The organism is Paenibacillus germinis (assembly GCF_013141785.1).
In the GTDB taxonomy this organism is placed as follows: domain Bacteria; phylum Bacillota; class Bacilli; order Paenibacillales; family NBRC-103111; genus Paenibacillus_E; species Paenibacillus_E phytorum.
Genome location: NZ_WHOC01000198.1, coordinates 1 through 57,671, shown reverse-complemented (window position 1 = coordinate 57,671; position 57,671 = coordinate 1). Strand labels below are relative to the sequence as shown.

At 46.4% G+C, this 57,671-nt stretch carries 42 protein-coding genes and 1 riboswitch (1 of these 43 running past the window's edge); of the genes, 32 read left to right on the top strand and 10 right to left on the bottom strand.

Going from position 1 to position 57,671, the window contains the following annotated elements:
• From GC102_RS38100 to GC102_RS38035, 14 genes are all read left to right on the top strand, one after another.
• On the top strand, positions 1–738 hold the 3' portion of the coding sequence (locus GC102_RS38100) for a D-alanine--D-alanine ligase (RefSeq protein ID WP_171694141.1). 411 nt of this gene lie to the left of the window's left edge; 738 of the gene's 1,149 nt are visible here — the last part of the coding sequence; its start codon lies beyond the left edge, outside the window; it ends in the stop codon at positions 736–738.
• A 6-nt stretch (positions 739–744) separates the two neighbouring features.
• Positions 745–1,062, top strand: a complete 318-nt coding sequence (locus tag GC102_RS38095; protein ID WP_057303481.1) for a hypothetical protein — start codon at positions 745–747, stop codon at positions 1,060–1,062.
• A 591-nt stretch (positions 1,063–1,653) separates the two neighbouring features.
• Positions 1,654–1,971: a hypothetical protein gene (locus GC102_RS38090; RefSeq protein ID WP_171694140.1), complete on the top strand. Its 318-nt coding sequence runs from the start codon at positions 1,654–1,656 to the stop codon at positions 1,969–1,971.
• A 140-nt stretch (positions 1,972–2,111) separates the two neighbouring features.
• The gene (gene uvsE / locus GC102_RS38085) at positions 2,112–3,101 is read left to right on the top strand and encodes a UV DNA damage repair endonuclease UvsE (RefSeq protein ID WP_171694139.1); all 990 of its coding nucleotides are present in this window, start codon (positions 2,112–2,114) and stop codon (positions 3,099–3,101) included.
• 100 nt (positions 3,102–3,201) lie between these two features.
• Positions 3,202–3,972, top strand: a complete 771-nt coding sequence (fabI, locus tag GC102_RS38080) for an enoyl-ACP reductase FabI (protein ID WP_171694138.1) — start codon at positions 3,202–3,204, stop codon at positions 3,970–3,972.
• 189 nt (positions 3,973–4,161) lie between these two features.
• Positions 4,162–5,022, top strand: coding sequence for an inositol monophosphatase family protein (locus tag GC102_RS38075; RefSeq protein ID WP_171694137.1), 861 nt, complete (start codon positions 4,162–4,164; stop codon positions 5,020–5,022).
• Between the two features lie 337 nt (positions 5,023–5,359).
• Positions 5,360–6,187 carry an MIP/aquaporin family protein gene (locus GC102_RS38070; protein ID WP_171694136.1) on the top strand — a complete coding sequence of 276 codons (828 nt, stop codon included), beginning with the start codon at positions 5,360–5,362 and terminating at the stop codon, positions 6,185–6,187.
• 89 nt (positions 6,188–6,276) lie between these two features.
• Positions 6,277–7,788 carry a glycerol kinase GlpK gene (gene glpK, locus GC102_RS38065; RefSeq protein ID WP_171694135.1) on the top strand — a complete coding sequence of 504 codons (1,512 nt, stop codon included), beginning with the start codon at positions 6,277–6,279 and terminating at the stop codon, positions 7,786–7,788.
• Positions 7,789–8,708: 920 nt separating this feature from the next.
• On the top strand, positions 8,709–9,686 hold the full coding sequence (locus GC102_RS38060) for a sugar kinase (RefSeq protein WP_171694134.1): 978 nt from the start codon (positions 8,709–8,711) through the stop codon (positions 9,684–9,686).
• Between the two features lie 29 nt (positions 9,687–9,715).
• Entirely contained in the window at positions 9,716–10,378 is a 663-nt protein-coding gene (locus GC102_RS38055) for a bifunctional 2-keto-4-hydroxyglutarate aldolase/2-keto-3-deoxy-6-phosphogluconate aldolase (RefSeq protein WP_171694133.1), read from the top strand.
• A 63-nt stretch (positions 10,379–10,441) separates the two neighbouring features.
• On the top strand, positions 10,442–11,326 hold the full coding sequence (locus GC102_RS38050) for a DinB family protein (RefSeq protein WP_171694263.1): 885 nt from the start codon (positions 10,442–10,444) through the stop codon (positions 11,324–11,326).
• 210 nt (positions 11,327–11,536) lie between these two features.
• Complete coding sequence (helD, locus tag GC102_RS38045) at positions 11,537–14,032, top strand: RNA polymerase recycling motor HelD (protein WP_171694132.1); 2,496 nt, start codon at positions 11,537–11,539, stop codon at positions 14,030–14,032.
• Positions 14,033–14,764: 732 nt separating this feature from the next.
• Complete coding sequence (locus GC102_RS38040) at positions 14,765–15,907, top strand: GntR family transcriptional regulator (protein ID WP_171694131.1); 1,143 nt, start codon at positions 14,765–14,767, stop codon at positions 15,905–15,907.
• A gap of 191 nt (positions 15,908–16,098) precedes the next feature.
• A complete protein-coding gene (locus GC102_RS38035; protein ID WP_171694130.1) occupies positions 16,099–19,104 on the top strand; it encodes an alpha-mannosidase in 3,006 nt (1,001 codons plus the stop codon).
• 120 nt (positions 19,105–19,224) lie between these two features.
• Here the strand turns inward: GC102_RS38035 and GC102_RS39905 are convergent, their stop codons facing one another.
• From GC102_RS39905 to GC102_RS38020, 4 genes are all read right to left on the bottom strand, one after another.
• On the bottom strand, positions 19,225–19,350 hold the full coding sequence (locus GC102_RS39905; protein ID WP_246321359.1) for a DUF6254 family protein: 126 nt from the start codon (positions 19,348–19,350) through the stop codon (positions 19,225–19,227).
• 146 nt (positions 19,351–19,496) lie between these two features.
• Positions 19,497–24,047 carry a glutamate synthase-related protein gene (locus GC102_RS38030; protein ID WP_246321358.1) on the bottom strand — a complete coding sequence of 1,517 codons (4,551 nt, stop codon included), beginning with the start codon at positions 24,045–24,047 and terminating at the stop codon, positions 19,497–19,499.
• A 1,143-nt stretch (positions 24,048–25,190) separates the two neighbouring features.
• On the bottom strand, positions 25,191–26,537 hold the full coding sequence (locus tag GC102_RS38025) for a glutamate-1-semialdehyde 2,1-aminomutase (RefSeq protein ID WP_171694129.1): 1,347 nt from the start codon (positions 26,535–26,537) through the stop codon (positions 25,191–25,193).
• A gap of 188 nt (positions 26,538–26,725) precedes the next feature.
• Positions 26,726–27,718 (bottom strand): LCP family protein, encoded by a 993-nt coding sequence (locus tag GC102_RS38020; protein ID WP_171641318.1) that lies wholly within the window; start codon positions 27,716–27,718, stop codon positions 26,726–26,728.
• Between the two features lie 234 nt (positions 27,719–27,952).
• On the opposite strand from GC102_RS38020, the gene GC102_RS38015 reads away from it, so the two are divergent.
• From GC102_RS38015 to GC102_RS38005, 3 genes are read left to right on the top strand one after another with little or no spacing between them, the layout of a single operon-like run.
• Positions 27,953–29,008 carry an ABC transporter ATP-binding protein gene (locus GC102_RS38015; protein ID WP_171694128.1) on the top strand — a complete coding sequence of 352 codons (1,056 nt, stop codon included), beginning with the start codon at positions 27,953–27,955 and terminating at the stop codon, positions 29,006–29,008.
• The gene (locus GC102_RS38010; protein ID WP_171694127.1) at positions 29,001–29,795 is read left to right on the top strand and encodes an ABC transporter permease; all 795 of its coding nucleotides are present in this window, start codon (positions 29,001–29,003) and stop codon (positions 29,793–29,795) included. Before GC102_RS38015 ends, GC102_RS38010 begins: the two co-directional genes overlap by 8 nt.
• A 3-nt stretch (positions 29,796–29,798) precedes the next feature.
• Entirely contained in the window at positions 29,799–30,587 is a 789-nt protein-coding gene (locus tag GC102_RS38005) for an ABC transporter permease (RefSeq protein ID WP_171694126.1), read from the top strand.
• Positions 30,588–30,641: 54 nt separating this feature from the next.
• On the opposite strand, the gene GC102_RS38000 is transcribed toward GC102_RS38005, so the two are convergent.
• Entirely contained in the window at positions 30,642–31,439 is a 798-nt protein-coding gene (locus tag GC102_RS38000; protein WP_171694125.1) for a YheC/YheD family protein, read from the bottom strand.
• A gap of 213 nt (positions 31,440–31,652) precedes the next feature.
• On the opposite strand from GC102_RS38000, the gene GC102_RS37995 reads away from it, so the two are divergent.
• The 6 genes from GC102_RS37995 (at position 31,653) to GC102_RS37970 (ending at position 39,063) form a co-directional block, all read left to right on the top strand.
• Positions 31,653–32,870 carry a phenylacetate--CoA ligase family protein gene (locus tag GC102_RS37995; RefSeq protein ID WP_246321357.1) on the top strand — a complete coding sequence of 406 codons (1,218 nt, stop codon included), beginning with the start codon at positions 31,653–31,655 and terminating at the stop codon, positions 32,868–32,870.
• A gap of 14 nt (positions 32,871–32,884) precedes the next feature.
• Positions 32,885–33,886, top strand: coding sequence for a 2,3-diaminopropionate biosynthesis protein SbnA (sbnA, locus tag GC102_RS37990; RefSeq protein WP_060646940.1), 1,002 nt, complete (start codon positions 32,885–32,887; stop codon positions 33,884–33,886).
• Positions 33,867–34,847, top strand: a complete 981-nt coding sequence (locus tag GC102_RS37985) for a 2,3-diaminopropionate biosynthesis protein SbnB (protein WP_171694123.1) — start codon at positions 33,867–33,869, stop codon at positions 34,845–34,847. The genes sbnA and GC102_RS37985 overlap by 20 nt, the downstream gene beginning before the upstream one ends.
• A gap of 730 nt (positions 34,848–35,577) precedes the next feature.
• Positions 35,578–36,855 carry a phytoene desaturase family protein gene (locus GC102_RS37980; protein WP_171694122.1) on the top strand — a complete coding sequence of 426 codons (1,278 nt, stop codon included), beginning with the start codon at positions 35,578–35,580 and terminating at the stop codon, positions 36,853–36,855.
• Positions 36,856–36,895: 40 nt separating this feature from the next.
• Complete coding sequence (locus GC102_RS37975) at positions 36,896–37,795, top strand: RNA polymerase sigma-70 factor (RefSeq protein ID WP_171694121.1); 900 nt, start codon at positions 36,896–36,898, stop codon at positions 37,793–37,795.
• A 248-nt stretch (positions 37,796–38,043) separates the two neighbouring features.
• On the top strand, positions 38,044–39,063 hold the full coding sequence (locus GC102_RS37970; protein ID WP_171694120.1) for a DUF3221 domain-containing protein: 1,020 nt from the start codon (positions 38,044–38,046) through the stop codon (positions 39,061–39,063).
• 54 nt (positions 39,064–39,117) lie between these two features.
• Here GC102_RS37970 and GC102_RS37965 read toward each other — a convergent pair whose 3' ends face one another.
• The 5 genes from GC102_RS37965 to GC102_RS37945 all read right to left on the bottom strand — a co-directional run bounded on the left by GC102_RS37965 (position 39,118) and on the right by GC102_RS37945 (position 44,148).
• Complete coding sequence (locus GC102_RS37965) at positions 39,118–41,064, bottom strand: FtsX-like permease family protein (protein WP_171694119.1); 1,947 nt, start codon at positions 41,062–41,064, stop codon at positions 39,118–39,120.
• The gene (locus tag GC102_RS37960) at positions 41,054–41,815 is read right to left on the bottom strand and encodes an ABC transporter ATP-binding protein (RefSeq protein ID WP_171694118.1); all 762 of its coding nucleotides are present in this window, start codon (positions 41,813–41,815) and stop codon (positions 41,054–41,056) included. Before GC102_RS37960 ends, GC102_RS37965 begins: the two co-directional genes overlap by 11 nt.
• Before the next feature lie 99 nt (positions 41,816–41,914).
• Positions 41,915–42,925, bottom strand: a complete 1,011-nt coding sequence (locus GC102_RS37955) for a sensor histidine kinase (RefSeq protein WP_171694117.1) — start codon at positions 42,923–42,925, stop codon at positions 41,915–41,917.
• The gene (locus tag GC102_RS37950; RefSeq protein ID WP_171694116.1) at positions 42,918–43,613 is read right to left on the bottom strand and encodes a response regulator transcription factor; all 696 of its coding nucleotides are present in this window, start codon (positions 43,611–43,613) and stop codon (positions 42,918–42,920) included. Before GC102_RS37950 ends, GC102_RS37955 begins: the two co-directional genes overlap by 8 nt.
• A gap of 127 nt (positions 43,614–43,740) precedes the next feature.
• A complete protein-coding gene (locus tag GC102_RS37945) occupies positions 43,741–44,148 on the bottom strand; it encodes a VOC family protein (protein WP_171694115.1) in 408 nt (135 codons plus the stop codon).
• Positions 44,149–44,288: 140 nt separating this feature from the next.
• On the opposite strand from GC102_RS37945, the gene bcp reads away from it, so the two are divergent.
• The 9 genes from bcp (at position 44,289) to GC102_RS37900 (ending at position 57,448) form a co-directional block, all read left to right on the top strand.
• Positions 44,289–44,786 (top strand): thioredoxin-dependent thiol peroxidase, encoded by a 498-nt coding sequence (bcp, locus tag GC102_RS37940; protein ID WP_171694114.1) that lies wholly within the window; start codon positions 44,289–44,291, stop codon positions 44,784–44,786.
• Between the two features lie 85 nt (positions 44,787–44,871).
• Positions 44,872–46,242 carry an S-layer homology domain-containing protein gene (locus tag GC102_RS37935; protein WP_171694113.1) on the top strand — a complete coding sequence of 457 codons (1,371 nt, stop codon included), beginning with the start codon at positions 44,872–44,874 and terminating at the stop codon, positions 46,240–46,242.
• Positions 46,243–46,401: 159 nt separating this feature from the next.
• Positions 46,402–47,643, top strand: coding sequence for an MFS transporter (locus GC102_RS37930; protein ID WP_171694112.1), 1,242 nt, complete (start codon positions 46,402–46,404; stop codon positions 47,641–47,643).
• Positions 47,644–47,798: 155 nt separating this feature from the next.
• Positions 47,799–49,241 carry a polysaccharide deacetylase family protein gene (locus tag GC102_RS37925; protein ID WP_171694111.1) on the top strand — a complete coding sequence of 481 codons (1,443 nt, stop codon included), beginning with the start codon at positions 47,799–47,801 and terminating at the stop codon, positions 49,239–49,241.
• Between the two features lie 64 nt (positions 49,242–49,305).
• Positions 49,306–50,283: an AAA family ATPase gene (locus tag GC102_RS37920; RefSeq protein ID WP_171694110.1), complete on the top strand. Its 978-nt coding sequence runs from the start codon at positions 49,306–49,308 to the stop codon at positions 50,281–50,283.
• 9 nt (positions 50,284–50,292) lie between these two features.
• Complete coding sequence (locus GC102_RS37915; protein WP_171694109.1) at positions 50,293–51,507, top strand: DUF58 domain-containing protein; 1,215 nt, start codon at positions 50,293–50,295, stop codon at positions 51,505–51,507.
• A complete protein-coding gene (locus tag GC102_RS37910; protein ID WP_171694108.1) occupies positions 51,494–53,968 on the top strand; it encodes a transglutaminase-like domain-containing protein in 2,475 nt (824 codons plus the stop codon). Before GC102_RS37915 ends, GC102_RS37910 begins: the two co-directional genes overlap by 14 nt.
• Before the next feature lie 112 nt (positions 53,969–54,080).
• Entirely contained in the window at positions 54,081–55,619 is a 1,539-nt protein-coding gene (guaA, locus tag GC102_RS37905) for a glutamine-hydrolyzing GMP synthase (RefSeq protein ID WP_171694107.1), read from the top strand.
• Positions 55,620–55,714: 95 nt separating this feature from the next.
• Positions 55,715–55,815, top strand: a riboswitch (purine riboswitch).
• A 229-nt stretch (positions 55,816–56,044) separates the two neighbouring features.
• A complete protein-coding gene (locus tag GC102_RS37900; RefSeq protein WP_171649699.1) occupies positions 56,045–57,448 on the top strand; it encodes an NCS2 family permease in 1,404 nt (467 codons plus the stop codon).
• Positions 57,449–57,671: the final 223 nt, after the last annotated feature.

The following is a 57,671-nucleotide window of genomic DNA, read 5'->3' as shown; positions in this document are numbered from 1 at the left end:
CCATACGTAGGTGCAGGCGTGCTTGCATCAGCCGTCGGGATGGATAAAGTCATGATGAAGAAGGTTTTCGCACAAGAAGGGCTTCCACAGTGTATTTTCCGCCATTTTACTCGTACCGAGTGGGAAAAGAACCGTGCGTATCATCTGATCGAGCTCGAAACAGCTATCGGTTATCCATGCTTCGTGAAGCCGGCTAATCTAGGCTCCAGTGTCGGTATTTCCAAAGCAAGAAATCAAGCAGAATTAATTGAAGCGGTCAATTTCGCTTTCCAATATGATCGCAAAGTCATTATTGAAGAGAATATCGATGCCCGCGAGATCGAAGTAGCCGTTTTGGGCAATGATGAACCTATCGCTTCTGTTGCTGGTGAAATCGTGTCCTCGAACGAATTTTACGATTACAAAGCGAAATATATGGACGGCAAATCAGCGATGGTTATACCTGCAGACATCCCCGAAGAAACGTCCGAACAGATCAGACAGCTAGCACTTCAAGCATTCCTTGCAGTGGATGGCAGCGGCTTATCGCGCGTTGATTTTTTCTTAGGCAAAATCGATCAGAAGATCTACATCAATGAAATCAATACGATGCCGGGCTTTACACCATTCAGTATGTACCCGCTGCTATGGAAAGAAACCGGTAAACCATACACAGAGCTGCTCGACGATCTTATTCGTCTGGCTATCGAACGGCATACAGCGAAGCAGAAAATCCAATATTCTTTTGATGTGGAGTAGATGCATATGGGATTTCAAACGGAGTTCAATTCGGTCTGCAAGTTTAAGTCCGCGCAGGAGCTTTACGAGCTTCTAGAGTACGGCCGCGGCAAAATGGTGAAAAGCGGCTTCCGCGTCTTCCCAACAGGTCAGAAGGTCATTGCATACACGCCTGAGAATCAGGCGATTGCCATTGTCCGAATCGTTGCTTCCATTGCGGAAATCAATTTCCAAGGTGATGAAGTAACGCAAGTGGAGATGGAGCTCATTCGCCGTCTGACGGAAGAAGAGTCACGAATTCAGACCTCACTTGCTTATGAGATGTTTTTTGGTGAGCAAGCATAGCCGCATAGCGTAAATTAGAAGACATCGTCCGATATGGACGGTGTCTTTTTTGAATACATCACTAAAATAAGCTCAAGGGGAAAAAGTACCTCTACATAGCAATGAAAAACATCCTTACAAGATGAGGTTGCAGCCTAAATAGTCCGTTCCTCGCTCTTTAGTGATGTTTTTCATCACTAAAATAAGCTCAAGGCGAAAAATACCTCCATAGCAATGAAAAACATCCTTACAAGTTGAGGTTGTAACCGAAATAGTCCGTTTCTCGCTTCGTAGCGATGTTTTTCATCACTAAAATAAGTGCGAAGCGGAAATGTACCTCCATAGCGATGAAAAACATCCTTACAAGTTGAGGTTGCAGCTGAAATAGTCCGTTTCTCGCTCCGCAGTGATGGTTTTCATCACTAAAGTATGCGCGAGGCGGAAAATTACCTCCATAGCAATGAAAAACATCAAGATGAGGTTGCAGCCGATGTATAGTAAGTTTCCTGCCATTGCCCTCGTACCCGGTACTACAAGAACTTAGTACTTATTCAATCTAGCTCGAAGAACTACAATATACCTAGTAGATATTCAGATTGGAGAGTGAAAAGGATGAGACAAAAATTATTGACGGACAGAAAGTTTATTGCCTATTGGCTTTTCAATATTGGGTTAGGTATACCAACTCCATATGCACTTATTTATATGATTTTTGGGTTTTATGGCTTTATGTCGCCTCCATCGATGCAAGATCGGTATATGGCTTCGGGGGTGCTTTGCGTCTACTTGTTGGTTTGGTTTATCGGAAACTATATATGTTTGCGAAAAGAAGATCGAGGCACCAAGTACGGTATGTTAGCGTTAAGCTTGCTGCCACTTGCGATTTCGTCTTTTATCAGCTTCAAAATCATAGCATCCATCTCATCCTAATTAGGTGAGTTGTGTATGTGCGGCTCCTCCAGAGGGTACCCTATGAAAGGAATTTTTTCATCACAAATAACAAATGCATTCGTCCAACTGGACGATGTAAGCCATTTATCCTTGCATACTCTTCTTGGAGGTTACCTTGCATGATTATTCGCCTTGGGTATGTGGCTATGTCGACGATAGTCAAGAACGCATCCCCTTCCAAAACGATGACAGTGACGAACTTCAGCAAGCTTTTGGATCGAGATGCGGCCATTCGGAAGCTAGAGCGACTTGGCGCTGAAAATTTGCATAATACGCTTAGATTGCTTAGGCACAACCGTGCGCATGACATCATGGTGTTTCGCTTTTCTTCTAGGCTGATCCCTCTCATAGGACATGAAATGTTAGGTGACTGGGACCCCATTACCACGCTTTCTGCGGAATTCCAAGAGCTTGGCAGCTACGCTAAGCAGTCTGGCATGCGCGTAAGCTTTCATCCGGATCATTTCACCGTCCTGAGTACGCCAAAGGAAGATGTGCTGCAGAAATCAGTGGAGGATCTAGAGCGGCATACAGCTATGTTTAACGCGATGGGGCTGGGTATGGAAGCCATGTGCAATATTCATGTAGGAGGTTCCTACGGCGATAAAGAGAAAGCGGCTAAGCGATTTATTCAGAATTTTTCCGCGCTGCGCCCTGACATTCAGAGGCGGATCACACTTGAGAATGATGATAAAACCTTTACAGCACAAGAGACACTCGATATTGCAGAAAAGGTGGGAGCGCCTATGGTGCTGGATATTCATCATCATGCGATCAATAACAACGGAGAGGATGCGGCAGATCTCTGGCCGCGAATCCGACAAACGTGGTCGAGACAGGAGAGTGAGCAGTCGGAACAGGCCGCAAACGTACTCCCGCCGAAAATCCATGTTTCAAGTCCAAAAAATGAAACGGATCTAAGAAGTCATGCTGATTACGTGGAGGTAGGACCTCTTTTCACATTCCTACGTGCGATAGCTCCAACCACGCCAAATCTCGATATCATGATTGAAGCGAAGATGAAGGATGAAGCGTTATTTCGTCTCATGGAAGACCTCAAGATGCAAGAGGGAGTTTCGGTTCTCGATCAAGCCTCGATCCAGCTATAACCGTTCAGATTTAATTCTTGAATTGTTGGACAAAATGGGGTACTTTGGAGAGTGGGAATGAACGACGCACAATCCATTGTGAGAGGGGCTTCTTAATACCATGAGTCAATTGTTAACCGGAAAAAATATACTTGTAATGGGTGTTGCCAACGACCGCAGCATCGCTTGGGCTATTGCTCAATCCTTAGCGGCACAAGGAGCCAATCTTGTTTTTACGTTTGAAAATGAGCGTGTTGAGGAACGCGTTCGCAAGCTCGCAGACACGATTCCAGGCTCAACCTTGATGCCTTGCAATGTAACTGTAGATGCTGAGATCGAAACACTTGCATCCACGCTCAAAGAGAAGTTCGGTGTGCTTCACGGTCTCGTACATAGTATTGCTTTTGCTAAAACCGAAGAGCTGGACGGGCTATTCGTTGACACATCTCGTGATGGCTTCGCATTAGCGCATGACATCAGTGCTTACTCCCTTGTAGCGGTATCGAAACGGATTTACCCGCTGATGACAGAGGGCGGCAGCATCATGACGATGACCTACCTCGGCGCTGAGCGCGCGATGAAGAACTACAACGTCATGGGCGTTGCCAAAGCAGCGCTGGAAGCTAGCGTTCGCTACCTTGCGGCTGACCTTGGCCAATTCGGCATTCGCGTGAACGGCATCTCTGCGGGTCCAATTCGTACCCTGGCTGCCAAAGGTATCAAAGACTTCAACTCAATCCTGCGTCAAGTAGAAGAGAAAGCACCGCTTCGCAAAACAACGGATACAGCCGAAGTAGGCGACACAGCGATGTTCTTGATGAGTAACCTTTCCCGCGGCATCACGGGTGAAGTTATCTATGTAGACGGTGGATATCATATCGTTGGCATTTAATCCTGCATACTAAGAAATTCCGTATTGCCTTATAGGTGATACGGTTTTTTTACGCAAAAAACAGGCTGATTCTAGTTGAAATGTAAAATTATACGAATATTTTGGGATGAAACGCACTAGTATTTAAAACGTATAATTTACTATACTGGAGTTACCAATTAAATAATGAAAAAGGAAGAGTTGATATAAATGGTTGAGAGTAAGGTGGAGCCTTTCGTGGTGGGCAGTAAGAGCTTTACAGCGGTGGCCATTAATACGGCAGCTAAGGCTGGGCAATGGATTAAGAGCAAGCTGGGGGACATCAATCGCGTGGATACGAAGTACTCCTCTCAAGATTTGGTCACTGAGGTGGATAAAGGTTCGGAGAAGCTAATTCGTAATTTGATTATGACTCATTTCCCAGATCACTCCATTCTTGGTGAGGAAGGCGTGGAGCCTGGACCAGAGGCATCGGCCAAAGCGCTTCAAGCGATGAGCGATGAGGAGTATCTCTGGATCGTGGATCCGATTGATGGGACGACGAACTTTGTTCACGGTTTTCCGTTCTACTCCGTTTCGATTGCGCTTGCACATAAGGGGGAAATTATTGTAGGTGTCGTTTATGACCCATCACGTGACGAGCTTTTCGTCGCTGAAAAAGGGAAAGGCGCCTATATGCACGGCAATAAGACGAAGGTTTCGCTAGATAGCAAGCTATCCGAGAGCTTGGTTGCAACCGGCTTTCCTGCGGATCGTGACGGCGCGCTCCCGATCAATCTTAAAGGGACGCTGGCTTTGGCGCCGAAGGTAAGGAATCTTCGCTCGGGTGGATCAGCAGCGCTGCATATGGCTTATGTCGCAGCAGGACGATTAAGCGGGTTCTGGGAGATTGGTCTCAGCGCATGGGATGTTGCTGCAGGCTCGTTGCTGATTCAAGAATCCGGCGGAAAAGTGAGCGATACGGCTGGGAATCCATACCGACTTGCCGTTAGAAATGTGCTTGCTACCAATGGTCAAATTCATGACGAACTTCAGCAGGAGTTGGCTGGAGCGGGGGCGACAGGTTTGTAAGCTTGAGCAGCTTACAGGATTTTCTTGTTGACAATCCAGCTATTTAAAGTATTATAAGGATATAATTTAATTTAGCTGCGGAGCTTAGGAGAACAGCAAGTTTATTTCAAATTGTACGTTACCATGCGTGCATTTGGAATAACTTGCTGTTTTCTTTTTGTTCCCAGAAAAGAAGGCGGTGGAAATGAAAGCGTTTTAAAAAAAGGGTGGTTTAAATAAGGAGAGACTTTGATCTCCGATCAAAGCCCCAAAGCGGAGAAATTTTGACCTATGGTCAAAAGATCCCGAAAGCGGAGAGATCTCCGATCAAAGATCCCTATATTAGGAGGATAACAACATGAGTCCATTTTTTGGTGAACTGATTGGTACTATGATTTTAATTATTCTTGGTGGCGGCGTTTGTGCAGGAGCAAGCTTGAAGAAGTCGTATTCGAATAGTCCTGGCTGGATTGTTATAACAATGGGTTGGGGGATGGCGGTTGCAATGGCCGTTTTCGCAGTTGGGAAGTTTAGTGGAGCGCATCTGAATCCAGCGGTGACGATTGGCTTGGCAAGTGTAGGGGAATTCCCTTGGAAAGATGTTCCTTCATACATTTCAGCGCAATTGTTGGGAGCCATTGTAGGAGCGACTTTCGTGTGGGTGTTCTACTTCCCGCATTGGAAAGAGACGGAAGATCCAGCTACAAAGCTTGGCGTATTCTCGACGGGTCCTGCAATCAAGAACACAGGTGCTAATTTTATTAGCGAAGCTTTGGGTACGTTCTTTCTCGTATTTGGCATCATGGCGATTGGAGCGAATAAATTCGCAGATGGGCTCAATCCATTGATCGTTGGGTTTTTCATCTTAGCTATCGGCTTATCATTGGGCGGAACGACAGGTTATGCGATCAACCCGGCACGTGATTTGGGACCGAGAATAGCTCACGCAATCCTGCCTATTCATGGTAAGGGTGGCTCCAATTGGGGGTATGCTTGGATTCCGGTTATCGCTCCGATTATAGGTGGAGTTGCCGGAGCGCAATTTTATAAGATTGCTACCTCAGGAAATCAAACGCTTACAATTATAGTGATGGCTGTATTTTTCCTAGTTGCAATTATCGTTGGTAAAATGACTTCCTCTACCGAAGTGAATAGTCTGGTACTTAGACAGAAAAAAGCCGGTTAACAAGTAACCGACAAAAGAAAATATATTCCAATGTAAGTGTATCATAGATGAAATAAAAATTCTAATTATACTTTTGGAGGCTGATGACCATGGAAAAGAAATATGTGCTTTCATTAGATCAAGGAACGACGAGCTCTCGTGCTATCTTATTTGATAAATCCGGTGCCATTATGGGTGTTGCTCAAAAAGAGTTTACACAAATTTACCCGAAACCAGGTTGGGTTGAGCATAATGCCGAGGAAATTTGGGAGACGCAGCTTGAGGTGCTCAAAGAAGTTTTGATCAAAAATCATGTGCATCCGCACCAAATTGCAGCTATCGGGATCACGAACCAACGCGAGACAGCGGTTGTTTGGGATAAACTTACTGGCAAACCCGTGTACAACGCCATCGTTTGGCAAAGCCGACAAACCATGGACATTTGTAATGAACTGAAGGAACAGGGCTTTGATCCTACAGTGCGTCAGAAAACAGGACTGCTCATTGATGCTTACTTCTCCGGTACGAAAGTGAAATGGATATTGGACAACGTACAAGGCGCTAGAGAAAAAGCCGATAACGGCCAATTGTTGTTTGGCACCATCGATACTTGGCTTATCTGGAAATTGACCGATGGTAAGGTCCATGTGACGGACTATTCCAACGCATCGAGAACGATGATGTACAACATCCACGAATTGCAATGGGATCAAGAGCTGCTTAATATGCTGAATGTCCCTGCATCCATGCTGCCTGACGTGCGTCCTTCCAGTGAAGTGTATGGTGAGACGTCCAAAAGTTTGTTCGAAGTGCAAATTCCGATTGCCGGAATCGCTGGTGACCAGCAAGCGGCATTGTTCGGACAGGCTTGCTTCGAAGAAGGGATGGCCAAAAATACTTACGGCACAGGCTGTTTCATGCTTATGAACACGGGCACCAAAGCTGTTGCTTCCCAGAACGGACTGTTAACTACAATTGCATGGGGCTTGGATGGTAAAGTGGAGTATGCGTTGGAAGGCAGCATTTTCGTTGCGGGCGCTACGATCCAGTGGTTACGTGACGGTCTTAAACTTATTGAGAAGGCTTCTGATTCTGAAAAGCATGCAGCAGCTGTAGCTAGCACAGATGGCGTCTATCTCGTGCCTGCTTTTGTAGGACTAGGCGCACCTTACTGGGATATGGAAGCTCGGGGCGCGATCTTTGGGTTGACGCGTGGAACGACGCAGGACCACTTTATACGTGCAGCGGTAGAATCCTTGGCTTACCAAACGAAAGATGTGCTGGAAGCAATGGAAGCAGATTCGGGCATCCAATTACAAAAGCTGGCAGTTGACGGAGGCGCAGTGGCGAACAACTTCCTGATGCAGTTCCAGGCGAATCTTTTAGGCGCAGCTGTAGATCGCCCTCGTGTATTGGAAACGACAGCACTGGGCGCAGCTTATCTGGCTGGTCTAGCTGTTGGCTACTGGGCAGGAAAGCAAGATATTATCCAGAACAAAGTGATCGAGCGTACGTTCGAATCATCCATGGAATCTGCTGAGCGCGATGGGTTATATGAAGGCTGGAAAGCAGCGGTTCAAGCAACAATGGGCTATAAACAGAAGAAAGAGCAATTGGCCTAATCGAATAGATGCAAAGCATGGAGAAGAGAGTCACAATGTGGCTCTCTTTTTTTCTGTATATTTCAATGAAACGGACCACTCCAGAAAATCGATTTAAATTGATTGCTTTTGCTGCAATACACAATGAATCGACGGTCTTCAAAATACAAGAATAGCAGGATACTCCGGAGTGAGGTAGATGTATTGTTGTACAAATACAACTTGGACTATCGTGAACTCGGGGACTTTCAATTGCTAGGTACCCAACGAGGCGGATGTCCAACTGCTCGATGCCAACTAAAGTTGCTCAATTGATGCATGACTAAGTAGTGGTTGTTGTGGTTGCCTGAATGGCCCGAGTACTCCGAATGCTGCGATTCCGAAGAGATTATCCCTTGCCCACCGAACTGTTGTATTTTGTGCAACAATCCGGCGGTTTCTTTGGACAAATTGGCTTTTTGTTGTACCGCGTACAACAATTTGGTGGGAATCGCTCAGAAATAGGCGTTTTAAGCTCGAATTGTTGTACGATATACAACAATAGCAGGCTACTCCGGCGTAAGGAAGGTGTTTTGTTGCACAAAATACAGCTTGGACTATCGTGAACTCGGGGAATTTCAATTGGCGGGTACCCAACATGCGGCGGATTCTAACAGCTAGATGCAAATCAAAGTTGCCCGAATTGATGCATGTCTAAGTGGTTGTTGTTGATGCCTGATTGGCCCGAGTACTCCGAAAGGTACGTATCCAACAACTATTCCTAACTGGCCGATTGTTGAAATTATTCATCGAATGATCGAGGATCTTGGGCTCTTAACACGGTAAGTCAAGTCTGGTATAAACGCTCAACATGCACTATAATATGAGGTATATCGTTTATTTAAACGTTTCAATTAACTGGACACGCGCAGGCGTGATCGGGAAATGGATGGAGAGCTTCTATGACAGCAAATACACAATCGCATTCAGGTTCTGGCCCGGATATCATCACTTTTGGCGAAACGATGGCACTGCTCATGCCCTCCGGCGGCAAGGGGTTGGAATATTCATCTGAGCTTCACAGCTTGTTTGGTGGTGCTGAAAGTAATGTAGCTATTGGTATATCACGGCTTGGTGGCAAGGTCGGCTGGTTCGGGCGATTAGGCAAAGATCCATTAGGTCGCATGATTTTCAAAAAAATCCGTGGTGAAGGCGTCGATGTTTCACGTGCTGAGTTGACAGCAGAAGCTCCTACAGGGCTGATGATGCGTGAAGTACTTATGGGCAAAACGTCTGTCTACTACTATCGCAAAAATTCAGCTGCTAGTCACATGAGTGCGAAGCATTTGGATGAGGCTTATATCGCTGGGGCCAAAATATTGCATATCACAGGCATCACTCCTGCCTTAAGCGAATCTTGTAAAGAGGCGGCTTTCGAAGCTATTCGGATGGCTCGTAAGCATGGCGTCAAGGTCAGCTTTGATCCTAATTTGCGTTTGAAGCTTTGGAGTATTGAAGATGCGCGTCCTGTGCTGCTAGAACTAGCTAAGCTGTCTGATATTTTCTTGCCTGGTTTAGATGAACTGAAGCTGCTCTATCAGACAGAAGACTGGGATGTCATCGTAAGCAAGCTGCGTGAGCTGTCAGCGATATCCATCGTCAAAGGTGGAGAAAATGAGACGTACGTCGTAACCTCAAATAGCGTTACAGCAGTTCCTTATTTCAAAGCGGAGCATGTGGTTGATACCGTTGGAGCGGGTGATGGTTTTTGTGCGGGCTTTTTGGTTGGTGTGTTAAAAGAGTATGAATATGCGGAAGCCGTGCGTATCGGAAATCTTGTGGGCTCCTTGATCGTTCAGACCGAAGGTGACTGGGAAGGCGCTCCGACTTGGGAACAAGTGGATGCCGTACTTAACGATGTTAAACATATAGAACGTTAAAAGCTTGAAATAGAAGGGTGTAGATTCTAATGAAAAAGATTAAACTTATCCAACAAATATCAAGTGAAGGTGTCGTTGCCGTTCTACGTGGCGATACGCCAGAAGAAGTTGTGGAAATGGCTGATCAAGCCATTGCCGGCGGTATTAAGGTCATCGAGGTCACAATGACCGTGCCTTTCGCGCTGCGCGCTATCGAGGAGCTCGCGAAGCGCTACTCGAGCACAGCGCAGGACGCGGCCAAGTACGCGATTATCGGGGTGGGCACAGCCCTTGACCCCGAGACGGCGCGTGCCGCGATCCTCAGTGGGGCCGAGTTCGTCGTCGGCCCATCGCTTAACCCGAAAACGGTTGAGCTCTGCAACCGTTACAGAGTTCCCGTCATGCCAGGGTGCATGACGATTCAAGAGATTCAGACGTCGCTTGAGCTCGGCGTCGATATCGTCAAGCTCTTCCCGGGCAATCTATACTCGCCCGCGATGATTAAGGCCATTAAAGGTCCGCTGCCGCAGGCGAACATCATGCCGACCGGTGGCGTCTCGCTGAGCAACCTCGGCGAGTGGATCCAGGCCGGCGCCGTTGCTGTCGGCATCGGTTCCGATTTGACTAGCGAAGCCGTCAAAACCCGTAACTACAGCCTTGTTGCTGACAAGGCAGCTCAATATATCGAGGCCTACAAAGCGGCCAAAAAGTAGGAAATACGTACGCTCCGTCGAAATGATGACGGAGCTTATTTTTTTGATGAAAGGAAAAGAACTATGAGTCATGGCAAAGCGAGGCTGCTGCTGCAGGTCGATAATCTTCAGAAGTCGGTGTCTTTTTATACAAGACAGCTTGGTTGGGAGTTGGTGGAGGCAGAGCCTGCGGGCTATGCAGCATTGCTTCGCATTTGGTTGAACGATGAAGTTGTATTGATACAGAGAGGTCAGCTAACTAAGCAGGGGCATGAATTACAAGAGACTTATCTAACTCGTTGGTTGCAGCCTAATTCCACCAACCCGAAAGCGGGGGATCTCGTTTATATAGGGGTTAGCTCCGTTAACGAAGCGGAAAAAAGCTTGCAAGAAAATGGATGGAATGAACTGAGAAAAGAAGAAGAAACGGGGCATATTCGTAAAGTTTTTGTTCCCGCTATTGATGGGTATACCTTCGTTTTCTGGGAGGAACTATTTGCTTCGGATGATGAAATTATGAAGATGTACACTGATGGAATAGTTGAGTTGGAATGTGCCGTAGATGGCTTGTCTGATGAGCAGCTGAATTTAACGGAAGCACGGGGTAAATGGTCGATTCGTGAACAAGTGCTGCATCTAATTGATTTGGAATTAGTCACGATCCACAAAGTGAAATTTGCCTTAGCAGAGTCGGGGCGTACCTATCAAGGAAATCGTTTTTCGCAGGACGATTGGAGTGTTAGTCTTCATTATGCGACAAGGCCAATTACCTACGAAGTGCAGCTCTTTCGTAGTTTGAGACAGCATATCCTTGGACTATGTGAACATCTGCCCAGTGCACTTGAACGGACAGTTAAAACTACAAATAATCGCGAAGAGTCGGTTGCTAGATTGCTCAAAATGATGGCAGGACATGCTAGTCACCATGTACGGGCTGTGGAGCGTATTCGTGAACTTCATGGCTGTTAATTACGGCATTCTATATTATACAACGAGCAGAAAAACCCAAGCGCACAAGCTCTTGGGTTTATTTGTTGATTTTAGTCAAGCGAATTGATATGATAAAGAGTGATTAGGAAAAAATGTATTAAATAACATTATTATTCTAATATAATTATAGCATCAAGACAACCTTCATGTCAAATTTGCATTTTACATGGTCTGAAAAGAGGTGTTGGAATGAATCTAACTGAGCAGGATTGGTCAGATGAGGAACAGAGAGTTCAAGAAGTAACAGCAAAGATGCGCATAAGAATTACAGGGTTAGAAGATCAGGTCGGTAAGGTTCAATCGGATGTTGTCGAGATTCGGAAGCATTATTGGGATGAAGTCACGATGGATATGAGTACGACAGAAGACGCGGCAGAATCGATCGCAAGTATGCGGCAGCAAGCGGAGTTACTATCTGAACGGGAGCGTACGCATCGACAGGCCGCAGTAACTTTAGGCAAGTTAAAAAGACTTGTGAATTCCCCTTATTTTGGGCGCATTGATTTCATGGAACGAGAAGAGAGGCAAGGAGAAGCCATTTATCTTGGTATTGCTGCCTTTTTGAATGAGCAAGAGGATCACTATCTGGTTTATGATTGGCGAGCGCCCATATCCAGCCTTTACTACGATTATGCGCCTGGGGAAGTAGCCTTTACAACACCGAACGGCATGGTAGAAGGACAAATGCTGTTGAAACGCCAGTTTGTGATTCGCGACAGCCATATTCAGCTGATGTTTGATACAGGAGTGACGATCGGAGACGAATTATTAAAGCAAGTGCTCAGTCGAAGCTCTGATGCGCAAATGAAGACGATCGTGGCGACGATTCAAAAAGAACAAAATCGAATTATTCGAAACGACAAAGCGCGAATGCTCATCGTGCAGGGGGTTGCTGGCAGTGGGAAAACATCGGCTGCTCTGCAAAGAGTCGCCTACTTACTATATAAGCACCGAGATCAGCTGAGTTCAGATCAGATGGTGCTATTTTCACCAAATCCGCTTTTCAATCACTATGTATCCACGGTATTGCCGGAATTAGGCGAAGAAAACATGCAGCAAACGACCTATCTGGCCTATTTGGAGCGCCGATTAGGTGAAGAATTTGATGTAGAGGACTCATTTACGCAATTGGAGTTTGTGTTAGCGAGGGGGCGTTCATCTGAAAATGGGGAGACGGCCCAGGAGCATATCCCACAAGGGGATGAGGAATGTGCTTATAATGCTCGTTTAAGCGGAATTCATTACAAGTCATCGATGGAGTTCCTTGCTGTCATACATGCTTATCAGGAGCGATTGATGCATGCAGATATGCTATTTAACCCTATTAAGTTTCGGGAAAAAGAAGTCCTGAGCGCAGCTCGATTGGTGGAGCGGTTCTACAGCTATGATCCGGCCATTCGGCTGCCGAACCGATTGGAATTGATGCGCGGCTGGATTCTGGAACAGCTAGAGCTCTTTGCAGAGCATCAGCTGGAAGAAGCTTGGGTTGAGGAGGAGATTGAACTTCTCAGTAGTGAAGAGTACCACCTTGCCTATTTGCGACTGCGTAAATTGGAGCGGGGGCAGGGAGACACATTTGATGATTTTGATCAGGAAAGGGTGCTGCTTGCACGCGACGTTATCAAGGAGCATTTGAAACCAGTGCGGAACGCTGTGAAGCGGCTTAAGTTTGTAGATCTGATAGGATTGTATTGGCAATTGTTTCGTGAAGAGATCCGTGAAGAGGAAACCATGCATGAAATGAAAGTAGGTCAGGGGAGTTCGATTGAGAATCAGTGGAGTCCTATAGAGATTCAGAGGAGTCCTGAGGAGAATCAGTGGAGTCCTATAGAGAATAAGCCGCCATATTGGTCGGCTATCTGCGAGCGGACGTTGAAGGAGCTGGCGCAGGCCAGGCTGCCGTATGAGGACGCGACGCCGTTCTTATACATGATGGAAGCGGTCTGCGGCTTCCAGACGAACGGCGCCGTGCGCCACGTCATCATCGACGAGGCGCAGGATTATTCCCCGTTTCAGCTGGCCTACCTGAAACGGCTCTTCCCGCGCTGCCGGATGACAGCGCTTGGAGATCTCAACCAGGCGATCTATTCGCACGCTTCTGCGTACAGCGAAATCGATCCGATCGCCGCTCTGTATGGGCCGGAGCAAACGGAGGTTATCCGTTTGCACCGCAGCTACCGCTCCACGCGCGAGCTCGTGGAGTTCACTCGGGGCATCGTGCTAGGCGGCGATGCCATAGAGCCCTTCACCCGCGGCGGCGCAAAGCCGCGGGTGATCAAGGTCAGCGATCGCAGATCGCTGCATAGCCTGCTGGCAGCCGAGATCGATCGGCTGCTAGGCGAAGGCTATGCCTCCATCGCGATCATCGCCAAAACCGCGAGCGAGAGCAAGCTCGCGCACCAAGCCCTAGAGCCCCAGCTGCAAGTGCCTCTGGGGCTCATCACCAAACATAGCCCGACCTTCGAGTCGGGCGTGCTCGTCATCCCTTCGTATCTGGCGAAGGGGGTAGAGTTCGATGCCGTACTCATCTATGACGGTTCCCGTCACCAGTACGGACATGAAACCGAACGCAAGCTGTTCTACACCGCTTGCACCCGGGCTATGCACGAGTTATGTATATTCTCGCTAGGCGAGTTAACTGGGTTTGTAGGGGAACATCTAACGGATGCGTATGAGTGCGTTTAATGTGACTTTTCTGCCTTACCTCTTTGGGATTAGAAAGGGGTGAGGCTTTTTTATGCTGTGATTCTTCCTGTTTCGAATATAATTTCGGAGTCATTCACCTCGTGATTCCAGAATCCATCTTCTCAGTTAAATGATGTTGTAATAAGTGCAACAATTGATGCTAAAATCTCACATCTGTCCCTCAGTTGTTGTATTATGTACAACAATTTGGTCCTATACAGGCGATTTCGCAATAAATGGGCTCGAAATGTTGTACAAACTGCAACTTCAAGCTGCAAAATAGTCTTTGGGCGTGTGAATTGTTGTAGAGAATACAACATTGGCAACCACGTTAGCCCATCAATCCTCACGAAAACTGAATGACTCTATTTTCCACCCTAAAGCAACTCTTTACCATGAAAAAAGGAGCTTCACATAATGAATAACCCTTCTGCAAGGTTTGCAAAAGGGTTATTTTTGTCCAATTCTCAAAGCATCATAGACTTTGAGTATAATTTCTGCTGGATCCATGATTTTAATCTCATAGGGGTGACTTTCTTTCGGACGAGTTTAAACAACATATATGACATATACTATATAACGAATTGTCGGAACTGAATAAAGTATCAAAATTTCTTTTTATCATACGAGGTTTGAACAGAAATGGTTTGGAAATGCTTAGGGCTATATGCTATATTTGATATGAGAACTTTATAACCATATATGAGAGTAATCTTGGAGGCTTGTAGTAGGATGAGCACAGACAGGGAACCGCTATATATTCAGATTCAAAACCATTTTAAAGAACTGATCAGCTCTAGAAAATTGCAAGAAGACGACAAGATTCCGACCGAGAAGGAAATTCTCGAACAGTTTAATGTTAGCCGGATCACTGTGGCCAATGCGTTGAATGAGCTTGCTCGTGAAGGTTGGATTTACCGCATTCCGGGTAGGGGGACTTTTGTTAAGGGTATCCCAGAAACTTATATTCCTACTGCAAAGACAGTTGCCGTTCAAACGCCGTCCGTTAATCACTCGGAACGTCCGAAGATCGGGCTTATCTTTCCATTCGTTGATGATTTTTTTGCTATCCGGCTGATTCGGGGCATAACTTCCGTTCTAGAGAATAGCGGCTACGCGCTGCTAATGATGTTCTCTTTTAATTCAAAGGAGCGGGAAAAGGAAATCATTCGGGATTTGAAAGATAAAGTAGCTGGCTTGATTATTTTTCCAGTGGATGCTGAAGTCTATAATGAGGAAATTATTACACTTAAAATGACGGACTATCCTTTCGTCCTCATTGACCGATATTTGCCTGGTGTAGAGACGAATACGGTTTATTCCGACAGCGCTTTGGCAGCCAAATTGGCCGTGGATCACTTGTGGGGCCTCGGTCACCGCAACATCGCAATTTGTTCCGATTCGCCTCAACCTACGGTATCCGTGGAAGATCGGGTGAATGGCTATATCAGCGCACTCAGGGATAAAGGCGAGATGATCAACCCAGCGTTATTCTTGACGGACTTTGCATCTCCACTCTCATCAGTTAATCCTGAGCACCCTCTGTACCGGTTTATCAAAAACCGGATGGCAACTGCATACATTGCGCTGAACGGAAACCTGGGTGTACACATTTTGTCCATTGCCAAGCGTGAAGGGCTCCGCGTGCCGGAAGATTTGTCCATTGTGACCTTTGATAATCCGAGTCCGATGATGGATGAGCTAAGTCTGTTCACCTATATCGACCAAAACGAGGGCGAAATAGGGGCTAGGGCTGGGGAGCTGATTATGGATACTATAAAAGGGAATCGAACCCAACTTAAAAATAGCAGAGTGGTCTTGGAGCCGAGATTGGTTGTCAAACAGACGTCGGGTCCAGTACTTCCACAAGAATAAGAGAACGAAAGAGACTGATCTCTGGCATTGCAGCCGAGGTCAGTTTTTTAGTTTGTATTTTTCTTATTAAAACATTGAAATAATTGATATATATGATATATTTGTTAGTGTTATATAGTTATAAGCTAACCAAGGTGTATTACATTAAACATTATCTTCATACATAATGATCAAAGGACGGTGCAGCATAAATGCCATACACCCCAATAAAGTTGGAAAACCTTAAGCAGACACTAAATCGAATCGAAAATCATATCTACGTGCAGGTAGCGCCTCTGTCAGCTATCGCATACGTAACGCAGGAGCCCGTATCCTTCGAGCAAAGAATGTCGGGACAGTGCCTTGAAGTTCGCCCGGGAGAGAAGTGGGGGGAGCTGTGGGACTGCGCCTGGTTTCATTTCCAGGGTCAAGTGCCGCGAGAGGCTGCGGGAAGCAAGGTCGTGCTGCTGATCGATGTCAACGGAGAGCTATGCCTTGTTGATGATGAAGGAACTCCGACGCAAGGGCTCACAAACGTGAACTCGGAGTTTGACTTAACGCTTGGCTTGCCTGGCAAACGCGTCGTGCAGCTCGCATCTAGCGCAACGGGGGAAGAAGTTATCGATCTCTGGGCTGACGCTGGCAATAACGATTTGTTTGGGCGTTACCGGAGCGGAACGCTGAAGGAGGCTCAAATAGCCATCTGCAGTGAGGAGACGAGACAGCTATTTTACGATTATGAGGTTCTGCTCGATCTGGCCAAGCATCTAGAGGATCAATCTGCAAGAAGAGCGCGTATCCTTCAGGCCCTTTATGACGTTCATCTATTGCTCAGGGATATGTCGGACGAGAACGTCGCGCAGGCTAGACGTATTCTGGCTCCTTCATTAAGCAAGCAGGGCGGGGATCCAACACTGACGGCTACCGCGATTGGACACGCGCATATCGATCTGGCGTGGCTGTGGCCTATTCGTGAGACTTACCGCAAAGGGGCTAGGACTTTTGCCACCGCACTGCGGATGATGGAACAGTATCCCGATTATGTATTTGGAGCCAGTCAGCCTCAACTATACGAGTGGATCAAGCGGCAGCATCCGAAATTATATGAAAAGGTCAAGCAGCGCATTGCGGAAGGGCGCTGGGAAGTACAAGGAGCTATGTGGGTGGAGCCGGATTCTAATCTTGCGGGAGGAGAAGCACTTGTAAGGCAAATCCTCTACGGAAAACGATTTTTCCAGCGGGAATTCGGTCAAGATATGAAGATGTTGTGGGTTCCTGACATCTTTGGTTATTCAGCCAGCTTGCCGCAGCTTCTGCAAAAGTCAGGAGTCGAATATGTGATGACGCAGAAGCTGTCGTGGAACGTCCATAATGATCATCCGCATCATACGTTTTTCTGGGAAGGGCTGGACGGAAGCCGCGTTTTGACGCATTTACCGCCAGAAGACACCTACAATGGCCCGGCGCTGCCAAGATCGATTCTTAAGGCCGAAAGGGATTATTTGGATAAAAACGTATCCGACCATTGCCTTGTCGTGTTCGGAATCGGAGACGGCGGTGGCGGACCAGGAGAGGAGCACCTGGAGCGCCTTCAGCGTGAGCAGAATCTCCAAGGGCTTATCCCGGTGAAACAGGAGCCTGCCCTGAACTTTTTCGAGAAGCTGGCTATGAATAAAGAGAAATATAAGACATGGAAAGGTGAACTCTACCTAGAGAAGCACCAAGGGACGTTCACCAGCCAAGCTCGCAATAAGCGATATAACCGGAAGATTGAGAAGGCGTTGAGAGAACTGGAATTCGCTGCTTCGCTTCATTTCGCGTACGGCAACGAATATCCGTCTGAGGAGCTTGACACGATCTGGAAGGAAGTGCTGTTGTACCAATTCCACGATATTTTGCCTGGTTCTTCTATTAAGCGTGTATTCGACGAATCCCTTGCACGATACGAAATTTTACTAGCTAGAGTAACGGAGCTAACCGATCAAATGTACCGCGGCTTTGCATCCTCCATAGGGACGCAGGGAGCAGAACGTCCCATGGTCATCTTCAACTCCCTTCCATGGGAGCGCAGCGAATGGATGCAGCTAGATAATCAATGGATACAGGTTACGACTCCTGCAATGGGCTATCAGGTTATAGATTCGGCAGCGTTATCGTCAGTATCCACATTCGAAGTGATGGCCCTGAACGATACACTCGAAAACGAGTTGATCAAGATAGTGTTCGGATCGGACGGAAGCATTCTATCGATCTTCGATAAAGAGTTGGGTAGAGAAGTCATCGCTTCAGGCGAAGCAGGGAATGTGTTATCCATTTATCACGATGACGGCGACGCTTGGGATTTCCCTGAGGATTATGCGGGAACGAAGCCTGCGCAGATGAAGCTTATGCAATCGAAGGCTTACGTCAGCGGACCTAAAGCGGTGGTTGAGCAGGAGTATCACTACGGCAAGTCGGTGCTCACGCAAAAAGTTGTTCTGACGGCGGGCAGCAAACGAATCGATTTTGAAACGGATGTCGACTGGCAGGAAGATAGCAAAATGCTGCGTTCGTCTTTCCTTGTCAACGTGTATGCCGATCAGGTTAATTGTGAAATTCAGTTCGGTCATCTCAAAAGACAGACTCACCGAAATACGCTGTGGGATTACGCGAAGGACGAAATATGCGCCCATCAATGGATCGACCTTTCCCAACCGGAATTCGGTGTCGCACTCTTGAATGATTGCAAGTATGGCTATAGTGTTAACGGCAACGTTATGGATATTAACTTGCTTCGTAGTCCATCGTATCCGGATCCAACTTGTGACAGGGCACGTCATCAGTTCGTATACGCTATATTGCCGCATGAAGGGGATTTCATCCAGGCAGAAGTCTTCAAGCAAGGCTATGAATTAAATGCTCCGATTTCCGCGGTAATGGCGAGTGCAGAAGAAGGCGGACTGCCGAAGAAGTATTCCGGCTTTGAGATTGAAGGCGCCAAGGTCATGATTGAAGCGGTGAAAAAAGCGGAGGACGAAGAAGCTCTCGTGGTTCGCTTTTACGAAACTTCGGGAGCGAATGGCGATATCAAGCTTTCGGTTCATCTTCCTCACCGAGAGGCAGTGCTAGCAGATTTGATGGAAAACCCATTGGAGCCACTGAGCAGCGATGACGGCCACTACCTGCTATCCTTTACGCCGTTCGAGATTAAAACCGTACTCATCCGTTTGTTACATTAAATGCCAAGCTACGCCGTCTAAGTGTGTTGATACCAAAGAGCCCGATAACCGCGTTTCACTAGAAACGAGATTACCGGGTTCTTTGTGTTGGTCCCTCTTTCAACGTGGGAGGGGAGTTACTTATTTCTTATGTTCCGCTTCGTACTCAATGGCGAATTCCTCCAGAGACTTCACCTTACCATGTGGATGCTGAGCTTGTTTGCGGCTTTTCCATGCTGCTTCATCGCGGCGTTTCGAGTGGCTCATAGCTAAAAACCTCCTATGGTATGCGGATGGGTGCTGCACTAATAAAATGCGATGGTTGAGCGTATTTTATGCACCCGATGCAAACTCTTTCCATGAAAAAAAGCTCCACAAGACCAGCGAAGGTCCTGTGGAGCTCTTTGAACGATCTATTCCGTAGCAACGGATTGGTCAGCTTGCATGTTGACCGGGGAGATACGGATGAAGTTAGCTTCAAGATTGCTTAGCAAACCTTCGATTTTTGCTGCTGCATCGGATTGACCGGATTTAGCAAGCTCAGCGTGGTAAGCTGTGAGCAATTCAGTAAGATCTTTTTTGCTTTGTACGCCAATGGTCTCAAGTTTAACTTTCGCGCCCTTGGCAATACGACGTTCGATTGCTGCTTGATCTAGACCCATTTCTGGCACGAGACGTTGGTAGATCACGCCACCTGTCATACCTGCGCAAATCCATGGACCTGGATCGCCCATAACAACGGCACGGCCGTTTGTCATGTACTCGAACGCGAAGCCTTTGAGGTTCGCACGAGCGGCAAGTCCGCCTAGCTCATCACGAAGTGGAGTTGTAATCTCTCCACCGAATACAACGTCTGCACCGGAGAAACGGATACAAGCGCGTGTATCTGCACTGCCTTGAATCAAGAACAAACCTTTTTGCGCGCCGTAACCAAAGGATTTACCAACGCTGCCGTTGATGAAGGTGTTGTTTTTGCCAAGTGATTTAACAATCGCAACTTTACCACCGAAGGCCATTTTACCAAGACCATCCTCAGCACCGCCATGAACAGTAATGTCTACGCCGCGAGCATTGAATGCAGCCAGACCGTTACCTGGTACGGAACCATCGATCAAGTTCAGAGCGACAGTCGGTAATTCATCGTAGCTGCCGTCGAAACGATCTCTTACACGATGGCTGGAATAACGAGCTCCGAGAATACGGGACTCAGCATCCACTTTGGACCAGTTGCGAACGATTGGAGCATCCGTAGCCAGGGATTCTGGGAAGAATTCTAGACCTTCTGCACCTGCAGCGATACGGATATCGGATGATACGGCCGCTTCTTCCATTGCTCTTTCAGCATCAGAGATGAACTGAAGTGGAGCCGGACGAAGGATGTCGGACAAGTCAATACGATCTACGTGGCTGATTTGTTCCAATAGATCAGAACGGCCAACGAGTTCTTGTAAACTTTTGAAACCAAGGGATGCAACAACTTCGCGTACTTCTTCACCAATACCACCAAACAAACGAACCAAGCTGTCTACAGCTACATCGAATTGACGAGGTACGAAACGGCGAAGACCTTTTTCTTCCGCTTCTTCCATGGAATCGATTTGTGTAGCAATACCAACGTGACAAGTATCTAAATGACAGCCGCGGCAAGTTGTACAGCCGATCGATTGCATTGCGATACTACCGAAACCTGCACGGTTTGCACCGAGCATAACCATTTTAACAACGTCAGAACCTGATTTCAGACCGCCATCGGACCACAGCTCAACGCGGTGACGAAGACCAGCTTCAATCAAAGCAACGTGAGCAAGCTTCGTACCGATCTCCGTTGGAAGACCAACGTGCGTCAAGGAGTGAATACGAGCCGCACCTGTACCACCGTCAAAACCGGAAAGGGTAATAACGTCAGCGCCTGCTTTCGCTACACCAACCGCAATCGTACCGATACCTGGTACAACCGGGATTTTAACGATAATTTTCGCTTTACGACCGCTGCCTTCTTTAAGCTCGGAAATGATTTGTGCCAAATCCTCGATCGAGTAGATATCATGGTTGTTAGAAGGAGAGATCAGGTCAGAACCAATGGTTGCGTTACGAGCTGCAGCGATTTTCGCTGTTACTTTGGAACCTGGCAAGTGACCGCCTTCACCCGGCTTTGCCCCTTGACCGATTTTGATCTCAAGGAAAGCGACGGCGTTAGCCAATTCAACGTTAACACCGAAACGTCCGGAAGCGACTTGCGCACCGCGCGTTTTTTTGTAACGGCCGAGCATATCTTTAATTTCTCCGCCCTCGCCGTTCATGGTAACCATGTTCAGGCGTTCACCGGCTTCAGCGTAGGCACGGAAAGCTGTTTCATTTTGTGAACCGAATGACATGGAAGAAATCAGCATCGGCAAGGAATGACCGCCAATGGAGATATCAACTTGTGACGGATCGAGTGCCTTACGGCCTTCGCTCAGTGCTTTGTCAATGTTGAATCCAGCAATGTGACGAATGGAAATCGGGTTCTTCTTCTCTTCTTCACGAAGTTTATCGCGGTAGTCACTATAAGGAGCAGCGCCTGAAGCGGCGTCGCCTAATGCTTTCCACATACGTTGGAAGAAACGGAAGTTTTTCGCTGCTTTTGCTTTTGGATTTGTGTAGTCTGTATAACGTAATTCGGCATCAGCTTCGAGTTGGGCAAAGCCAGTTCCCGCTTTTTCGCTGCCGAGGTAGTTCACGATATCTAATACTTCAGCAACTTCCGGATGGAAGCCGATGGAGGAAAAGAAACGTGTGTAACCGCGAAGCTCATGAGTACCGATCGTGGAAATAACTTTCTCCAGACCTTTAGTCAGTGCTGCATACACTTTACGTGCTGCTGCAGCATGGCCTTCTTTATCAGAAGCCGTTGAGAACAACAGGTATGGTGAGATTACGTCTGCGCCAAGACCGCAAGCTACAGCGATATCATGCAAGCTGCGAATCGCGGCGGAACGCAGGATCAAAGTAACATGGCGGCGCAAGTTGTCGCCGAAACCGAGTTTTTCCGCACGAAGTGCGATATCGATTTTGGAAACGGCAAGATGCGGTTCAAGCCATAAACGGTCATTTTGATGAGCTTCTGCATCGTCAAGAACGATCAGTGCAGCGCCATTGCGGGCAGCAGCGATAGCAGCAGCAGCTAGAGCGTCCAAGCCATCACTCAGAGAAGTTCCACGAGCGAAAGTACTGGAAAGCACGGCTACAGCGTTATCTCCTTGTGCACGGAACAGGGCCAACAATTGCTCATAAGAAGGTTGTGACAGGTGCTCTTCGCTATCTACACCATTCGTACCTTCGAGTACAAGTGGAGCAAGAAGCTCAAGGCGCAGGTTGTTATCTACTTGTGCATAAACAGGAGTACGAGTACCGGCAATGATACGTGTGGAGAAATGCTCCATCTCACGGTCACGGTCAATCGCAGGATTCGTAACAACAGCTACGCTTTCTTTAATGAAGTCAGGCACGTTCTGGCGTTCCCAAGCAAGAGCAGCATGAGGTGAATCGTGACCCAGGGAGCGGATAGGTTCTGCACCTGTTTCAGACATCGTTTCGATGTGTTGAATACCGTCACGGTCCCAACCGAATGCACTGTACAATTGGTCTGTAGCTACAATATTCTCATTAAGCTCAGCTTGAGTATCTGTTTTGACAGGATTCAGATATTTGCGAAGTCCGCCAATATTCAGACGTTTGCTAGCACGCTCGTACACTAAAGTTTGTACTTCATGGTAAGGAATAACTTGAACGTGTTCACCTGGTGTAAGCACAACGCCCACTTTTTCACCTGGTGCAATTGGTTTCGGATCAGCGACCATGTCACCAACCGTAATAACACCCTGCTCCGAGGAGAAGTACAAGGAAGTATCGCTCTCAACCATCCATACCGGACGAAGACCAAGCGCATCCACACTGAAAATACATTCGTTGCCATAACGAGAAACGATACCAGCAGGACCTTGTGCAAAATGGCCCCATACTTGACGGTAGTACACATATAAATCTTGAAGTTCCGGACGGAACTGTTTCATTTCATTAATAATAGGAGGGAATACCATTTCCATCGCTTCGAAAAGGGATAATCCAAAACGGTGAATGAACGTTTCAATCGTTCTGTTCATGTCTTGGGAGTCAGAACCGCCGCTTACCAGCGGTACGCCAACCATGTCTGCTTCAATACGAAGTTTCTTAACCGTGTTAATTTCACCATTGTGTCCGAGTAGGGAGAACGGTTGAACGCGGAAGAAGCTGGACAATGTGTTCGTTGAATAACGGTTATGACCAATGGTAACTTGGGAAGCGAACAAGGAATCACGTGTATCGTTAAAGTATTTAGGAAGGATGCTAGCAGCACCTAATACTTTGTAAGCAGATGTAACATTGCTTAGTGAAGCTACGTGAACGTTGTAACGATCTTCAATTGCGATGTGCAGTTCAAAAAGGTGATCGGCTACTTGGCCTTCCGTTTTGTTCGCAATCGCAGCAATTTGCCAGAAAGTAGGCTCATCGTTCATGCCGTTAGGGCCTAAAACGCTGCTATCGACTTGATTCTCTTGCTCGAGAATGATGGATACATCATGGGAAGCGAAGAGCTCGCGAATGCCATTTTGGATTTCGGTAACGGTCAGGTCAAGCTTGCGTGGAACAAAGATATGTCCAACAGAAAAACGGTTGTCGTAGGCAAGCTTGCCGTCAAGACCCGCATCTGTTAATTTCTTTTCCCAAAGAGCACGTGGAATATCCGTTAAAATCCCGCAACCATCGCCTTCACCGTTGATAAAACCCGAACGATGCTCCATTTTTACAAGGGCTTCAATCGTTTTTTGGATGTTATCACGGGAAGGGTGACCGTTCTTTTCAATAATACAAATAATACCGCAGCTGTCGTGTTCGGTTCCTAGTAGATCTTGAAAACGGCCTTCATTACGCATCAATTCATTCATTGCTCTGGTCAGTCGCCTGACCGTCACCTCCCATACATATTTAAACTCCTCTTGCACTACGCTTCTTGCATTCTGGCATTGATGAGCCCGCAACCCTAGCAATTTCAAGGAATTACCCACAAAGGGGTCAAAACCGAAATATGCAAGAATGTGAATAAAAATGCAATATTATTGAATAGCATACCAATTTCAAGGAAATAATCCCCTCGAAATGAGGCTCTAATCGACCTGTATTAAAGTAAGGCATCACACACAAAAATCGGCAAAGAAATTGTAAATCATGCCCTGAATTTCTAGGAAAATACGGTGAAAACAAGACATTTCGCGAAAAGGGTAAAAGTAATCTTAGAATAGCATGAAAAAGTTCATCCGACAATAGTTGCAGATCGAAATCACGAATGTAAGCGTTACCTTTTTTGCATACTGGTGAATAAAACCATATTTCTCATGGCTTGGGGTACTCTTAAAATACGAACGAACTACAATCCATATAGGATCATAGTTCGTTTCTGGGACATGTAGTGGTAGAAGATGGAGCTGTTTGAGCTTGTGGAAGTTGTTGCGATTGTGAGAATGATGGAGGCTTGAGCCAGGGGCTGGGCAAGGGCGAGAGCTAGGGCAAGAGCAAGAGCAAGAGCAAGAGCAAGAGCAGAGCCAGAGCCAGAGCCAGTGCAAGGGCAAAGCCAGGGCGAGAGCTAGGGCAAGAGCCAGAGCCAGAGCAAGGGCAAGGGCAAGGGCAAGGGCAGAGCCAGCCCTAGCCCCAGCCCCAGCAGACTGAGACCGAGACAAATTGCTGGGTTGGAGAGTTAGAGCAGCTATTGGTCATGGGGATAAAGTGGTTCTATTGGATAAAATCCAATGGAAGTGCTCTAAAAGGTAGGGAAAATCAGATTTCATTGGATATTTTCCAATGAAAGTGTGAATTTTAGGGTGTTTATGTCGATTTCATTGTATTTTGTCCAATGGAAGTTGGGGGGATGCATCTACTCCATAACCCGTAACAGAAAACACATCACACATAACACATAACACACAGCACATCACACACAGCACATAGCACATAATACATAATACATAACACATAACACATAACACATAACACATCACACATCACACGTCACATATATCACATGAGAAGTAATTTTAGCGCATTTTCATGGTTTTGAAAGCTTGGTCAACAGCATCGAGCGTCTGCGCGATGTCGTCATCAGTATGGGCGATGGTCATGAACCACGCCTCGTATTTGGACGGAGCGAGGTTAATGCCTTGCTCCAGCATAAGTCGGAAGAAATCTGCAAAGCGTTCGCCGTCGGTATCCTGTGCTTCGTCAAAGTTCGTGACGGGATGGTCACAGAAGTGGGTGGAGAAGGCGCCACCGATGCGATTAAGCGTCAAGGCGATGCCATGTCTTGCGGCGGATTCTGCGATGCCGCCCGCAAGCGTTGCGCCAAGCTGGTCGAGCTTGGCGTAGACACCAGCCTGCTGGAGCACCTCCAAGCAGGCGATGCCGGCCGAGATGGAGGCGGGGTTCCCCGCCATCGTGCCGGCTTGATAAGCAGGTCCGAGCGGAGCGACCTGCTCCATCACGGCCTTGCGGCCCCCGTAGGCACCGATCGGCAGCCCGCCGCCGATCACTTTGCCGAGGGCCGTAAGGTCCGGCTCCACGGCGGCGAAGCGCGCCGCCGCCTCGGAAGTGCCGCCCTCCACGAGTGGGAGGCCGGGGTAGGTCTGTGCCGCTCCATAATGGAAGCGGAAAGCCGTGATGACCTCGTCGTAAATGACGAGGGCACCATATCTATGAGCAGCTGCGCAGAGCTGCTCGAGGTAGCCGGCATGGGGCATGACCATGCCGAAGTTGCCGACGATGGGTTCCACCATCACCGCGGCAATTTCTTCACCCCAACGCGCAAGCGCGGCCTCGAGTGCCGGAATGTCGTTGAACGGCACCGTAATGACCTCTTGCGCGATGCTCGCAGGCACGCCTGCGCTGTCCGGCGTGCCTAGCGTGGACGGCCCGGAGCCGGCCGCCACAAGCACGAGGTCCGAGTGGCCGTGGTAGCACCCGGCAAACTTAATGATCTTGGTGCGCTTCGTGAAAGCGCGCGCCACGCGGATCGTCGTCATCACGGCCTCTGTGCCGGAGTTGACGAAGCGCACTTTATCGAGCGAAGGAATCGCCGACTTCAGCATCTTGGCGAACTCGATCTCGAGTTCGGTCGGGGTGCCGTACAGCGTGCCGTTCTGTGCGGCGCGGCAAATCGCCTCGGTCACGTGCGGATGCGCGTGACCGGTAATGATAGGGCCATAGGCGGCGAGGTAGTCAATGAAGCGATTCCCGTCTACATCCCAGAAGTGTGCGCCTAGCCCACGCTTCATGAAGACGGGCGCGCCGCCGCCGACGGCTTTGAATGAGCGGGAAGGGCTGTTGACCCCGCCGACGATATGTTTCAGTGCTTCTTGATATAACAGCTCGGATTGTTTACGTTCCATTAGAAAATCATTCCTTTACGTAATGTAGTCGTTGTTTAGTATCTTAATGTAGTACGTTGATTAGTATCTTATTTAAGTAGTCGTATAATCTCTTATTTATGTAGTCGTTTAGCCTCTTACAAAAAGCCCCTACTTGAAGGGCGCTAAGCCCTTTAGCCAAGTAGAGGCAAGTATCATTTTTGTTTAACTTACTTAGTCGACGTCTTCACCGCAGACTTCGGTGTAGGAGATGGTGATGGCTTCGTAGGACCAGAGTCCGCCTCAGCCTTCCCTGCAAAAAGGTCCTTCACATAAAGCTGCAGCTTCTCTTTGTTCGCCGTAATGACAGCTGCGCCGCGGACATTTTTCTCGATTAGCAGTTCGGTTGGCGGCAATTGGGAGCTGACGATTCCGTCAGCTTTCGCCTCAAAACCAAGACCACCTAGCTTCAGCATATCCGTCACACTGAGGTTCGTATCGATATAAGGATCGATGGCATTTAGAATTCTTGGCAGCTTAATTAAGGAAGAGGTTGTTTGCATTTTTTGTGCGACCGCAGTTAGGAACTTCCTCTGACGTTCTGTACGCGAGAAGTCAGACAAAGCATCGTGTCGGAAGCGTACATACTGCAAAGCCGTTTTGCCATCGAGATGCTGAAGTCCTTTTTTCAAATTAATATCATACACATGATCATCTTCCGAGTCCGAATATTTCATATCTTTCTCGACGTCAATATCAATCCCGCCAACGGCATCAATAAGTGCAATGAATCCTTTAAAGTCGGTATAAACATAGTACTGAATAGGGATGCCGAGCAAATCACTGACCGTTTTCATCGCTAAATTCGGACCGCCTGATGTAATGGCTGTGTTGATACGATCTTCGCCTTCGCCTGGGATCTTCACATAGGTATCTCGAAGGATAGAGAATAGGTGAGCCTTCTTGGTCACGGGATCAATCGAAGCTAGCATTATACTGTCTGAGCGGGGCAGCTCATTCTTCGTCATCCCACGCGAATCTCCGCCTAAAAGTAAAATATTGACTCGTTGTTTGCCTTCCCATTTAGGTGGAGTAAATTTATCCCCTTTATCTTTAATATTCTGGGAAATCATGGTACCGCTGCCTTGTGGATTGTCCGATTTATGGGAGATATTGTTGGCAAAATTATAGAAGGAATAAGAATAATAACCAGCTACTACCATAAGCAGCAAGCCGATCAGGAGCAAGGTTCGTTTTATGATTCTCAAAGGTTCTGCGCTCCTTTCGTAGGTAGAAGTAATCTGTACTTTTTTTTCTTACAGAATTCATGTATCATGAGTGTGTTGTACAATTCATCTTTATGATCCATATTATAGAGGTTATGAAACTTCGATAGCAAGTTACGGCGATTTTTGCCATTATATGTAGCCGAGTCTACACGGACAGGGGGTAAGTTCATGTTAGCGATTGATGTTCAAGATCTACGCAAGGAATTTCAAGTTCAGCAGAGCCGCGGGGGTTTAAAAGGCGCATTTCAAGATTTATTTCAGAGAGAATATAAGCAAATTACAGCTGTGAAGGACATTAGCTTTCAAATTCCAAAGGGCGAAATTTGTGGATATATAGGTGAAAATGGAGCTGGCAAGTCTACTACCATCAAAATGCTGACAGGTATTCTAGTACCTACATCAGGACATATCAAGGTCAATGGTTTCGTTCCATTTAAAGAGCGTGAGAAATTCGTAGCTGGGATAGGTGTCGTTTTCGGTCAACGCAGTCAGCTCTGGTGGGATATAGGTGTCGTAGAATCATTTCAACTATTGAAAAAGGTGTATCGTGTTTCCGAAGCCGATTACAAAAAGCGTCTCGACGAGCTCGTCGATCGTCTGCAATTATCCGATTTGCTATCACGTCCCGTTCGTAAGCTAAGTCTAGGTCAGCGGATGCGATGTGAGTTAGCCGCTTCCCTTATTCATAATCCAGCGATTCTGTTCCTCGATGAACCGACCATTGGTCTAGATATCGTAGTGAAAACTGAAATTCGCGAATTTCTCAAATCGCTTAATCAGCGTTACGAAACGACGATCTTGCTTACAACGCATGACCTGCAGGATATTGAAGCATTGTGTTCCCGTGTTATCATGCTCGATGATGGCCGTATTATTTATGATGGCGGACTCGAGGAGCTGAAGGTGAAATGGGGCAAAGGCAAAGAAGTCGTGCTGCAATTTGAGCATCCAACGACTTTAGTTCGTCTTCAAGAACTTACGCGAGGCCTAGATGTTGCTTGGCAGCTTGAAAATGAGCTGTCCGCCAAAGTGTTCATACCGCACGAACGCGCCAATGTTTCTGAGGTGCTTAGCCGCGTAGTCGGCGTTTTGCAAATCCAAGATATCAAAATCAATGAAACGAATACGGATGATATCGTCCGTGAAATCTATAAAGCCGGCTCAGCCGATGTGAAACGTCAAGAAGAAGTGCCGCAGCCAGAGGGAGTCGCATCCCATGTTTAGTGCTTATTTAGAAGTTATCCGCATGCGATTTCTCATGATGCTCGCTTACCGTGTTAATTACTACAGCGGCATTTTGATCTATGCACTCAATATTGGTTCTTATTATTTTGTATATAAAGCAATTTATGGTGAGCAAGCTGTCATTGGCGGTCTGACGCTAGGTCAGATGACGACTTATGTGGCCATTTCTTGGATGGGGCGCGCTTTTTACTTCAATAACTTAGATCGTGAGATTGCCAGCGAAATTCGTGACGGCAGTGTAGCCATCCAATTCATTCGTCCTTATAACTACGTTTTTGTGAAAATGATGCAAGGATTGGGAGAAGGCGTATTCCGTTTACTTCTGTTCACAACTCCGGGTATGATCTTCATATGGCTTCTCTTACCGATTGAGTTCCCAACCGATCCAAGCCTGTGGGTTATCTACTTCGTGATGCTGTTTTTCAGCTTTCTGATTAACACGCAGCTTAATATTATTACGGGATTATTCGCTTTTTTCTTGGGAAATAACGAAGGTCTTATGCGCATGAAGCGCGTTGCCGTCGACTTGTTCTCCGGTTTAATTATTCCGATCTCCTTTTTCCCAGGATGGTCCAAATCGTTCTTAGAGTGGCTGCCTTTTCAAGCCATTACTTACTTGCCGAGCGCTGTTTTCACAGGCAAAATCTCAGGAACTGCGATATTCCAAAGCCTTGGCGTCCAAGTGCTATGGTTCCTGCTTTTAATTATTCCGATCTATGTCCTGTGGGTTAAATCCAAAACGCGTCTTTTCGTACAGGGGGGTTAGCATATGAAGTTCTATATCTCCCTAGTTGTTGAATATTTGAAAAATTACATGAAAACGCGTCTCACCTACCGATCCGATTTCTGGATTGAGGTTTTTTCCGACTTGATGTTCAATGGTTTAAATCTATTCTTCATTCTCGTCGTATTTTTGCAAACACAATCGCTTGGTGGCTGGAATCAAGAACAAATTTTGTTCATTTACGGTTATTTTATGATTCCATACGGCATATTCATCACTTTTTTTAACTTATGGGGCTTCAGTGAACGTTATATTGTCAAAGGGGAGATGGACCGCATACTGACGCGTCCCGCCTACAATCTATGGCAATTGATGCTCGAAAACATGAGTCCATCTTCCCTATTTAGCGCATTAGCAGGTCTGATTGTCATGATCTACTCGTGGGTTCAGCTCGATATTCCGTTTCATTGGCATGATCCGCTCGTCTTTATCGTACTGGTCATTGGATCGATTCTCATTTATGCAGGAGTATACATCTCACTGACGTCGTTGGCCTTTTTCTCCGATGCGCCGACAGGTATTCTGCCGTTGATTTGGAACATCCAAAACTATGGACGATATCCGGCTACGATTTACAATAAGCTGCTCCGAACAATCTTGACGTGGATTCTGCCTTTTGCGTTCGTCGGCTTCTATCCGGCCGCTTATTTCATTGATCCAGAGAATTGGAAGTGGTTTGCCTTGCTGACACCGGTTGTTGGTATTGTTTTCAGCATTTTGGGTATTTCGGTTTGGAATATTGGCGTGAAACGGTACCGCGGCGCGGGATCTTAATAGTGAAAAGCCCAGTTCTTGCTAAAAAGCAGGAACTGGGCTTTTTTTGTATGACTATTTGTTTCGCTTAGGTGCTTTCTTCGCCTTGGAACAGGTCAAGCAGTACTGCCTGCCATAGGCTTTGGCATATGTGACGATTTTACGGATGATCGCTTTATCTTCCAGCTTGGTAAAAGGACAAGGGTCAGGTCGAGTGTTCACTTCCAAGATCCAGGGATTCAGTTTGCGGTCGACTGCGATATCGAGTCCGAGTTCATTCATGGCAGGATAGGAGCGGCCGAATTGCGCAGCTGTTAGCTTTGCTATTTGCTCCATCTTTTGCAAAAGCAAGGTCGTAGCTTCGCTTCCGTGCTTGGGTTCAATGAGATCAGCGGCATTGTAAATGGTACCGCCTTGGCTGCCATTGGTAACGGCTTTGCGTGGATGAGCGACACGCCCAGCTGTTCCGGTACATTCCCACCCACCGGATGGTTTTTTTTGAATCATGACGCGAAAATCGAAAGGGTTTCCTTCGTGCTCCAAGACGTGAATGCCTTTCTGAATGAGATAACGTTTGCTGCCGCAGCGACTCTGTATGGATTGGAACAGTTTCTCAAAGGTTGGAAAGGTGAATATTCGTACCCCGCTTTGATATCGGTAAATCCCACCCTTTTTTTCAACTCGCATCACGCCTATACCTAGAGAGCCAGCATCGGGTTTGACATATATCATTCCGTATCTCGCGAGCATAGCTGATAACCTTTTTTGAGTAAAGGGGTGAGTGGGGGGTACATGTTTTTGCAGTTCCTTATTTCTAAGTACAATTTGAGTTTTTATCAGCTTGCTTGCAATGATTTTGCGGGTTTTGTTCATGGATACGATATCCTCTTCTCTATAGAGAAAATAGAATTTCTTTAACATATGAATTGGATGGCATATAGGTGTAAATACCAGACCAGATTTTGTGACAACTAAATCAGGGATAAAGAACTAAGGGCGGGCAAAACGCATAAGATATGTAGTTAGTAGTAGCATGAATTATCGGTTGTTTATGAGGGAAAAGCGGAGAGGAGGAACCATCCTTCCATGCACATTATGGAAACGATACATGGGATGAAACGGCAATTTTCTTGGTATCCACAAGGGATTGACTTAGAGCGGTCGGATGAGGAAAGTGGAGCGTTGACTGCGTTGCCTCTTATGTCTGCAGCTACTTTAGAGACGTTTTACTATACGGAAAATAACCCTTTTCTGCTGCGTGCTGATTTGAATCGGTATCAGACATCGGGTACGAGTTCCAAACGGCGAAAAACGATTTTTTACTCACAATCGGATGAAGAGGCTTACCTGCGCATTAAGCTGGATGTTTTCCGAACGATTCTTGATGGACATAAGTATCGGACCGCGATGGCGGATATGGGTACTGGACACGCGGAGGCGACGGCTGTAGAGGTGTTCCGCGAACTGGGCATGGAGGTGGAATCTTTATCCTTCCAGCTTCCTATCGAGCAGCATATTGAAAGACTGGCGAGCTTTAGGCCAGAAGTGCTGTATACAATGCCGTCCATTTTAGATCGCATTCTGTTGGCCTCTGTTGACCCTGCTGCGTATGGGATTCGGCATGTAATTTTGGTCGGGGAAATTGCTGCGCCAGGTTGGGTCAAGCGGGTAGCTGAAAGTCTCAGCATCGCTGAGGAACAAATAACAGATACGTATGGCTCTATTGAGATCGGAACTATTGCTTACTTTTCCCATGAGCAGGGGAGGTATCTGTTGGCGGAAGGACTACTGGCCGAGGGGGTCAGTGCGGAGTCGCTCGGAGAAGGTTTGGAGCCTCTGGCGGATGAGCAAGAGCAGGTGCTTATACTGACGTCAACGGTGAGAGACTCGTTTCCTGCATTGCGTTACGTTACTTACGATGTTGTTCGTGATTTGCGTCCTATTATGGTGGAAGGTGTTCTTAGACAAAGCTTTCAAAGTATAGTGAAGCGAATAGGGCCTGATCTGAAGCACGGAGAGAAGATAAGTATCTACGATATTGAAGATGTCGTTTATCGTCATTTAGGAAATGCCAGTGTTCGTGTGAATGTGGCGGGAAATTCATTACGTGTATATGTGTACAGTACGAATTTTGCAACAACAGAAGTTCTGGAAAGTATTCGCTTTGATGTGGAAAATCGCATTCCAGAGATCGGCATGATGATTCGAGCCCGGATATTAGCAGGAATTCAGGTTATCGGAGGTACCTTTGAAGATTCGCTAAGCCGCGCCTCCGTGAAGAATAAAAAAATCTTTTATACGTGAAGGAGGGAATGCGTATGCAGCTTGAAGGGGGTATTGTTGAAGCGATCGGAGGCACGCCGCTCATTAGACTTGGGCGGTTGTTCAAAGATCAACCATTCGAAGTTTACGGGAAGATGGAGTGGATGAATCCAGGGGGCAGCGCGAAGGATAGACCAGCACTCTATATGCTTCGAGAAGCGATACGACGTGGTGAAGTTACCAGCGACAGCGTCATTGTGGAATCGAGTTCAGGTAATTTGGCTATTAGTCTTGCGCAGCTATGCTGTTATCTGGGACTGCGATTCATCTGTGTGGTGGATCCCCGCACAACCGAGCAGCATAAGCAGATTATCCGCAGCTTCCATGGAGAAATCGATCTTGTCACGGAACCGGACGCGGAGACTGGTGAATTCTTGCCCGCACGGATTCGGAGAGTAGGTGAGTTGGTTGGACAAATACCGAATGCTTATTGGACCAATCAGTATGGGAGCCCAGATAATGCCAAGGCACATATGGAGACGACCATGTCGGAAATCGGAGAGAAATTGGGACCGATCGACTATTTATTTTGCGGCGTAAGCTCGTGCGGAACGATTCGGGGGTGTATGGAATACATCCGAAGTCGTGGGTGGTCCACACAGATTGTAGCTGTAGATGCGGAAGGCAGTGTCATTTTTGGCGGGGAAAAAGGTTCGAGAAGGTTCCCAGGGCTCGGTGCCGGAATGGTACCAGGTCTATACAAACATGATGTAGCGGACCTTGTCATCTACGTTTCAGACTTGGACTGCGTGGAAGGCTGCCGTGCTTTGGTGCGGAGTGAAGCGATTTTGGCCGGTGCCTCTTCTGGAGGCGTTATTTCCGCGATCCGCAAAATGAGCGGAATCATCCCTGAAGGAGCGGTTTGTGCAGCCATTTTGCCAGATCGAGGCGAGCGTTATTTGAACACCGTGTACAACGACGAATGGGTGCTGCAAGAGATAGGTTCTAATCCGAGTACCTGGCATGGGAGACTGGAGTATGATTTATTTACACGATGACCATATCCGAGAAATCGGAATCGATTGGACGAAGATAACTGACATCATCAAAGATGTCGTTGCCATTAAAGACAAGGGTGACAGTGTACACCCCTTAAAGCCGTACTTACGATTCCGTGAGCAGGCAAACCGGATTATAGCGATGCCTGCGTTTGTAGGCGGAACTATTGAGATGTCGGGAATTAAGTGGATTGCAAGCTTTCCGAATAATAGCCGTCTCGGCCTTCCTAGAGCGCATAATACCATTATTCTAAATAGGCCTACTACCGGTGAGCCTCTGGCATTTATCCACAGCGGCTTGCTGAATGGCTTGAGGACAGCTGCGGTGAGCGGTGTCATGCTTAGCCATTACATCGCTGCCAGGCAGCCTGCTGATTTGCGCATCAGTGTGATAGGGTGGGGACCCATCGGTCGGTTGCACCTCGATATGTGTATCGCGTTATTCGGAGAAAAAATTAAACGGGTGACTGTGTACGATCTGAAGGGTGTAGATCCAAGTACGATTCCGGCTGCCGTTCAAAGGATTACTGACATCACAAGCGATTGGCGGTCCGGTTATCGAAACTCTAACGTAATTGCCACATGTACCGTATCTGCACAAAGGTATATCGACGAGGCTCCGCCAAAAAGGGCGCTGCTGCTCAATATATCGCTAAGGGATTATAAGCCGCAAAGTGTGGCCAAGGTGAAGGGTATCATCGTGGATGATTGGCAAGAGGTGTGTCGTGAAAATACGGATATCGAGCAGCTGCATCTGTTGTATGATTTACAGGAATCAGGTGTTCTAACGTTAGCTGATATTGTGCTGCGTAATGGATTAGCAGCTATTGCCGCGGAAGAGTCTGTTTACTTCAATCCGATGGGTTTAGGCGTCTTCGATATTGCTTTAGCCGGGTACTATTGGAAGGAAGCGTTGCGGATGGACAAAGGCATAAGGTTAGAGAGTAGTCGATCTGTTTGATGTGAAAAGTAGCAGCACTGGCCTTGGTGGCGCAGTGCTTTTTTTGACATTTGATAAGGGGGAAAATAGGGAATGGGAAACAGGGAATTTGGAAGGTGAGTTGTACAGCGTGGAGACATTTCCTTGATTTCTTCTGGGCGAGCCCAGAATGCTGTATGTTGGTGATCGTAGATTCATTCTCACAACTGGCAGGCATAACACCATAATTCGATTTTTGAGTCGTTCGGCAGCTAATGTTGCATTTTCTACAACAATTCACAAGCCCAAAGGCTGTTTTGCAGCTTGAAGTTGCAGTTTGTACAACATTTCGAGACCATTTCGTACGAAATGGCCTGATTAGGGCTAAATTGTTGTACAAGGTGCAACATCGAGGGGAAAGAGGCGGGATATAGGCTGGAATTGTTGCACTTTTTACAACATCATTTCGACCGAGAAGATGGTTTCATTCATCCGGCACCTCATGTGAGCCTATTAGACGATGAGTTCCGATTTAGACACCTCTATGTAGAACTATATTCGATTGGATAAATCGGAGGTCTAGGTTATCCACATAATTACCCACAATTCCACAGGGGGAAAAGTCCCATTGTGTATAACTTTCATATAAAGTGTCAACATATCCACAGATAAAGATATCCACAAAAAATGTTTTGTTTTGAAGCCGTATCTGTCACAAAACACCTCCCTATTTCGCCTTATACATGAAAAGCGAAAACGGAGGGTGATGAACATGAGAAAATACGATACAGCGATTATTGGCGGAGGCTTAGCTGGATTAATTGCGGCCATCGAATTAGCTAAGGGTGGAAATAAAGTGGTTATTTTGGAGAAGTCGGGGCGCTTGGGCGGCAGGGCCATTACGAATAAGAAAAATGGTGTTTTCTTTAACTTAGGAGGGCATGCGTTATACCGCGCTGGGAAAGCGTACTCGATTTTACAAGAGCTTGGAGTTTCCATAGATGGGGGGGCGCCTTCATCCAAAGTGAACGCCATCTGGAACAATCAAATTCTGCCAATGCCAGCGAGTCCGATCAGTATGTTATCATCTAAACTTCTATCATGGTCTGGCAAAATGACTCTCTTGCGACTGGTGATGAAGTTAAACAAAATCGACTCAACTACATTAAGAAATTCAACACTGAGGGATTGGGCTGAAGGTGAGATTCCTGATCCGATGGTGCGTCATATTTTCTACGCGTTGTGCAGAACTGCCACATACACGTACGATCCCGACTATCAACTGGCGGGTCCCGTACTGGCACAAGTACAGCGTTCACTTAAGGGAGTCCTATACCTCCATGGTGGCTGGCAAACGATTGTGGATCAGCTTCACGACAAAGCGGTTCAAGCGGGAGTGCATATCGTCAGCGGCAAAGATGTGAAAGAGATCGTGCATCAGGATGGCAAGGTTCAAAAGCTTAAACTTACTGATGAAGAATATATAGAAATCTCAAACGTGATCAGCACCTCGTCCGCTTCTGAGACCTACAAGCTCGTTCGTGATGCGGATCACACGGTATTGAAACGGTGGAAGGATGAGGCGCGTCCATCGAAAGCGGCATGTCTCGATTTAGGATTGAAGAAGCTGCCCGTCGGCGGACGAGATATTGCGATCGCTCTGGATCAACCCATCTTTTTCTCCCAACATACCTTCCGTGCCAAATTAAGTGATGACGGTACATTGGTTGTGCATTTGGTGAAGTATAACGGACCTGGGGAAAGCGATCCTAAGGCAGATGAGCAGATGCTAACCGCTACCATGAATACACTTCATCCAGGCTGGGAACAAGAAGTTGTCGCAAGGCAGTTCCTACCCAATATGACGGTTGTCCATGACTATATGCATATAGGTAAATCAGATAGGTTTACAGGTCCGGCTGTTGAGGGTATACGTGGCCTTTATGTAGCCGGGGACTGGGTCAGTCATGGTGAAATGCTGGCTGACGCGTCGGCTGCAAGCGCCAAACGAGCGGCAGAGGCTATTTTAAAAGATAGCCACATAGCGTAAAATTGCCATATCATCTAAATAGAGTAAGGAGCTGTGCGAGATGGAGTTAGCCGGATCTTCCGAGCAGGTGTATACATCGTATAAACCGCTTTTGTTCTCACTTGCCTATCGAATGCTGGGGAGTGTCATGGATGCTGAGGATGTCGTGCAGGAGGCATTTCTTTATGTGAATGAGACGAATCCGGCGCATGTCCACAATCCTAAAGCGTATTTATGCAAAATCGTTACCAATCGGTGTATCGATAAGCTTCGCTCCGCCAGCAAAAAGCGCGAGGTCTACGTAGGTCCGTGGCTGCCGGAACCACTTATCATGAGTGCTGACAACCAGACAGAACCTGATCGCTATTATTCGCAAAAAGAGTCCCTTTCGACCGCGTACCTATTGCTGCTGCAGCAGCTGTCTTGGGTAGAGAGAGCGGTATTCTTATTGAGAGAGGTACTCCAATACGAGTATGACGAAATTGCCGAGATTGTTGGGAAAAGCAGCACCAATTGCCGGCAAATTTTTCGCAGAGCCAAAAGTGCCATCAGCAGCTTTCCAGATCGTGGCGATGATCCAAAGGTGCTGCAGAAGCAGCCTGTAATGGAACAAACTTCAGCTGTCGTGGAACAATTCGTGCAGGCTTTAGTATCTGGCAACATCGGTCAGTTGTTGAGCATCGTCAAAACGGATGCCGTCCTTTACTCTGACGGAGGAGGTAAGGTTAAAGCGGCTGTTAAGCCTATTATGGGGGCGGAACGTATCGCCATGTTTATGTCAGGCCTGCTTTCCAAAGTGCCGCCTGGCTTCAGTTATTCTTTAGCGACCGTGAATGGACAAATGGGCATTGTGGCTTACGATGATGGTCTACCATACAATGTAATTTCCTTTCATGTTGTTGATGGCCAGATAGCTGCTATCTATCTCGTAATTAATCCTGACAAATTGAGGCATATATAAATTAGCGCCTGCTCAACCTTCTTACGCATGATCTCTCAGGGATTATGCGGAGGAAGGTTTTTTTGTGCACTCCTCAAATGGCTTTAAATCAGTTGGCTTCTGAAATTCACTGCAACTACTGCCAGTTCTCGCCAAGCGCCAAGCCTTTCTCTCAGTGATCTTGAGTAAAAAGGATTTTTATGCAACAATTGGAAATTAATTGCGTCTAAGTAGTAAAGAATCTAAAAGATGTGAGGTGCAGTTGATAGATGAAGTCCATACTCTTATTGCTATTATTTGCATGTGGTTTGTCTAGTATCGGGAACCAAGGTGACGTCGCCGTTCCCCCAACTGAGGTGGAAAGTGTCTATGAGCTCCCATCCCCGAATCCTGCAGCTCCGCTGCCTGAAAACTTGCAGGATCGAATATTTCATCTTGAAAATGTGTATAAACAATTATCTGTTAAGCCAATGAGCCTTTCTAAGTCTGAGGGTGAATACCCCAATGGTGGATTTCATCTCCAGCTTCTGAAGCTAGGTAATCATCGTGAGGAATTGAACCTACAGGAGAAAAGTCAGATTAAAGAAGCCATCTATAAGGCCATAGGGTCACGTTTCTCACTGTATATTACAACTTTGGTTATACCGAAAGAGGAGGAGTTGGTTGGGGTTATCTCCGAACTGGATAGGGAGGAGCAAAAGATTCTCCTTGTTAATCCTGAGGCCTGTTTAGATAAGGAATGCAAGGAAATAGAGAAGTTTTGGGTGAGTCTCGAAGAAGATACCGTTATCGTCACGAATAACAGTGACGGTTCCAATAAGTTTGAGGATCTAAAACTAGGAGATTTGCTCCATGTATGGACTACACAAGCCGTATTGCAAAGCTCTCCTCCGCAATTCACAGCGCTTGATATTGAGGTGGTGGAGCCTGAAGATGAGACGCCAGTTGCACTTTCAGTTTTAATGAAGACAGAATTTAATGGCATTAAACAAATCGATGTCAGATTCGGCGACGGTAAAAAGCTGGCCATTACAGATACAAAGACTCTTGAGGAGATATCATCAAAATTGAAAAGAATTGAGCTTGTCCGAGCTAATGATAAAAGAACCTTTTATGGGTTTCTGTACGGGATGGAATTAACCATTGGGGATACCAAGTTTCAGTATGGCACTAGTCTAACGTTTGATAACATTAAATATAAGCATAATTCAGTTACAAACGAACTAAACGACTATATCGTAGCGCTTGGAAGAGCCAGCATTCCGAATCTCTTAGGTGGCATACGATGATAAAAAAAGCTGCTCACGAAGTCTTCACGATTCGTAGCAGCTTTTAATTGTTAATCAAAGAGCTTTTCGGATCACCTTTTTATAGTGCAGAACGGAGAGTATACCGAAAATCGAGTATAAGACGGTATACAGCACCATCACAATGATCATTGGCGTCCATAGCTCTGCACCGAAAAGAAACCATCCCGACTGGACGGCAAAATAGCTGTGGACCAGTCCGACGACCAAGGGGATTCCAAAATTAAAGATTTGTTTGATCTGAATGCCTTTTAACAAATCGTCTTGCGTAAAACCAAGCTTCCTTAGAATCGTATACGAAGGCTTTTCATCTTCGCTTTCATCCATTTGTTTGAAATAAAGGATGCAGCCGGATGTAATCAGAAAGGTTAGTCCTAAGAAGCCAACGATGAACATGATGAGTCCCATCCTATTTTTCTGGTCATTCGCCATATTTTGGCGGGAATCATAAGCACGATTTTGATCAAAACCCAGCTCGTGAAAAAGCTGATTTGCTTCGAGAAGCTGTGCCTCATTCTCAATATCAATTCCCAGATAAATGGAGGACTCTTTTTGAATCGTGGGATTCATATCTTGCTTTAGACGCTTGAATACCGAATCGTCAACGATAGCGACTGGCTGACCGCCATTCGAAAAGTACCATGAAACTATGTATTGCTTCTCAGAGCCTAAATAAGTTTGTGGAATAACGACTTGTTGTCCGCTAAATTGGATCTGGCCGGAATCTTTAAGTTTCATAAATTTTTCCAATAGATCATTGGTACCGGTAAAAATCGTTTGTTCTGAAGTCAGATCGATGAATGGCGCGTCCTTGTCACTGACAACAGGAATCGTCATGTTATTCGGATCAAGGAGAAGACCCTTCATATTGGAATCCAAGATATCCTTTAGATTGGCCTTGACCTGAACGACCTCAATCGAAGTATCCTTGTGCTTGATTTGATTGGCATCTAGCGCTGCTTTAAATTTATTAGCATCTTGTACATTCGTAATGGCAAAGTGGGCTGGCACGCCATTTTTGGCCGTTTTTTCCGCAGAGTAATAGGAAATGTAGCTTAAAGATAACAAACCGATGGAAAGCGCGGATACGGTTGTAATGACAGTCAATAACAAGGCATTCGATTTCATGCGAAACATGATGGATGAAAGCGATAAAACCTCGCGAACATTTAAATAGCCATTTTTCTTGCTTCGAATGACGTTAAGGATTAACCGTACAGACCCTTTGTAGAATAGATAGGTTCCGATGATGACGGATGCCAGAATAAAGATCATGGCCGAAAAGAGTGCAAACATCGTCATGAAATCTCCGCTAAACAGCTTCGAAGAAACGTAGTAGCCTAACAAAATAAGGATCAATCCCACAATCCCCATGAGGGCTTCCGAAGTAGACAATCTTTTCACCTTCACTTCAGTCGAGGTAGAGACGCGAAACAACGATAAAATGCTCTGTCTTTTAATGAACATATAATTGATAAGCATGATTAACAAGTATACACCGCTAAATATAACGAGGGTCTGGACCAGTGCTTGTAACGAAAATTGCAGCGTAGCGGCAGCTTTAACACCTGTAATTTGAAATAAAATCATTAGGATGAGCTTAGACACGGAAAATCCGATAAACGACCCGACGATTAATGAACCGAAATAGAGGATGAAGTTCTCGGTGCTAAGGATGCGGAAAATTGCGCTTTTCGTCATTCCGATTAATTGCAATAAACCGATTTCTTTACTCCGCCTTTTCACAAAGATGTTGTTGGCATACAGATTAAAGATGGCGACAATCGCAACAAGTAAAATGGAAGCAGCGCGAATGGACGCGGCGCCTTTAATTGTGCCCTTGGTTTGGTCTAAGGCAGGGTCATACTGCAGAGTGACAAATGCGAAATAAAGCGCGACGCTGAACATTAAGGCAAACACGTAAAGGTAGTAATGCTTGATGTTGGACTTCAGGTTTTGAACAATCAGCTGGTTAATGCTCATTGTGCACCCCGCCCAGAACTCCCTGTGTCTTCATGATGTCTTGAAAGAAGGCCTGCCTGGATTCTTGACCTTTATATAATTGGGTATAGATTTGTCCGTCCTTAATAAAGATGACTCTGCTGCTGTAGCTGGCGGCGACTGAATCATGTGTAACCATTACGATGGTTGCTTTCCGTCGTTGATTCAGTTCATTAAGCTTATTAAGTAAATCGGATGCGGATTTAGAATCGAGCGCACCGGTGGGTTCGTCGGCGAAAATAATACTTGGTTCATGAACAAATGCTCTTGCGGCAGAGGTCCGCTGTTTCTGTCCGCCTGAGATTTCGTTAGGATACTTATCCTTAATTTCAAAAATACCGAGCTCTGTTGCTACCGCTTGAAACTTGTGATCGGCTTCTTGCTTCGAGGCTTTGGTAATGGACAGCGGCAGAAGGATATTCTCCTTAACGGTCAAAGTATCCAGCAGGTTATAGTCCTGAAAGATAAACCCCAGATGATGTTTACGGAATTCTGCCAACTGCTTCTCTTTCATGGCCGTAATTTCTTGGCCTTCGATTTTAATGGAGCCTTGACTTAGCCTGTCAATCGAAGAAAGTACGTTGAGCAGGGTTGTTTTCCCTGAGCCCGAAGCCCCCATGATGCTCACGAAATCTCCTTTTTCAATGCTGATATCCAGGCCTTTGAGCACCTCTTGCTTATTAAGCTTATTGCCATAGCTTTTATGGATTTTGCTTGCTTCCAAAATATTCATTTCATTCACTCCTCTTCTACGATAGCTTTATTATAAAAAGCTTCGCATCCTTTTTCCTTCGATTGAACGAACAAAGAAGAAAGGCATGTGACAATGTTGTCACATGCCCGTAATCCGGACGGTTTCATTTGGTTGTGGAAAGGTGAGCGTAAAGGTTGTTCCCCCGCCTGCTTCTGAATGTACAGCAATATGGATGAGCAAGGCCTGCGCCGCTTTTTGGGCCAAATATAAGCCCATACCTGTTGCGGCGCTGTCCTGATGCCAAGTCGTAGAAGTAAAGCCTTTATCAAAGATACGAGGCAGATCTTTTGGGTTGATGCCACGGCCATGGTCTTTGACCTCGAGCACCGTACGCTCATGCTTCTGGTAGCTCTTTACTATGATATCCGACGAGTCGCTGTCGCTGTATTTCACGGCGTTGGTTAAGAGCTGTCGTAGGATAAAGGCTAACCATTTTGCATCGCTGAGCACTTTCGTGACTTCGAATTGTACGTCAAAGCCAATTCCTTTTTGTATGCACCAGGACTTCAATGTCTTGATCTCCATATAAATAAGAGCTTCAAGATCTACGTACTCGATATACAGGTCGTTCTCCATAGACGGCAAACGTTTTTGATGGAGCTGCTGGTCAAGCAGCAGATGAATCCGCAGCCATTCATAGGTCAGAGCAGCTTTCATGGTTTCATCATCCAAGCGGTCAATCATTAAACGCATGGCTGTGAGAGGTGTCTTCACTTCATGAATCCAGGACAGCAGCTCGTCTTTTTCTTGTTCTAACGCCACCTGGTGCCGTGAGGCGATTTGACTCAGCCGCTCGGTCAGGCTCGTCATACTGGTTTCGACAATTTGCTCAAACGGGCTTTCAGCATCGGCGATACTTGAGAGATCGAGATTGATTTCTCGTTCTTCCAATTGCTTGAAGAATTTCGTTTCTCTGTTGTAACGGATCGTCAGAAAGATGGCAAACAAGGTCGTAAATAAAAAAACAATATAGAGAATAGGGGAGAAGGGAATCTCATAATCGAGATAAGCGATAAAAAGGAGTAGTCCTTGCCCAAACAGAAATAGCAGGATCCAGCTTTTCCTTTCTATAACATACTTCTTAATCATGAAAAGGGGACTCCTCTGCTGCAATGTAACCCTGACCGACCTTCGTTTCGATAAAGCGTCCTAAGCCAATCTCGTCCAGCCGTTTCCGCAGCCGATTGACATTCACGGTCAAAGTATTGTCGCTTACAAAACGCTGGTCATCCCATAAGCTGTTAATCATTTCTTCCCGACTCACGATCGTGTTCTTATGTTCAATTAACAGCTTGAGAATATAGATTTCATTCTTCGTCAACTCAATCGAGCCTGCTTGATTAGTAACCGCATTTTTCTCGTAATCAACAGTTGCACCGCACCATGTTTTGAGTTTAATGGATTCCGTGTTGTAGTTATAGACACGCCTGAGAATGGCTTGGATCTTCGCAATGAGCACATCAAAATGAAAGGGTTTCTGAATAAAATCATCCGCTCCGAGCTGCATAGACATGACCATGTCAGTGGGGTGATCACGAGAGGACAGAAATACAATCGGAATGTTGGAATGGGTCCGAATCATCCGGCACCAATGAAACCCGTCAAATTTGGGCAGTTGAATATCAATGATAACTAAATCAGGTTTTAGGGCAATAAACTCTTCAACCACTCGGCTAAAATCCGTTATGCCATGTACATCATATGACCATTTGGCCAACCTGTCTTTGATCTCCGTGAACAGGGTTGCGTCATCTTCAATGAGCAAGATCTTAAACACTAGGAATCACTCCACTTGAGTCGAATTTCTAAACCCCATTGTAATGGAAAATAGCAGCTTGTGCTACGTAGATAAAAAAAGCTGCTCACGAAGTCATTGACGACTCGTGGCAGCGTTTTTGCTATTATTACGAATCAGAAGTTTCGTCGTCTGCATAAATGGAATGAATGTTTCCTTCAGGATCAGCGAAGAAGGCCGTTGTCTGTCCCCATGGCATAATAGTTGGTTCCTTAATTGCAATAGCACCTTTGGTAAGGATGTCTCTATACGTTTTTTGGACTAATTCCGGGGAATCACAGGGGAAACAGAGCTCGAATGATTGACCTTTACTTTCTTCTATAAAGGAGCTATATCCATCGGTGTTAACAGCCATTAGTCTTTTTGAGCAAATAGAAAAACGGACCCCTATATTCTCGAATTCAACATATTCTTCAGAATCAACAATTATTTTAAAACCTAGTGCATCACGATAAAACTGAGCTAAAAGAGGTACGTCATTCGATAGAATAGTAATTACAGCTATGTTTGCTTTCATTAAGAACACTTCCTCTCCTTTTTAAACTACCATATTTTTCTTTGTAAAAGCTAGTTTGGATAAGATCGGTTTGATGTTCTCCCACTAAATGACGCATAATGGTACAAACAATAGCTGGATAATTAGAGGAGAGAACATAGATGAGCAAAAAGAAAGAGATTGAGACAGAGTCAGCCAAGCGACTGGCGCCCTCATTTACACTACCTGCATCCAACGGGAAAAACATATCCTTACAGGATTATAAAGGGAAGAAGCTTGTCATTTACTTTTACCCACAAGACAATACGCCAACCTGTACACAACAATCGTGTGATTTTCGAGATTATAATGGCAAGTTTGCGCAGCTCGGCGTAGAAGTGATCGGAATTAGCCCTGATGAGCTGATAGCCCACGATAAGTTCATTGCGAAGTATGAGCTGCCGTTCCTACTGCTCTCTGACCCTGACCATCAGGTGGCCGAGAAGTTCGGTGTTTGGGCACTAAAGAAACTGTATGGCCGTGAGTATATGGGGATTATCCGTTCTACTTTCCTGATTGATGAAGAGGGATATATTGTCAGGGAATGGAGTAAAGTGAGGATTAAGAATCACGTTCAGTCGGTTTTGGACGCTGTAATGGCATTGAATGCAAGTCGCTAATACGCAATAAAGAACGTTGGAACTTTTTTACAAATTACTCGTCTAATCAATTGCAAGGGAGAAAATTTGTGAAGAGGGGAAAGCGATGAAAAAGAAGCTGATTGTTTCAATGTTGTCTATTTTCATGGCTTACGGAAATACAGCGTACGGGGCTGTGGAGGAAACCCATTGGGTGATGAAGGAGCTCAAGGATTACAAGCAGTACATCGTGCCTTATAGGGACAATGCTTCGACACAAGGTACGATCACGCAGAAAGAGTGGGATTCATTCCAGCGAAATGTGCTAGACTGGGGCAATCTGGATAAACCCATACTGCTCGATGATTGGGCGACGGCTCTTAAAATGGCGGCGGATTTGCCGAAAAAAAACCGTGATGCCTGGATCAGCATGTATGTTCACGGGCTGGGGAAAGGGACGGAGATTACCCGTGAAAATGCTGTTGGAGGGATGGTAAAGCTGTTGATCGGTTCTTACCTCAAGGGGAGCTGGTCAGCGGAAGAAGTAAAGCCGGCGAAAGCGCTGCTGGACCACCAGGATATCAGCGATAAGCAGCGAGGTCTGGTTGAGATTGCGTATGTCCAGGGAATTTTGGATGATTCGGTGAAAGAAAAGTTTAGGCCGAACGATAAGTTGACGAATGCCGAAGCCATTTCTATGATGTTTCGGGTAATGGGGGAGTTGGCGTATGACAAGCCGGATCTGCCGGCAAACCATTGGCTCAGCGAAGAGCTGGAGTCTGCCTACCAAAGCAGCAAGCTTCCAAAACCGATGCTTAAGGTGCTGCGTCGTGCTTTTCAAGATCCGATGAACGCCGAACGCAATATTCCTGTTGCTTTGTGGCACGAAATGCTTGTTTCAGGGCTGCCGGTTCCTGCTTATATGAAGGAGAAAGCGTTTATGTATACGCTTGCCTATGATAAGGATGGAGGAATACTACGAGACAGAGCGGTAGTCGGAGTAACTAAACTTGGAAAAAATCCAAGAAGCGCAACTGCGGAGGAAAAAATGAAAGCTGAAAACGCGTTTGCTGATTATCGCGCTGCTTTTGACTCCGATAAAATCGCTGTTGCTTACGGAGATGGCCTTTTGGAGGGACGGAACGGTCAAAGCTTCGGCGTCAACGGTTACCTAACCTATGCTGAGGCGGTTGCTCTTGCTATCCGTGCAAGCTTAAGGGAGGCTTTGAACGATACCCCTTTGCTAATTGATGAGAAGACCGCATTGCAGATAGCCAAAGAAACGGACCCCGATTCTGAAGCCGAATGGAAAGTAACCTTCAAGAAGGGGCTGGTGCTCCATTACAACACGAACAGGTCAATCTATGACGGATGGGTCGTAGAAGCGGTCTATCCAGCAGGAAACAAAATGGTTGTGTATATTGATGCCAGAACGGGTAAAATCATGGTCCTTGGGGAGATTGAAGCTTCTATAGGGGAAACAGAGGAGTCGAGCTGACAGACGAACTGCCATCTTACGACGAACATCGTAGGGTGGTTTTCTTTTTTTTATGATTGACAGCGATTGATTTATTAGTGAGGATACGTATAAAGGCAAAACTTGCTATACAAGCTGCACAAAAAACAAAACCGACTACCTCGAAAGGACTTTTCTCACATGTGGATGATGCTCAAAGATCGAAGAATGATGTTTCTCATGATAGCCAACATCTTATCCTCGATCGGCTCAGGAATAACAATGATCGGCGTGCCATGGCTGTTAGTGAATCGAGCCGGGGGAAGTGAGATATTTGGTTACGCAACGCTAGCATCAACCATTATACTTTTCTTCCTATCGCCTCATATCGGCGTGTATATTGACCGTATTTCCCGAAAGAAAATGCTGCTGGGCAGTGAAGTTGTCGGCGGATCAGTCACGCTGCTATTCGCATTCTGGGGATTAAGTGCAGGCCACTTCGAAACGTGGCAGTTGATTGTTATTTATTTTAGCGGTTCTCTGTACTACAACGTTCACTTTCCAACCCAGTTCGCATTTACGCAAGAGATCTTCTCGAAGGAGCAGTACAAAACGTTAAATTCCATCCTCGAAGTCCAAAATCAATCCACATCGATGATCGCGGGCGGCTTGGCCAGTCTACTGATCGATCATATCGATTTTGCGTGGATTCTATTAGCGGACGCGATGACTTACTTTTTGGGCTTTGGTCTATTTTTGCTTATTCCATATATCAAGAACAGGTCTGTCACGGCAAACGGCGCCGTCTCCATGTGGTCGAATATCAGAGAAGGCTTCGCTTATTTGAAAACGAGACCGCTATTAGTTATGTTTTTCCTTTGTGCGCTGATGCCGTTTCTTTGTGTTATGGTCGGTAATTATCTTTACCCCGTGTATATCACAAGTGTCCTACATGGTGGGGCTAATGTTCTCGGGGCAGCAGATATGATTTTCGCCATCGGAGCTGTCGTGGCCGGTTTAACGGTTCCGCTGCTCATGCAGCGTTTGGGTTCCTATTATACGACGATTCTTTCGTTTGTCATTTTCGGTCTGTCGATTGTTTTCTTTTACGTGTTCCCTCTAGTCTCTATTTTTCTCCTATTCAAAACGTTGAACGGATGGGGGAATGCGGGGAGTCGCGTAGCACGAAATACGATTTTGATGGAAATGGTGCCAAATCATTTGATCGGTCGTGTGAATAGCTTTTTCAACACCGTAGGAATGGGTATGCGAGTTCTGCTCATTGGTGTCTGTACACAAATTGTTTCTTTTCAAGGTGCTAGGATGGCCATTCTTTTGCTCGGAGTCTTATTAGTCGTTAGTTTCATAGGTCTTATTGGCAGCAAGCCCCTGTTTAACGTGGCAACGCAAACGAAAAATGAGGCTGTACCGCAAGAAATTTAGCTATAAATTGAACAAAGGCAGATCAGGTCCTTTCACTAAAAACTATCCTTCTCACTCCGAGAGGGGTAGTTTTTGTCATAGAGACATACTCTTGATCGTTCTCCCATATAATCTATCAGCTAGCAAAATGATAGAACAAGCGGAGGGATCATCGGATGTGCTTTCGTGTAAAACATTCAACCAACAGGCAGAAAAGAGTTCAACTTTGGGTGGTAGTCCTTTTACTAGTTTCTCTATTTTTCTTTACGATTCCGGCAAGGGCGACAGAGAGCGATGGATTCTCCGCACAAGCACAAGAAGGGCAAGATCTTTATCAAAAGCTCAAAACAGGTAAGCGCCCGCAGAGCGAGAAGACGTATGAAACGCCGGAACAGCCTACCGTTTACTTGACCTTTGATGACGGTCCTAGCAAGCTGACGAGTCAGGTGCTGGATATTTTAGATAAAGAGAATGTGAAAGCTACGTTTTTCGCGCTTGGCGAACAAGCTGAGGCACACCCTGCATTGGTCAAAAGAATCGTGCAAGACGGACATACCCTAGGCAATCATTCCTATAATCATGTATATAAAGAGCTGTATAGCGATTTCCAAACCTTTTGGGACCAAATCCAGCGTAGCGAGGACGTATTTGCCAGTTTGGCTGATACCAGACCGCAATTGGTGCGCGCCCCGGGAGGTACATATACGAATTTCGATGCATATTACTACTATTTGATGGATCAGGCTGGTTATACCATTGTGGACTGGAATGTAGACAGTGGTGATTCCAAAAGAGTGCGTGTACCCGCGAGTGAAATTTGGCAAACGATTAAGGGATCACCGCTCGAACACGAGATCAACATCCTGTTTCATGATGGCAGTGGGCATGAGTCAACGGTAGAAGTATTGCCCCAAGTTATCAGCTATTACAAAAAACTAGGTTATGCGTTCGCTCCCCTTACGACTCAGGTTAAGCCCAAACAGTTCCCAGTGGGTAAGCCGAAGTGGTCGAGAAACATGAGTTTAGCCCATTTCCAAGATCTATTGAAAGAAACACAACAATATGCTTTGGCACATGTTCAGACGGATCAAGATCAGAAGGATGCTGAACTGCATCTTGCCCAACAAACCGCAGTAGCTAGAGAAGAGACGGCACAAATTCTATCCGCGCAGGCGGCGGTACCGCTGCAAGTTCATGTGGCCGGAGGCAGCAGCTTTACAATTGAACCTGCAGAGTATCAGCTGCGTGCTAATCGGATTGAGCTGCCGCTGCGCTTTCTCATAGAGAAAATGGGCGGGCAAATAGAATGGCAGGCTGAAAAGAAGAAAGCGAATGCACATTTTGGTGTTTATGATTTGGAATATGATTTATCCGCTAGAAGCATAAGGCTGTATACCTTGGGTAATAGCGTAGCTACCTATTCATTAGCGGATATGGATCTGCAAGACGGTAAGATCATCGTTCCTTTACGAAAAACCATAGATTTACTAGGCGGGCGAATAACGGATACTGTCATAGAATCGGATAAGCGAGAGGTGTCTGTGGCATTACGGCCTTTTTATATGTTTAAAGAAAATAATAGTATTCTGAAAAACTCTCTATTTGCCATGGGAGGGTAATGTCTAAAATAGTAGAGGGCTGGAAAAACTAGAAGCATAACCTTATAAAGGAGGCTTCTTGTCTATGCAGTCGAAAACCCGAATATTCGATCAGCCGCAGCCTCTCGTGGAACGGATGATCATGAACGTAGAGAAAGTAATTGTTGGAAAGAGAGAGACGATAGAGAAAGCGTTCGTTGCTATGCTGAGCGGCGGCCATCTTTTGCTAGAAGACGTACCCGGTGTTGGAAAAACGATGCTTGTACGTGCCTTGGCTAGAACGATTGGTTGTGAGTTTAAGAGGATTCAGTGCACTCCTGATTTATTGCCGTCTGATGTAACCGGTGTATCCGTATTTAATGTGAAGACGAATGATTTTGAGTTTCGCCCTGGACCTTTAATGACACCCATCGTATTGGCAGACGAAGTCAACCGTACCTCACCGAAGACACAATCTGCTTTCTTAGAGGCGATGGAAGAGAAGCGGGTTACTATTGACGGGGTGAGTTATGAATTGCCTAAACCCTTCGTCTTATTAGCTACGCAAAACCCTGTGGACTATGAAGGTACTTATGCGCTGCCGGAAGCGCAAATGGATCGTTTTATGATGAAGTTGTCTCTTGGTTATCCAACGCTAGAGCAAGAAATATTGATGCTAGATCGCCTGCAGGATCGCCAGCCGCTGGATCACTTGAAGCCTGTTATCGTACAGGATGAGTTTGTGCAATTACAAAGAGAAGCAACCATGATTCATGTCGATAATACGTTAAAAGATTTCATTGTTCGCCTGGCCTTGGCAACTAGGGAGCATGTTGATTTGTACTTGGGTGCAAGCCCAAGAGCATCCTACGCCTTGATGCGCGCTGCGCAAACGTCTGCTTATATGAAGGGCAGGAGTTTCGTGGTACCTGATGACATCAAGGATTTGGTGCTGCCGATCTGGACACACCGGCTTATTCTGACTTCCGAAGCACGAATGACTGGCAAATCTGCGGATACGATTTTGACAGGCTTACTAGCCTCCTTACAAACTCCTGTTCTTCGTTACGTCTCGGCGAAGTAGGGGCCTACTATGAGAAGCTGGGGTAAAACGACGCTGTTGGTTGTGGGATGTGTGCTGTCCATTGTTTTGGCGTATTGGCAAGGTGGATTTGCCGCTTGGTATATAGGGATTTGTTTGACATTAATCTGGATTCAGGCTGGATTATTTTATGTATTCGCATTAAAAGGACTAACCGTTAGCCGGCAGTTGTCAGGCGAAGTCTTCATGTCCGGTGAAGACGTTACCATCACTTTGCAAGTTGGGCATCGTACATTATTGCCGCTGCCTTGGATGATTATTAAGGAAACATGGGTTCATGAAGGAAGCGAGAGGAAGTTGGGCTACAGCAAGCTGTTTTTCCCATGGTTTCGATCAGCCGTAATCCTCCATTATAAAATGACGGGGCTTATGCGAGGCGTTTATCGTTTCGCAGGCTTTGAAGTAGTGACCGGTGATTTATTTGGTTTTGCTGTTCGAAAAGCCTATCGCGATGATCTTCACCGGTGTGTTGTTTATCCGAGACCTGATTCTTTGACCGGATCAGGGATGACATTTCAATCCGAGGATGGTGATGTGCCTACCTTTCGTGGTCCTAAAACCGACACTCCGCTGATTAGCGGTGTTCGTGATTATGTCAGCGGTGATCCCTACCACCGCATTCATTGGAAATCCACAGCCAGGCTGAGCCGGCTGATGACCAAAGACCCCGAGCAAGCATCCTCCGCGAAGCGGATGCTGCTGCTCGACGCGGCGCCTGCGGCGGGTCCAGCTGAGGCGGCGCAGCCGCTGCTGGAGAAGGGCGTCGCCCTCGCGGCTGGCTTCTTCGAAGCCGCCGCTGCCGGGCGCGAGAGCTGCGGCTTCGCCAGCAGCTCGGGCAGCAGGCGAATCGCGCCGACGATTCGCCCTGATCTAACGCTCGCGTACGAAGTACTCGCGAGCGTTGGCGGCAAGCCCGCCCTTTCCTTTCCTGACCTCGTCAGGAAAGAGGCGGCGGCCTTGCCGCTGGATGCGTCGATGCTGTGCATCACATCGACGCTGGACCTTGCGCTGGTGCGCGCGATCGCGGATGCGCGCACCAAGCGCCGATCCGTGCACGTGATCTACGTGCACGCGCGGCCCTCCCTCTCGGTCGCGGAGCGAGAGGGGGCTTCTCAGCTGCAGGCCGTAGGCTGCAGCTTCACGGAAGTGCCGCATCCGCGTAGCCAGTGGCCAAAGCAAGGAGGTGTCGCGGATGCAACCGCTTGAACCCAACCGCGCGCCGCGCGCTCTATCACGTCCTTTACGCTCAAGCGCAGACTCGTCGCGCTTGAAGTCTCGCTCTTTACGCACTAACTCTTTAAGCACTAGCTCATTAAGTACTAACTCTTTAAGCACTAGCTCATTAAGTACTAACTCTTTAAGCACTAGCTCTATACACGCAAGCGCCAAGCCCGCAGCCGCTATCCCATCAAGTCCAATCTTCCATTCAAGCGCCATCACTAACGCACAATCATCATCGCCAATCACCAACACCTTTTTCCGAGACAGTCTAATCTCGCTGCTGCTCTTCCTGCTGCTCTCAGAATGGCTCCGTCCTCTAGCCTGGATGGCTGATGCCTCCATTCAAATCGGTCCCATTCTCGTCGTATTTGCGATCTGCATCGCCATAGACTGCTTCAAGGTCCCTTATGTTTGGGGATGGACAGCCAAAAGCATCATTATCCTGCTCTTCATCGGCTTTATGTTTGACCGTGAAGGCTTTCTAACCGGAGCATGGATCATCGATTTGGTGAGGATCCTTTCTCAGGATGCGGTTCACATCGTTCAAGCTCATTTCGACTTTATCAGTGGCCAAATGCGAACGCTGCTCTTTCTGTTAGGTTGGTCGCTCCTGATCTCCGTAGTACAGGCACTCATGCTGCAGAGGCAGCACAGTCTTTGGTTTGTAGCGGCCACGCTCATGTACCTTGTCTTCTTACAGTTGGTGCTTGGCGCGGATACGGTTCAAGGGATTATGCGCACAATAGGATATGGACTACTTCTGTTATCGCTGCTCAATCTCTCAAGAATTGAACAAACCTATGGCATTTCATCGGTGCGTTCGGGCGGTGTTTTTCAATGGATTGTAGTCAGTTTGGTCGTTGTAAGTGCTCTAGCTAGTGTAGGGTGGTATTCGGCAAGGCAGGCGGAGCCTGCTCCTCTCATGAAACCAGTTAGCTGGGCGTATTTATACGATCGCATATTTGACCTATACAAGGAAGATACGGGGGCGAACGGTTCTTTTGCTAGGTCTGGTTATGGTCAAGACGACTCCTCCTTAGGAGGTCCACTCCAGGTGGACACGACCCCAGTATTCACAGCCAGAACATCCGAATTAACCTACTGGCGCGGAGAATCCAAAAGCTTCTACGACGGCAAAGGCTGGACCGAGCCCAATCAAAAGCTGGAGTCTTACGTTATTCCTAATCAACCTTTTACAGGCAGGGCTGTGAATCAGGAAATTCTTTGGAACACGAAGTCGCCTAATTCCCAATTGTTTATGGGTGGAAGGTTACTAAGTGTTGATATGCTTTTGAGTGAGAAGGGGAAACCGCTAACACCGAGCAGCCTTCTTACATCTGAATTTAGCGGTAAAGTGACTCTACCCGAGATTATAGATCCTTTGTCTTATTACAAAATAACTGTCCAGCCTGTGCATGAAGATCCATCCATACTTAACACGGATATGGGTAGTTATCCCTCTGGCATTACAGAGGAATATCTCCAGCTTCCGGCTGCTTTGCCGCGATCTGTTCGCAGCATTGCCGAGCAAGTGACAGCGAATCGTCTGACGCCTTATGCCAAAGCAGTTGCGATTGAGCAGTATTTAAGCAATACCTATACCTATAGTCTCGAAAAGTCAACGCATCCAAGTCGCAATGAGGATTTTGTCAGTCATTTTCTGTTCGTAGACCGAACAGGGTACTGTGATCATTTTTCAACTTCGATGGTCGTTATGCTTCGTTCTGTTGGTGTGCCTGCCCGCTGGGTAAAAGGTTTCGCTCCAGGGACACTGCAAGCATCTAGCGACGGCGATGGGCTTCAGGAAGTTATGGTTCGTAATCTAGATGCGCATTCATGGGTGGAGGTATATTTTCCTTCTATGGGCTGGGTGCCGTTTGAGCCTACGCCTGGTTTCTCTGGTATTTCGTCCGACCATCCGAGAGAAACCTTGACGACAGCTGCCATGGAGCAAGCGGCGATGACAGCTTCACTCACGAACATTCCTACGTCTAGCAAGTTTACAACCAATCCAAGTGAGTGGCTTCGTGAAACGAAGGATAGAATTGTCAATTTTGCAAAGACTTATAGGAATGCTTTCATTGTTCTAATCGGATGTTGTCTCCTTCTAGTGGGTATTTTCGTTTTGCTTAGGCGAAAAGGTTTCCTAGTCAATTCACGGCTGTATTTTCCAATTTACAAAAGCAAGCAGGGCAATTTACACCCCATGACACCTTATATGGATCGATTATGGATGCAGCTATTTCGAAAATACGGTGCAAAATCCGCGAACCAGACGGTGCGAGAGTATGTCACAACTCTAAATTTCAAAGATCAACGACAGAAACAAGCGCTGCTCGAATTTGCCTTGATTTATGAAAGTGTCCGTTATGATACGGTCAATTCACTGACCTATACGAAGCGGGAAATTACCGCGATTTGGAAAGCCATTCAAAAGACACATTAAACCCCTTTACATCCTAGGTACCTAATGTTTAAAATTAGTACCTATAAATAGTGATAAGTGGACAAGGGGAGCCCCTTAAACATCAATCGCTATGAATCTAGGAGGTCGGATAATGAGTAAACCGAGTGAAATGATTGTCGTATTAGATTTTGGAGGCCAGTATAATCAACTGATTGCTAGACGAATTCGTGATTTGGGCGTTTACAGCGAGCTGCTGCCGTTCAATACAACTGTTGATAAAATTCGTGAGCTTAACCCTAAGGGGATTGTGTTCTCAGGCGGTCCGTCGAGCGTATATGGTGAAGGAGCTCCCGCTGTTGACGCAGGAATCTTTGATCTGGGTATTCCAATCTTGGGTATTTGCTATGGCATGCAGCTTATTGCCCACCAACTGAACGGTAAAGTTGAACGCGCTCATACGCGTGAATACGGTAAGGCTGATCTTTCATTTACGAATGAAAGCCCGCTAGTGAAAGGGTTAGAATCCAAACAAACTGTGTGGATGAGTCACGGCGATCACGTTTCAGTCCTGCCTGAAGGCTTCGTTATAGAAGCAAGCACGGATTCTCTTCCGATTGCTGCAATGAGTAACCGTGAGCGCAACATACATGCGGTACAGTTCCACCCAGAAGTTCGTCATTCCATTCAAGGGAATGAAATGATCCATAACTTTATCTATGGCGTATGCGGTTGCGAAGGCGACTGGACGATGTCTTCCTTTGTGGAAGACATGATCAAAGAGCTTCGTCAAGAAGTTGGCGACAAGAAAGTCCTATGCGCACTTAGTGGCGGCGTGGATTCATCGGTTGTTGCTATTTTGCTGCATAAAGCGATCGGCGCTCAGCTGACGTGTATGTTTATTGATCATGGTTTGCTGCGTCAAGGTGAAGCAGAGAGCGTTATGGACACTTTTGTCGGTAAATTCGATATGAAAGTGGTCAAAATTGATGCGCGTGACCGTTTCCTCGGCAAGCTGGCCGGCGTAGACGATCCTGAGCAAAAACGTAAAATTATCGGTACCGAATTCATCCGTGTATTCGAAGAGGAATCCAGTCAGTTCGATGACTTTACTTTCCTGGCCCAAGGTACTTTATACACAGATATTGTGGAAAGCGGTACGGCTACTGCACAAACGATTAAATCGCATCATAACGTAGGCGGACTGCCGAAAGATATGAAATTCAAGCTAATCGAGCCGCTCAAAACACTGTTCAAAGACGAAGTGCGTAAAGTAGGCGAGGAATGCGGCCTTCCAGCAGCAATCGTTTGGAGACAACCTTTCCCAGGTCCTGGTCTAGCTATTCGTGTTCTAGGTGAAGTAACGGAAGATAAGCTGAAAATAGTTCGTGAATCCGACGCCATTCTGCGCGACGAAATCGCCAAAGCAGGCTTAGATCGCGAGATCTGGCAGTACTTCACAGCACTTCCGGGCATGAAAAGCGTGGGAGTTATGGGCGACGCCAGAACTTACTCCTATACTGTAGGTATTCGTGCTGTTACATCTATTGATGGAATGACAGCTGACTGGGCGCGTATTCCTTGGGATGTGCTTGAGAAGATTTCGGTTCGTATCGTAAATGAAGTTGAGAACGTGAATCGTATCGTTTATGACATCACTTCTAAGCCGCCTGCTACCATTGAATGGGAATAATTTAAATCACTACTAAAAAGACGAACGTTATGGGAAAAAACACCCCTTTATCGTTCGTCTTTTTTATTGACAACTGGTTATTTCACAACTAAAATGTGTATTGGATAACAGTTTTTCGTATAATCTCGGGGATTGGCCTGAGAGTTTCTACGAGATCACCGCAAATGATCTGGCTACGAAAAAAAGGAACGGAATCCGTATGAGTTTCTACGTGCACCTTTACACATCGAAGGCAGCTCTCATATGGATAGCTCCTTTTTCGTACCCGGAATCAGGCATTATGATTCCGGGTTTTTTGCTGTTGCCAGAAAGTATATATGTATACTTTTGCTTCGCACAACCTTGATAAACGCGCTCGTCCTTGAAAGGACGACAGGGGCGTTTATCCTTGGTTCCCCACCATTCGTTTTAGGAGGAGTAGGAAAATGGATCGCTTTTTTAAATTGAAACAAAACGGCACGACAGTAAGAACAGAAATCATGGCAGGGATCACTACGTTCATGACGATGGCTTACATCCTTGCGGTAAATCCAGACATTTTGAGTGCTTTTAAATCGGGTGCAACCGGCGGTGACTGGACTTCGATTTTCTTGGCTACAGCAATTGCTGCGGGTGTAATGACGATTGCAATGGGGTTATTCGTTAACTTTCCAGTTGCGCTAGCTCCGGGAATGGGCTTGAATGCTTACTTCGCGACCATCATTTTAACTTCGCAAGGTAAATTCACGTTTTCTATGGCTTTAGCAGCCGTATTCATTTCGGGGATTATTTTCATCATTCTTACCATTACCAGAGTTCGCCAAATGCTCCTTGTGGCTGTTCCAGATAGCTTGAAGCATGCGATTACCGTGGGTATTGGTTTGTTTATCGCAATGATCGGTTTCAAGAACAGCGGCATCTTAACCGTTGCGGTTGAAAGCGGCAAAGATATTAAGGCACATCAATTTACGGATGTACTTTCATTTGAAACTGTATTCCACATGGGTTCATTAGAAGATAAAGGCGTTATTTTAACAATCGTTGGGGTCTTGTTGATCTCTATCTTTATGGTGCTTCGTCTTCGTGGTGCTATCTTAATCGGTATATTGGCTACGACAATCATTGGGTACTTCATGGGTATGGTTAATCTAGGTTCATTGACTAGTGCAGACACGACATGGGTTCCTGATTTAACAAAGCTTCGTTTCGCTGATTTTGATTTTGCAGGCATTATGACAACGGGAATTGTTTCGGTTATTGCCACGTTTACGTTTGTTGAGCTTTTTGATACATTCGGTACTATGGTTGGAACAGCAAATCGTGCTGGTATTATGAAGAATAAAGAAGAAGGCAACAAGCGTGTAGGTAAAGCCATGTTCGTGGATGCGATTGGTGTTAGTGGCGGTGCGTTAGTTGGGACTAGTACGGTTACTGCTTTCGTAGAAAGCGCAGCGGGTGTAGCAGAAGGCGGACGTACAGGTTTAACGGCGGTAACTACAGGCGTATGTTTCTTGCTTGCCCTGTTCTTAGCTCCGATTGCTATGTTGGTTCCGGGTTCTGCGACAGCGGCAGCGTTGATCGTGGTTGGTGTTCTGATGGTTCAATCCATTCGTGAGATCGACTTTCAAGACTTCGTTCTGGCGATTCCAGCTTTCCTTACAATTGTATTGATGCCTTTCACTTACAATATTGCGAATGGGATCTCCTTCGGAATCGTTGCGTATGTAGTTCTGGCAGCAGCATCTAACCTAGGTGGCAAAAGTCAGACGCGTTATCCGATTCACTGGTTAATGTGGGTACTAGCGGTTCTAATCCTAGCTCGTTACATCTTTATAGGAAGCCAAGGTTAAAAGACTCAAGCTCCGGTGCATTACGCACTGGAGCTTTTTTGTTTATATTTCCATATTTTTCAAGGTATAAAAAGCTTGCAATCAGTTTGTGGATTTGTTATATTACTCCTTGTCGCTTCGGCGGTCGAACGAAAGAACGAAAGAAATTAAAAAAAAGTTCTTGCAATCGAATAGGCTGATGTGGTATATTGATCAAGTCGCCTTTGAGGGGCGAAGGATTAAA

Bases quoted from the DNA above. Each gene is read 5' to 3' on its own strand.
- GC102_RS38095 (WP_057303481.1), top strand. From the start codon at position 745: ATGGGATTTCAAACGGAGTTCAATTCGGTCTGCAAGTTTAAGTCCGCG.
- GC102_RS38090 (WP_171694140.1), top strand. From the start codon at position 1,654: ATGAGACAAAAATTATTGACGGACAGAAAGTTTATTGCCTATTGGCTT.
- uvsE (WP_171694139.1), top strand. From the start codon at position 2,112: ATGATTATTCGCCTTGGGTATGTGGCTATGTCGACGATAGTCAAGAAC.
- fabI (WP_171694138.1), top strand. From the start codon at position 3,202: ATGAGTCAATTGTTAACCGGAAAAAATATACTTGTAATGGGTGTTGCC.
- GC102_RS38075 (WP_171694137.1), top strand. From the start codon at position 4,162: ATGGTTGAGAGTAAGGTGGAGCCTTTCGTGGTGGGCAGTAAGAGCTTT.
- GC102_RS38070 (WP_171694136.1), top strand. From the start codon at position 5,360: ATGAGTCCATTTTTTGGTGAACTGATTGGTACTATGATTTTAATTATT.
- glpK (WP_171694135.1), top strand. From the start codon at position 6,277: ATGGAAAAGAAATATGTGCTTTCATTAGATCAAGGAACGACGAGCTCT.
- GC102_RS38060 (WP_171694134.1), top strand. From the start codon at position 8,709: ATGACAGCAAATACACAATCGCATTCAGGTTCTGGCCCGGATATCATC.
- GC102_RS38055 (WP_171694133.1), top strand. From the start codon at position 9,716: ATGAAAAAGATTAAACTTATCCAACAAATATCAAGTGAAGGTGTCGTT.
- GC102_RS38050 (WP_171694263.1), top strand. From the start codon at position 10,442: ATGAGTCATGGCAAAGCGAGGCTGCTGCTGCAGGTCGATAATCTTCAG.
- helD (WP_171694132.1), top strand. From the start codon at position 11,537: ATGAATCTAACTGAGCAGGATTGGTCAGATGAGGAACAGAGAGTTCAA.
- GC102_RS38040 (WP_171694131.1), top strand. From the start codon at position 14,765: ATGAGCACAGACAGGGAACCGCTATATATTCAGATTCAAAACCATTTT.
- GC102_RS38035 (WP_171694130.1), top strand. From the start codon at position 16,099: ATGCCATACACCCCAATAAAGTTGGAAAACCTTAAGCAGACACTAAAT.
- GC102_RS39905 (WP_246321359.1), bottom strand. From the start codon at position 19,350: ATGAGCCACTCGAAACGCCGCGATGAAGCAGCATGGAAAAGCCGCAAA.
- GC102_RS38030 (WP_246321358.1), bottom strand. From the start codon at position 24,047: ATGAATGAATTGATGCGTAATGAAGGCCGTTTTCAAGATCTACTAGGA.
- GC102_RS38025 (WP_171694129.1), bottom strand. From the start codon at position 26,537: ATGGAACGTAAACAATCCGAGCTGTTATATCAAGAAGCACTGAAACAT.
- GC102_RS38020 (WP_171641318.1), bottom strand. From the start codon at position 27,718: ATGGTAGTAGCTGGTTATTATTCTTATTCCTTCTATAATTTTGCCAAC.
- GC102_RS38015 (WP_171694128.1), top strand. From the start codon at position 27,953: ATGTTAGCGATTGATGTTCAAGATCTACGCAAGGAATTTCAAGTTCAG.
- GC102_RS38010 (WP_171694127.1), top strand. From the start codon at position 29,001: ATGTTTAGTGCTTATTTAGAAGTTATCCGCATGCGATTTCTCATGATG.
- GC102_RS38005 (WP_171694126.1), top strand. From the start codon at position 29,799: ATGAAGTTCTATATCTCCCTAGTTGTTGAATATTTGAAAAATTACATG.
- GC102_RS38000 (WP_171694125.1), bottom strand. From the start codon at position 31,439: ATGAACAAAACCCGCAAAATCATTGCAAGCAAGCTGATAAAAACTCAA.
- GC102_RS37995 (WP_246321357.1), top strand. From the start codon at position 31,653: ATGCACATTATGGAAACGATACATGGGATGAAACGGCAATTTTCTTGG.
- sbnA (WP_060646940.1), top strand. From the start codon at position 32,885: ATGCAGCTTGAAGGGGGTATTGTTGAAGCGATCGGAGGCACGCCGCTC.
- GC102_RS37985 (WP_171694123.1), top strand. From the start codon at position 33,867: ATGATTTATTTACACGATGACCATATCCGAGAAATCGGAATCGATTGG.
- GC102_RS37980 (WP_171694122.1), top strand. From the start codon at position 35,578: ATGAGAAAATACGATACAGCGATTATTGGCGGAGGCTTAGCTGGATTA.
- GC102_RS37975 (WP_171694121.1), top strand. From the start codon at position 36,896: ATGGAGTTAGCCGGATCTTCCGAGCAGGTGTATACATCGTATAAACCG.
- GC102_RS37970 (WP_171694120.1), top strand. From the start codon at position 38,044: ATGAAGTCCATACTCTTATTGCTATTATTTGCATGTGGTTTGTCTAGT.
- GC102_RS37965 (WP_171694119.1), bottom strand. From the start codon at position 41,064: ATGAGCATTAACCAGCTGATTGTTCAAAACCTGAAGTCCAACATCAAG.
- GC102_RS37960 (WP_171694118.1), bottom strand. From the start codon at position 41,815: ATGAATATTTTGGAAGCAAGCAAAATCCATAAAAGCTATGGCAATAAG.
- GC102_RS37955 (WP_171694117.1), bottom strand. From the start codon at position 42,925: ATGATTAAGAAGTATGTTATAGAAAGGAAAAGCTGGATCCTGCTATTT.
- GC102_RS37945 (WP_171694115.1), bottom strand. From the start codon at position 44,148: ATGAAAGCAAACATAGCTGTAATTACTATTCTATCGAATGACGTACCT.
- bcp (WP_171694114.1), top strand. From the start codon at position 44,289: ATGAGCAAAAAGAAAGAGATTGAGACAGAGTCAGCCAAGCGACTGGCG.
- GC102_RS37935 (WP_171694113.1), top strand. From the start codon at position 44,872: ATGAAAAAGAAGCTGATTGTTTCAATGTTGTCTATTTTCATGGCTTAC.
- GC102_RS37930 (WP_171694112.1), top strand. From the start codon at position 46,402: ATGTGGATGATGCTCAAAGATCGAAGAATGATGTTTCTCATGATAGCC.
- GC102_RS37925 (WP_171694111.1), top strand. From the start codon at position 47,799: ATGTGCTTTCGTGTAAAACATTCAACCAACAGGCAGAAAAGAGTTCAA.
- GC102_RS37920 (WP_171694110.1), top strand. From the start codon at position 49,306: ATGCAGTCGAAAACCCGAATATTCGATCAGCCGCAGCCTCTCGTGGAA.
- GC102_RS37915 (WP_171694109.1), top strand. From the start codon at position 50,293: ATGAGAAGCTGGGGTAAAACGACGCTGTTGGTTGTGGGATGTGTGCTG.
- GC102_RS37910 (WP_171694108.1), top strand. From the start codon at position 51,494: ATGCAACCGCTTGAACCCAACCGCGCGCCGCGCGCTCTATCACGTCCT.
- guaA (WP_171694107.1), top strand. From the start codon at position 54,081: ATGAGTAAACCGAGTGAAATGATTGTCGTATTAGATTTTGGAGGCCAG.
- GC102_RS37900 (WP_171649699.1), top strand. From the start codon at position 56,045: ATGGATCGCTTTTTTAAATTGAAACAAAACGGCACGACAGTAAGAACA.